Annotated in this window: 60 protein-coding genes, 7 pseudogenes and 1 riboswitch; of the genes and pseudogenes, 43 read left to right on the top strand and 24 right to left on the bottom strand. The window is 35.0% G+C overall.

What is annotated here, in order from left to right; all coding sequences use genetic code 11:
- Nucleotides 1-46 precede the first annotated feature (46 nt).
- Together AC1DTM_RS00770 and AC1DTM_RS00765 are read right to left on the bottom strand one after the other, a co-directional pair.
- Complete coding sequence (locus tag AC1DTM_RS00770; RefSeq protein ID WP_002034498.1) at nt 47-1,069, bottom strand: sensor histidine kinase; 1,023 nt, start codon at nt 1,067-1,069, stop codon at nt 47-49.
- Between the two features lie 2 nt (nt 1,070-1,071).
- Complete coding sequence (locus tag AC1DTM_RS00765) at nt 1,072-1,767, bottom strand: response regulator transcription factor (protein ID WP_002034497.1); 696 nt, start codon at nt 1,765-1,767, stop codon at nt 1,072-1,074.
- Between the two features lie 373 nt (nt 1,768-2,140).
- Here AC1DTM_RS00765 and AC1DTM_RS00760 point away from each other — a divergent pair, with 373 nt between their 5' ends.
- The 5 genes from AC1DTM_RS00760 (at nt 2,141) to AC1DTM_RS00740 (ending at nt 6,153) form a co-directional block, all read left to right on the top strand.
- Nucleotides 2,141-2,413, top strand: a complete 273-nt coding sequence (locus AC1DTM_RS00760; RefSeq protein ID WP_002089211.1) for an autorepressor SdpR family transcription factor — start codon at nt 2,141-2,143, stop codon at nt 2,411-2,413.
- Nucleotides 2,410-3,048, top strand: coding sequence for an SdpI family protein (locus tag AC1DTM_RS00755; RefSeq protein WP_088099616.1), 639 nt, complete (start codon nt 2,410-2,412; stop codon nt 3,046-3,048). Before AC1DTM_RS00760 ends, AC1DTM_RS00755 begins: the two co-directional genes overlap by 4 nt.
- Nucleotides 3,049-3,072: 24 nt before the next feature.
- Nucleotides 3,073-3,711 (top strand): SdpI family protein, encoded by a 639-nt coding sequence (locus AC1DTM_RS00750; RefSeq protein ID WP_088099615.1) that lies wholly within the window; start codon nt 3,073-3,075, stop codon nt 3,709-3,711.
- 161 nt (nt 3,712-3,872) lie between these two features.
- The gene (locus tag AC1DTM_RS00745; RefSeq protein ID WP_002015838.1) at nt 3,873-4,589 is read left to right on the top strand and encodes an ABC transporter ATP-binding protein; all 717 of its coding nucleotides are present in this window, start codon (nt 3,873-3,875) and stop codon (nt 4,587-4,589) included.
- The gene (locus tag AC1DTM_RS00740) at nt 4,579-6,153 is read left to right on the top strand and encodes a permease (protein WP_088099614.1); all 1,575 of its coding nucleotides are present in this window, start codon (nt 4,579-4,581) and stop codon (nt 6,151-6,153) included. The genes AC1DTM_RS00745 and AC1DTM_RS00740 overlap by 11 nt, the downstream gene beginning before the upstream one ends.
- A 112-nt stretch (nt 6,154-6,265) precedes the next feature.
- Here AC1DTM_RS00740 and AC1DTM_RS00735 read toward each other — a convergent pair whose 3' ends face one another.
- Nucleotides 6,266-7,138: an AraC family transcriptional regulator gene (locus AC1DTM_RS00735; protein WP_088099613.1), complete on the bottom strand. Its 873-nt coding sequence runs from the start codon at nt 7,136-7,138 to the stop codon at nt 6,266-6,268.
- 306 nt (nt 7,139-7,444) lie between these two features.
- On the opposite strand from AC1DTM_RS00735, the gene AC1DTM_RS00730 reads away from it, so the two are divergent.
- The 6 genes and pseudogenes from AC1DTM_RS00730 to AC1DTM_RS00705 form a co-directional block, all read left to right on the top strand.
- Nucleotides 7,445-8,215 carry an ABC transporter ATP-binding protein gene (locus tag AC1DTM_RS00730; RefSeq protein ID WP_088099612.1) on the top strand — a complete coding sequence of 257 codons (771 nt, stop codon included), beginning with the start codon at nt 7,445-7,447 and terminating at the stop codon, nt 8,213-8,215.
- A complete protein-coding gene (locus AC1DTM_RS00725; protein WP_002112507.1) occupies nt 8,202-10,151 on the top strand; it encodes an ABC transporter permease in 1,950 nt (649 codons plus the stop codon). The genes AC1DTM_RS00730 and AC1DTM_RS00725 overlap by 14 nt, the downstream gene beginning before the upstream one ends.
- Before the next feature lie 144 nt (nt 10,152-10,295).
- Nucleotides 10,296-10,874: a class I SAM-dependent methyltransferase gene (locus AC1DTM_RS00720; RefSeq protein ID WP_002067767.1), complete on the top strand. Its 579-nt coding sequence runs from the start codon at nt 10,296-10,298 to the stop codon at nt 10,872-10,874.
- On the top strand, nt 10,874-11,488 hold the full coding sequence (locus AC1DTM_RS00715) for a DedA family protein (protein ID WP_016106471.1): 615 nt from the start codon (nt 10,874-10,876) through the stop codon (nt 11,486-11,488). The genes AC1DTM_RS00720 and AC1DTM_RS00715 overlap by 1 nt, the downstream gene beginning before the upstream one ends.
- Nucleotides 11,489-11,516: 28 nt before the next feature.
- Nucleotides 11,517-11,624: pseudogene (locus AC1DTM_RS00710) on the top strand (DNA-binding response regulator); the annotation flags it as partial.
- Nucleotides 11,620-12,537 (top strand): annotated as a pseudogene (locus tag AC1DTM_RS00705) (ABC-2 family transporter permease); the annotation flags it as partial. The pseudogenes AC1DTM_RS00710 and AC1DTM_RS00705, both read left to right, overlap by 5 nt.
- A 228-nt stretch (nt 12,538-12,765) precedes the next feature.
- Here the strand turns inward: AC1DTM_RS00705 and AC1DTM_RS00700 are convergent.
- The 3 genes from AC1DTM_RS00700 to hpt all read right to left on the bottom strand — a co-directional run bounded on the left by AC1DTM_RS00700 (nt 12,766) and on the right by hpt (nt 14,760).
- A complete protein-coding gene (locus tag AC1DTM_RS00700; RefSeq protein ID WP_002067775.1) occupies nt 12,766-12,945 on the bottom strand; it encodes a cold-inducible protein YdjO-related protein in 180 nt (59 codons plus the stop codon).
- Between the two features lie 149 nt (nt 12,946-13,094).
- Nucleotides 13,095-13,997 (bottom strand): diacylglycerol/lipid kinase family protein, encoded by a 903-nt coding sequence (locus AC1DTM_RS00695; protein WP_476999955.1) that lies wholly within the window; start codon nt 13,995-13,997, stop codon nt 13,095-13,097.
- Nucleotides 13,998-14,232: 235 nt separating this feature from the next.
- Nucleotides 14,233-14,760 (bottom strand): hypoxanthine phosphoribosyltransferase, encoded by a 528-nt coding sequence (hpt, locus tag AC1DTM_RS00690; protein WP_000687586.1) that lies wholly within the window; start codon nt 14,758-14,760, stop codon nt 14,233-14,235.
- A 161-nt stretch (nt 14,761-14,921) separates the two neighbouring features.
- Between hpt and AC1DTM_RS00685 the strand changes: the two genes are divergently transcribed.
- The 6 genes from AC1DTM_RS00685 (at nt 14,922) to AC1DTM_RS00660 (ending at nt 19,589) form a co-directional block, all read left to right on the top strand.
- Nucleotides 14,922-15,137: a hypothetical protein gene (locus tag AC1DTM_RS00685; protein ID WP_000976189.1), complete on the top strand. Its 216-nt coding sequence runs from the start codon at nt 14,922-14,924 to the stop codon at nt 15,135-15,137.
- Between the two features lie 185 nt (nt 15,138-15,322).
- Complete coding sequence (locus AC1DTM_RS00680; RefSeq protein ID WP_016106468.1) at nt 15,323-15,655, top strand: hypothetical protein; 333 nt, start codon at nt 15,323-15,325, stop codon at nt 15,653-15,655.
- A 177-nt stretch (nt 15,656-15,832) separates the two neighbouring features.
- Complete coding sequence (locus AC1DTM_RS00675) at nt 15,833-16,279, top strand: LPXTG cell wall anchor domain-containing protein (protein ID WP_476999954.1); 447 nt, start codon at nt 15,833-15,835, stop codon at nt 16,277-16,279.
- A gap of 89 nt (nt 16,280-16,368) precedes the next feature.
- A complete protein-coding gene (locus AC1DTM_RS00670; protein WP_078173912.1) occupies nt 16,369-16,989 on the top strand; it encodes a class D sortase in 621 nt (206 codons plus the stop codon).
- Nucleotides 16,990-17,028: 39 nt separating this feature from the next.
- Nucleotides 17,029-17,718: a response regulator transcription factor gene (locus AC1DTM_RS00665; protein ID WP_199715454.1), complete on the top strand. Its 690-nt coding sequence runs from the start codon at nt 17,029-17,031 to the stop codon at nt 17,716-17,718.
- Nucleotides 17,715-19,589, top strand: a complete 1,875-nt coding sequence (locus AC1DTM_RS00660) for a sensor histidine kinase (protein ID WP_476999953.1) — start codon at nt 17,715-17,717, stop codon at nt 19,587-19,589. Before AC1DTM_RS00665 ends, AC1DTM_RS00660 begins: the two co-directional genes overlap by 4 nt.
- 207 nt (nt 19,590-19,796) lie before the next feature.
- Here AC1DTM_RS00660 and thiT read toward each other — a convergent pair whose 3' ends face one another.
- A complete protein-coding gene (gene thiT, locus AC1DTM_RS00655; protein ID WP_131232047.1) occupies nt 19,797-20,456 on the bottom strand; it encodes an energy-coupled thiamine transporter ThiT in 660 nt (219 codons plus the stop codon).
- 85 nt (nt 20,457-20,541) lie between these two features.
- A riboswitch (TPP riboswitch) is annotated at nt 20,542-20,643 on the bottom strand.
- Nucleotides 20,644-20,837: 194 nt separating this feature from the next.
- Here thiT and AC1DTM_RS00650 point away from each other — a divergent pair.
- Genes AC1DTM_RS00650 through AC1DTM_RS00640 form a run of 3 tightly spaced genes read left to right on the top strand, consistent with a single transcriptional unit; the run spans nt 20,838 to nt 23,234 of the window.
- Nucleotides 20,838-21,065 carry a FeoA family protein gene (locus tag AC1DTM_RS00650; RefSeq protein ID WP_000060510.1) on the top strand — a complete coding sequence of 76 codons (228 nt, stop codon included), beginning with the start codon at nt 20,838-20,840 and terminating at the stop codon, nt 21,063-21,065.
- On the top strand, nt 21,062-23,050 hold the full coding sequence (gene feoB, locus AC1DTM_RS00645; RefSeq protein WP_002160102.1) for a ferrous iron transport protein B: 1,989 nt from the start codon (nt 21,062-21,064) through the stop codon (nt 23,048-23,050). Before AC1DTM_RS00650 ends, feoB begins: the two co-directional genes overlap by 4 nt.
- Nucleotides 23,051-23,066: 16 nt before the next feature.
- Entirely contained in the window at nt 23,067-23,234 is a 168-nt protein-coding gene (locus AC1DTM_RS00640) for a FeoB-associated Cys-rich membrane protein (protein ID WP_000989601.1), read from the top strand.
- 35 nt (nt 23,235-23,269) lie between these two features.
- On the opposite strand, the gene AC1DTM_RS00635 is transcribed toward AC1DTM_RS00640, so the two are convergent.
- A complete protein-coding gene (locus tag AC1DTM_RS00635) occupies nt 23,270-23,845 on the bottom strand; it encodes a lipoprotein BA_5634 family protein (protein WP_088099604.1) in 576 nt (191 codons plus the stop codon).
- A gap of 412 nt (nt 23,846-24,257) precedes the next feature.
- Here AC1DTM_RS00635 and AC1DTM_RS00630 point away from each other — a divergent pair, with 412 nt between their 5' ends.
- The 5 genes from AC1DTM_RS00630 to AC1DTM_RS00610 all read left to right on the top strand — a co-directional run bounded on the left by AC1DTM_RS00630 (nt 24,258) and on the right by AC1DTM_RS00610 (nt 27,085).
- A complete protein-coding gene (locus AC1DTM_RS00630; protein WP_002015754.1) occupies nt 24,258-24,923 on the top strand; it encodes a PspA/IM30 family protein in 666 nt (221 codons plus the stop codon).
- Nucleotides 24,924-25,003: 80 nt separating this feature from the next.
- Nucleotides 25,004-25,408 (top strand): DUF350 domain-containing protein, encoded by a 405-nt coding sequence (locus AC1DTM_RS00625; protein ID WP_000220084.1) that lies wholly within the window; start codon nt 25,004-25,006, stop codon nt 25,406-25,408.
- 21 nt (nt 25,409-25,429) lie between these two features.
- Nucleotides 25,430-25,936 (top strand): DUF4178 domain-containing protein, encoded by a 507-nt coding sequence (locus AC1DTM_RS00620; protein WP_000051748.1) that lies wholly within the window; start codon nt 25,430-25,432, stop codon nt 25,934-25,936.
- A 13-nt stretch (nt 25,937-25,949) separates the two neighbouring features.
- Nucleotides 25,950-26,768 (top strand): DUF4247 domain-containing protein, encoded by an 819-nt coding sequence (locus AC1DTM_RS00615; protein ID WP_016106460.1) that lies wholly within the window; start codon nt 25,950-25,952, stop codon nt 26,766-26,768.
- Nucleotides 26,769-26,896: 128 nt separating this feature from the next.
- The gene (locus AC1DTM_RS00610; RefSeq protein WP_082187254.1) at nt 26,897-27,085 is read left to right on the top strand and encodes a hypothetical protein; all 189 of its coding nucleotides are present in this window, start codon (nt 26,897-26,899) and stop codon (nt 27,083-27,085) included.
- A 119-nt stretch (nt 27,086-27,204) separates the two neighbouring features.
- On the opposite strand, the gene AC1DTM_RS00605 is transcribed toward AC1DTM_RS00610, so the two are convergent.
- A complete protein-coding gene (locus AC1DTM_RS00605) occupies nt 27,205-28,077 on the bottom strand; it encodes a YitT family protein (RefSeq protein ID WP_016106459.1) in 873 nt (290 codons plus the stop codon).
- A gap of 187 nt (nt 28,078-28,264) precedes the next feature.
- Nucleotides 28,265-29,299, bottom strand: coding sequence for a YdcF family protein (locus AC1DTM_RS00600; RefSeq protein WP_078173918.1), 1,035 nt, complete (start codon nt 29,297-29,299; stop codon nt 28,265-28,267).
- Nucleotides 29,300-30,012: 713 nt separating this feature from the next.
- Between AC1DTM_RS00600 and AC1DTM_RS00595 the strand changes: the two genes are divergently transcribed.
- Nucleotides 30,013-30,246 (top strand): spore germination protein, encoded by a 234-nt coding sequence (locus AC1DTM_RS00595; RefSeq protein ID WP_002015747.1) that lies wholly within the window; start codon nt 30,013-30,015, stop codon nt 30,244-30,246.
- A gap of 169 nt (nt 30,247-30,415) precedes the next feature.
- Here the strand turns inward: AC1DTM_RS00595 and cydB are convergent, their stop codons facing one another.
- On the bottom strand, nt 30,416-31,444 hold the full coding sequence (gene cydB, locus AC1DTM_RS00590) for a cytochrome d ubiquinol oxidase subunit II (protein ID WP_199715452.1): 1,029 nt from the start codon (nt 31,442-31,444) through the stop codon (nt 30,416-30,418).
- A complete protein-coding gene (gene cydA / locus AC1DTM_RS00585) occupies nt 31,434-32,783 on the bottom strand; it encodes a cytochrome ubiquinol oxidase subunit I (RefSeq protein WP_016106456.1) in 1,350 nt (449 codons plus the stop codon). The genes cydB and cydA overlap by 11 nt, the downstream gene beginning before the upstream one ends.
- A gap of 223 nt (nt 32,784-33,006) precedes the next feature.
- On the opposite strand from cydA, the gene AC1DTM_RS00580 reads away from it, so the two are divergent.
- A complete protein-coding gene (locus AC1DTM_RS00580; RefSeq protein WP_002160110.1) occupies nt 33,007-33,570 on the top strand; it encodes a beta-class carbonic anhydrase in 564 nt (187 codons plus the stop codon).
- On the opposite strand, the gene yidD is transcribed toward AC1DTM_RS00580, so the two are convergent.
- Nucleotides 33,567-33,803 carry a membrane protein insertion efficiency factor YidD gene (yidD, locus tag AC1DTM_RS00575; RefSeq protein ID WP_002112460.1) on the bottom strand — a complete coding sequence of 79 codons (237 nt, stop codon included), beginning with the start codon at nt 33,801-33,803 and terminating at the stop codon, nt 33,567-33,569. The two genes, AC1DTM_RS00580 and yidD, sit on opposite strands and share 4 nt — an antisense overlap.
- 128 nt (nt 33,804-33,931) lie before the next feature.
- Here yidD and luxS point away from each other — a divergent pair, with 128 nt between their 5' ends.
- The 5 genes from luxS (at nt 33,932) to AC1DTM_RS00550 (ending at nt 40,851) form a co-directional block, all read left to right on the top strand.
- The gene (gene luxS, locus AC1DTM_RS00570) at nt 33,932-34,405 is read left to right on the top strand and encodes an S-ribosylhomocysteine lyase LuxS (RefSeq protein WP_001141371.1); all 474 of its coding nucleotides are present in this window, start codon (nt 33,932-33,934) and stop codon (nt 34,403-34,405) included.
- Between the two features lie 442 nt (nt 34,406-34,847).
- The gene (licT, locus tag AC1DTM_RS00565) at nt 34,848-35,723 is read left to right on the top strand and encodes a BglG family transcription antiterminator LicT (protein ID WP_088079550.1); all 876 of its coding nucleotides are present in this window, start codon (nt 34,848-34,850) and stop codon (nt 35,721-35,723) included.
- A 149-nt stretch (nt 35,724-35,872) separates the two neighbouring features.
- Complete coding sequence (locus tag AC1DTM_RS00560) at nt 35,873-37,846, top strand: beta-glucoside-specific PTS transporter subunit IIABC (RefSeq protein ID WP_088099602.1); 1,974 nt, start codon at nt 35,873-35,875, stop codon at nt 37,844-37,846.
- A gap of 57 nt (nt 37,847-37,903) precedes the next feature.
- On the top strand, nt 37,904-39,340 hold the full coding sequence (locus tag AC1DTM_RS00555) for a 6-phospho-beta-glucosidase (RefSeq protein WP_088099601.1): 1,437 nt from the start codon (nt 37,904-37,906) through the stop codon (nt 39,338-39,340).
- A 65-nt stretch (nt 39,341-39,405) separates the two neighbouring features.
- Entirely contained in the window at nt 39,406-40,851 is a 1,446-nt protein-coding gene (locus AC1DTM_RS00550; RefSeq protein ID WP_016106452.1) for a glycoside hydrolase family 1 protein, read from the top strand.
- 41 nt (nt 40,852-40,892) lie between these two features.
- Here AC1DTM_RS00550 and AC1DTM_RS00545 read toward each other — a convergent pair.
- The 4 genes and pseudogenes from AC1DTM_RS00545 to ytzI all read right to left on the bottom strand — a co-directional run bounded on the left by AC1DTM_RS00545 (nt 40,893) and on the right by ytzI (nt 42,295).
- Nucleotides 40,893-41,123: pseudogene (locus tag AC1DTM_RS00545) on the bottom strand (YczI family protein).
- A gap of 25 nt (nt 41,124-41,148) precedes the next feature.
- Entirely contained in the window at nt 41,149-41,382 is a 234-nt protein-coding gene (locus AC1DTM_RS00540) for a DUF3953 domain-containing protein (protein ID WP_002199049.1), read from the bottom strand.
- 375 nt (nt 41,383-41,757) lie between these two features.
- Nucleotides 41,758-41,989, bottom strand: a pseudogene (locus tag AC1DTM_RS00535) (YczI family protein).
- Nucleotides 41,990-42,145: 156 nt separating this feature from the next.
- Entirely contained in the window at nt 42,146-42,295 is a 150-nt protein-coding gene (ytzI, locus tag AC1DTM_RS00530; RefSeq protein WP_002112449.1) for a YtzI protein, read from the bottom strand.
- Nucleotides 42,296-42,378: 83 nt separating this feature from the next.
- On the opposite strand from ytzI, the gene AC1DTM_RS00525 reads away from it, so the two are divergent.
- Together AC1DTM_RS00525 and mutTA are read left to right on the top strand one after the other, a co-directional pair.
- A complete protein-coding gene (locus AC1DTM_RS00525) occupies nt 42,379-42,696 on the top strand; it encodes a hypothetical protein (RefSeq protein ID WP_002112448.1) in 318 nt (105 codons plus the stop codon).
- 84 nt (nt 42,697-42,780) lie between these two features.
- Nucleotides 42,781-43,260, top strand: a complete 480-nt coding sequence (gene mutTA, locus AC1DTM_RS00520) for an antimutator 8-oxo-(dGTP/GTP)ase (protein WP_002015736.1) — start codon at nt 42,781-42,783, stop codon at nt 43,258-43,260.
- A 237-nt stretch (nt 43,261-43,497) separates the two neighbouring features.
- Here mutTA and AC1DTM_RS00515 read toward each other — a convergent pair whose 3' ends face one another.
- On the bottom strand, nt 43,498-44,172 hold the full coding sequence (locus tag AC1DTM_RS00515) for an HAD family hydrolase (RefSeq protein ID WP_088099598.1): 675 nt from the start codon (nt 44,170-44,172) through the stop codon (nt 43,498-43,500).
- Nucleotides 44,173-44,265: 93 nt separating this feature from the next.
- Between AC1DTM_RS00515 and AC1DTM_RS00510 the strand changes: the two genes are divergently transcribed.
- Both AC1DTM_RS00510 and AC1DTM_RS00505 read left to right on the top strand, forming a co-directional pair.
- Nucleotides 44,266-45,375 (top strand): hypothetical protein, encoded by a 1,110-nt coding sequence (locus AC1DTM_RS00510; protein WP_088099597.1) that lies wholly within the window; start codon nt 44,266-44,268, stop codon nt 45,373-45,375.
- A gap of 263 nt (nt 45,376-45,638) precedes the next feature.
- A complete protein-coding gene (locus tag AC1DTM_RS00505; protein ID WP_002089142.1) occupies nt 45,639-45,866 on the top strand; it encodes a hypothetical protein in 228 nt (75 codons plus the stop codon).
- A 34-nt stretch (nt 45,867-45,900) separates the two neighbouring features.
- Here AC1DTM_RS00505 and AC1DTM_RS00500 read toward each other — a convergent pair whose 3' ends face one another.
- The 3 genes from AC1DTM_RS00500 to AC1DTM_RS00490 are packed head-to-tail and all read right to left on the bottom strand — an operon-like array spanning nt 45,901 to nt 48,483.
- Nucleotides 45,901-46,707, bottom strand: a complete 807-nt coding sequence (locus AC1DTM_RS00500; protein ID WP_078173924.1) for an ABC transporter permease — start codon at nt 46,705-46,707, stop codon at nt 45,901-45,903.
- Nucleotides 46,700-47,464: an ABC transporter ATP-binding protein gene (locus AC1DTM_RS00495; protein ID WP_088099595.1), complete on the bottom strand. Its 765-nt coding sequence runs from the start codon at nt 47,462-47,464 to the stop codon at nt 46,700-46,702. The genes AC1DTM_RS00500 and AC1DTM_RS00495 overlap by 8 nt, the downstream gene beginning before the upstream one ends.
- An 11-nt stretch (nt 47,465-47,475) precedes the next feature.
- Complete coding sequence (locus AC1DTM_RS00490) at nt 47,476-48,483, bottom strand: ABC transporter substrate-binding protein (protein WP_133059536.1); 1,008 nt, start codon at nt 48,481-48,483, stop codon at nt 47,476-47,478.
- A gap of 120 nt (nt 48,484-48,603) precedes the next feature.
- On the opposite strand from AC1DTM_RS00490, the gene AC1DTM_RS00485 reads away from it, so the two are divergent.
- The 3 genes from AC1DTM_RS00485 to AC1DTM_RS00475 all read left to right on the top strand — a co-directional run bounded on the left by AC1DTM_RS00485 (nt 48,604) and on the right by AC1DTM_RS00475 (nt 50,230).
- A complete protein-coding gene (locus AC1DTM_RS00485; RefSeq protein ID WP_002112440.1) occupies nt 48,604-48,900 on the top strand; it encodes a DUF3986 family protein in 297 nt (98 codons plus the stop codon).
- An 845-nt stretch (nt 48,901-49,745) separates the two neighbouring features.
- The gene (locus AC1DTM_RS00480; RefSeq protein ID WP_002160121.1) at nt 49,746-49,946 is read left to right on the top strand and encodes a cold-shock protein; all 201 of its coding nucleotides are present in this window, start codon (nt 49,746-49,748) and stop codon (nt 49,944-49,946) included.
- Nucleotides 49,947-50,047: 101 nt separating this feature from the next.
- A complete protein-coding gene (locus tag AC1DTM_RS00475; protein ID WP_033714597.1) occupies nt 50,048-50,230 on the top strand; it encodes a hypothetical protein in 183 nt (60 codons plus the stop codon).
- 380 nt (nt 50,231-50,610) lie between these two features.
- On the opposite strand, the pseudogene AC1DTM_RS00470 reads toward AC1DTM_RS00475, so the two are convergent.
- Nucleotides 50,611-51,442: pseudogene (locus AC1DTM_RS00470) on the bottom strand (transposase).
- A gap of 161 nt (nt 51,443-51,603) precedes the next feature.
- The gene (locus AC1DTM_RS00465) at nt 51,604-52,593 is read right to left on the bottom strand and encodes a ketoacyl-ACP synthase III (protein ID WP_070144492.1); all 990 of its coding nucleotides are present in this window, start codon (nt 52,591-52,593) and stop codon (nt 51,604-51,606) included.
- Between the two features lie 146 nt (nt 52,594-52,739).
- Here AC1DTM_RS00465 and AC1DTM_RS00460 point away from each other — a divergent pair.
- The 3 genes and pseudogenes from AC1DTM_RS00460 to AC1DTM_RS00450 all read left to right on the top strand — a co-directional run.
- Nucleotides 52,740-52,932: pseudogene (locus AC1DTM_RS00460) on the top strand (hotdog family protein); the annotation flags it as partial.
- Nucleotides 52,933-53,049: 117 nt separating this feature from the next.
- Entirely contained in the window at nt 53,050-53,682 is a 633-nt protein-coding gene (gene plsY, locus AC1DTM_RS00455; protein ID WP_088098756.1) for a glycerol-3-phosphate 1-O-acyltransferase PlsY, read from the top strand.
- A gap of 676 nt (nt 53,683-54,358) precedes the next feature.
- Complete coding sequence (locus AC1DTM_RS00450; protein ID WP_002069316.1) at nt 54,359-54,508, top strand: hypothetical protein; 150 nt, start codon at nt 54,359-54,361, stop codon at nt 54,506-54,508.
- Nucleotides 54,509-54,972: 464 nt separating this feature from the next.
- Here AC1DTM_RS00450 and AC1DTM_RS00445 read toward each other — a convergent pair whose 3' ends face one another.
- Nucleotides 54,973-55,428, bottom strand: a complete 456-nt coding sequence (locus AC1DTM_RS00445) for a VOC family protein (RefSeq protein ID WP_002159053.1) — start codon at nt 55,426-55,428, stop codon at nt 54,973-54,975.
- 402 nt (nt 55,429-55,830) lie between these two features.
- Here AC1DTM_RS00445 and AC1DTM_RS00440 point away from each other — a divergent pair.
- Nucleotides 55,831-56,208, top strand: a pseudogene (locus AC1DTM_RS00440) (hypothetical protein); the annotation flags it as partial.
- Between the last annotated feature and the right edge of the window lie 200 nt (nt 56,209-56,408).

The following is a 56,408-nucleotide window of genomic DNA, read 5'->3' as shown; positions in this document are numbered from 1 at the left end:
ATGTATGAGAGTATATTCTCATACATTTTGCTAGCATATGTTCCGATCATGCTTTGGTCACCTTCTCCGTATTTTCTGCTTGATTGTTTGCAGCGTTGTGGAAGATGATTTTAATCGTCGTTCCTTTACCAACTTCAGAGTCTAGTTTTACAGAATGACCTAAATAATCACAAATTTTACTTACGATATAAAGTCCCATACCAGTAGATTCTCCGAATGTACGACCATTTTTCCCAGTGTAAAATGGTTCAAATACTCTTCGAACATCTTCTTGCGGAATACCAACGCCCTCATCACGAACTTCCAAAATGATATCTTTTCCATTTCGATAAGCTGATAAGAAAACTTTCTTTCCGCGTTCACCAGAATAACGAACAGCATTTGTCATTAACTGATAAATGATGAACTTTAGCCATTTCGCATCAGAAGCAACTTTTAAATCTGAATGAACTTCTAAAACAGGGAAGACCCCGTTTCGAATGAATAGTTCTTTTAATCCGTTAATATTTTTTGTTACAGCATCTTTTAATGAAACGGTCTCAACATGGAAGTCTTCATGGAAGTTGTTTAACCTTGCCATGTATAAAGCCATATCGAGTCCTTGATTTAGTCGCTCTAATTCTTTTTTAAATTGCGGGATTAAATGTTCATCTTCCATTTCAAGCACCATAAGTTGCATAACAGAAACGGGCGTTTTCATTTGATGTACCCAGTGGTTAATAAATAATTGGTGTTCTTGCTGTTTTACTTCAAATGTTTGTAGGTCTTTTTGGAATAGACGATATTGCGTACGAACGAGCTCGTTTACACCGTGGGGCATAGGAGCAGTCGCTCTTTCAATAAACGCATCTTCCATTTTCTCTGGTGGTTCACTTAATCTGTGGTACATTCTACGATTACGAACGTAACGATAAGCGAGGAAACAGATGAATAAATATAAGCTTAAAACGATGAAGTAAAACTTATTATTTTGAAATCCATCTACTGCATCATAGAGAACGAAAATGATTCCGAAGTTTAATACATATAGTAGAAAAAATGCAAAATGATCACGTAAAAATAGCTTCATGCTTATTCACTCCAAGTTGTGTTAAAACGATATCCGAGTCCACGTACTGTTTCAATAGAGTTCTCAATACCAAGCTCATTAAACTTTTTACGAAGACGCGTAATGTTTACGTTTAATGTATTTTCTTCAACGAAGCTCTCATCATCCCAAAGGGCAGCTAATAAATCTTCACGGCTTGCTGTACGAGGGAATTTAGATAATAGCATTTCTGCTAAAATAGCTTCTTTCTTTGTTAAAAGAACTTGCTCAGATCCGAAATGAATTTCTGGACGTTCAGGGAATAGTTTTAAACCTTCTACTTCAACGATACGTTCAGAAATATTTGGTGCATAATCACCATAAATACGGCGTAATTGACCTTTAATTTTTGCCATTACAACGTCATAGTGGAACGGTTTCGTAATGTAATCATCCGCGCCACTTTCAATCGCCATAATTTGTTCCATTTCACCAGCACGAGCTGAAATGAAAATAATTGGACAAGTAGATTCATGACGGATTTGACGGCACCAGTAGAAACCATCGAATTTCGGTAAGTTTACATCAAGTAAAACAAGATGTGGTTTCACGGCGTTAAACGATTCCATAATATCATCGAAGTTCTCCGCAACAACAGCATCATAGCCATATTTTTGAATGTGAGATTGTAGTAATGATGAAATATTTGGATCGTCTTCAACGATTAAAATTTTATACATATGTATATTCCTCCTAAAAAAAACAATTGTAGCTATAGTGTACCATGTGTTTCTCGTCTTTTCATTATGTTGAAATGAGAGCTATATAAATATAAAGATTTTAAAAATAACATAAAACCTATCTTTTTAGGAGAGAGAGAGGATCCAGCCATGCATAGAAGCGGTCAGAGCCTTTTTTGCCCCGTACGAAGTAAAAACAAAGAAATCAAATGAATAGGGTTTCCTGTTTGTTATATATAGCATAGCTGTGGCGTATTTATAGGTCAAAAGTGGAAAAAGTAAAAAGGCTATGGATACAATTGACAATTACTGGTTTTTAATTTAATATTTAGATAAATATCTAAATGTCTAATTAGTGAAGGGAAGAAAGACATTGAATCAAGCATTCAAAGCATTAGCAGACCCAACAAGGCGAAAAATTTTAGATTTATTAAAAGAAGGCGATTTAACAGCTGGCGAAATTGCTGAACAGTTCAATATGACAAAGCCAAGTATTTCTCATCACCTAAATGCGCTTAAAAATGCTGAACTTATCCAAGATGAAAAAAGAGGGCAATTCGTTATGTACTCTTTAAACACAACTGTATTTCAAGATTTATTGACTTGGGTGTTTACGTTTACGAATAAGGGGGAAGAGGGGAAATGAGGAAGCATCTATTTCCATTATTATTAATTGCTTTAACGATTATTGCATGGTGCATCGCGTGGCCTTATTTACCGGGAGAAGTTCCAAGTCATTGGAATATTGATGGTGAAGTAGATGGACATATGTCAAAAATGGGAATGCTGATTTTTGATGTAGCAATTATGGTTTTTATATATGCACTAGTTACTGTATTGCCTAAGATAGATCCGAAGTACGACAACTACAAAAGATTTCCTAAAGCACTTGGAATGATAAATGGAGCAATTTTATTTTTCTTATTTACTATTAATATGATGACACTAGCAAATGCTTTAGGGTATAACATTCCAATTGGAATTGTTGTGAACATAATGGTCGGTATCCTTTTCGTTGTACTCGGCAATTATATGCAGCAATGTAAACCAAATTTCTTCATAGGTATTAAAACACCGTGGACGCTAAGTAGTGAAGAAGTGTGGAGAAAAACGCATAGGCTGGGGTCAAAGATTATGATGATTGGCGGTATTGTAATTATATTTTTCTCGTTCCTTCCAGGAATGTGGAAAATGATTTGCTTGTTAAGTGTTGTTGTTGTATTGGTTGTTGGTACAATGGTTTATTCTTATGTTGTTTATAAGAAAGAGATAGGGGTTTAATAAAAAATTTATGGGGGAGAGAGGATGAAAAGACACGTATTACCATGGAGTTTAATTAGTGCAATTGCAATTGGGTGGTATATTGTATGGCCATATTTACCGGAACAAATTCCACGTCATTATAATGCTGCAGGAATAGTAGATGGATATTTTTCTAAAGTGGAGGCAAGTTCTTTTTCGATAGGTAGTATGTTGGTTCTTTATATGATGTGGCTAGCTATTGGGTATGTTGATATAACGAAAGGCAAGTATAAACAGCAAGCTAAAGTCCTCACTGCAATTAACTATGCCATTCTTTTTATAGGATTCGGCTGTAACATATTTGCGTTATTAGCAGCGTCTAATTATATTGCTTCAGCTTCAATTGCATTTAATTTCGGACTTGGAACACTGTTTCTTGTACTCGGTAATTACATGCAACAAACGAAGCCGAACGGTTTAGTAGGCATTCGAATGGACTGGACATTAGAAAATCCTGTGGTTTGGAGAAAAACACATCGATTTGCTTCGAAGGTATTTGTAATAGGGGCACTCTGTATATATGCTGGTGCGTTACTTCCAGATCCATTCAATATTTTTATGGCAATTGGAATAATATTAGTATGCATCTTCATATCAACGATAAAGTCATATGTTATTTATAAAAAAGAAATGCAATTGTGAGCAATAATCGATTGAACTGTACGAGTCAAATTTTATATTTATAGTTTCTATGTGTTAAGAGATTTAAATACTCAGTGGGGATAATGAAAAAGATCGCTGAGTAAATTTTTTGCTTTTAGGTCTGAAAATTCAGTTAAAAAGGATGGTTTGGGGGAAATCACATGTTAGAAATTATAAATTTTAGCAAGACATACAAAGGTGGAAAAAAAGCAGTAGATCATTTAAATATTACTGTTCAAGCAGGAGATATCTTTGGATTTATTGGCCATAACGGTGCGGGGAAAAGTACAACAATTAAGTCGTTAGTAGGAGTTATAGATTTTGAAGAGGGTGAAATTTTTGTTGATGGACATTCAGTAAAAAAGGATCCGATTGCATGTAAGAAAGTAATGGCGTACATTCCTGATAATCCCGATTTATATGAGCAATTAACAGGAATTCAATATTTGAACTTTGTTGCGGATGTTTTTAAGGTGTCTGCAAAAGATCGGGAAAAGGAGATACAAAAGTATGGAGATGCTTTTGAGATTACACCTTACCTGGGAGACTTAATATCTTCTTATTCACATGGTATGAAACAAAAAGTGGCGATTATATCAGCGGTTTTGCATAAACCGAAATTATTAGTTTTAGATGAACCTTTCGTTGGTCTTGATCCAAAGGCAGCCGTAGTATTGAAAGGTATTATGAAGGAGCTTTGTGAAAAGGGAAGTGCGATTTTCTTTTCTACACATGTTTTAGATGTGGCGGAGAAGTTATGTAATAAAATAGCGATGATTAATAGAGGGAAATTAGCACTTTCAGGGGAAGTGAATTCTTTAATAAAGGAAGGATCATTGGAAGAGCTCTTTATGAAGGAGCTTGCTAATGAATACTAATAGTCTAGGTCTTTTGAAAATCCGGTTGATAACGCAGCTTGGTTTAAATACTTTTAAATATGAAAAAGATAAGAAAAAGAAGCAGAATAAAATTTTGCTGACAGCATCTATTGCCTTAGTTGGTGTCATGTTAATGCTATATTGCGGAGCCTCAGCATATGGGGTGGTGAAATTAGGAATAAGTGAAATTATCCCAGTTTATGCACTAGTTATTAGCAGTGTATTGACGTTGTTTTTCACTATATTTAAGGCAAATGGAGAAATTTTTGCTTTTAAGGACTACGATCTTTTAATGTCATTACCGATTCGTGTAAGTACTGTTATTACAAGTAGGTTTTTGTATTTATATTTGCTGAATACGATCTTTTCAATCATAATCATGCTACCAATGGGAGTTGTTTATGGCATACATGAGAATCCATCAGTTTCTTTTTACTTTATGTGGTTCATCAGTATGTTTATAGCATCTTTAATTCCAACAACAATCGCAGCGATCTTTGGAGCTATGATTACGGCAATCGCTTCTAAATTTAAAAATACGAATAAAATAACTACGATTTTAAGTTTTATAGTAATGATTACATTCGGCTTCTTTATGCTAAAAAACGGAAATGCTCAATATAGCCTTAATGATATGAATGGGATTGGTGCAATTGTTTCAGAGCAACTAACTAAAGTGTATCCATTAGCTAACATGTTTCAAAAAGCAATTGTTCATGCTGATCTTGTAGCTTTCATCCTATTCGTTGGGATATCGGTTATTTGGTATTATCTTTTTGTAAAAATACTTTCGTTAAAATATAAGCAAATAAACACAGAGATTACCACTTATCATATGCTTTCAAATTATGAGATTAATAGTATGAGAAAAGAAAGTGTATTGGTCGCGTTGTATAAAAAAGAACTGAAACGTTTCTTTTCTTCTACAGTGTATGTCATAAATAGTGGAATGGGAGTTGTGATGGCGCTAGCTTTCGCGCTAGCTATAGTTGTAGTAGGACCAAGTCAATTAATAGCGTATCCTGGAATTGAGCCCCTGTTGCAAAAGGTTGCTCCATTTGCTATTGCAGCAGCGATTTCGATGACGTGTACAACATGTGTGTCATTGTCTTTAGAAGGAAAAAATGTATGGATTATTAAGTCATTGCCTATAGCGCCAAAGATAATTTATGACAGTAAAATTCTTATGAATCTTTCATTAAGTATACCTGCATCACTTATTAGTGCCGTATTACTGATAATAGGGTTAAAACTAGATGTTTGGAGTTCTTTTTTAATCGTCATAACACCGATAACATATTCATTCTTTTCGGCAGTATGGGGAATTTTTATTAATAATCGATTTGGTTATTATGATTGGGTATCAGAAACTCAAGTAGTAAAACAAAGTGTAGGATCGTTTGTCGGTATGTTTGGTGGCTTAATTATGGCTGTTATACCAGCCTTATTAATCGGTACTGCTACAATCTCGAACTACAGAGTATTTACTTTTGTAGTTATTATAGTGCTTACGATTATTACTATTTTCTTGTATAAGAACGAATCGAGAAGAAGTATAAAATAAAGTTAATGTCATATTCGTATTTTGTTTATAAAGAAGAAGTTAAAATAAAAAGCTACTGCTCCTTTCAAAGGAAGAGTAGCTTTTTTATTTTAGGGAAATTTGGACTTAGATATTATTTCTTCAAAACAGGTATCCATATCTCGCTTCTGAAATTCGGCGAGGATACGTCTTTACTTTCATTCCACAGTATTTCCGGTCCTTCTGCTAGTTCATAGTTTGAGGAAGGGAACCATTCAGAATAAATACGCCCCCATACATTTTGCAATGCATCAGGAAATGGACCGACAGCTTCAAATATAGCCCATGTTGAAGCAGCGACTTCAAGTTGTTTGAATTGCTTCGGACAATCTTTTGTCGTAGTTACTCCAATATAGTGATCGAGTTCTCCTTTTTCCTCCATTCTCCCTTCAGAAAAATTCGTAGAAGCACTAATAATTCCTGCAGGTTCAATATTTGAAAGGGACTTTAATGTTTCGATTGATTGGCTGTCTAAACTTTTCCACATAGAAGCAATTTCTTCGTTTACACCGTTAAAAACGATTGGTACTCGTTTTGTAATACCTATAATTTGAAATGAGTCTTTTTCTTCAATTCGATAGTTCATTTTATTTCCTCCTTGAATAGATAGTTGGAAGGTCATTGGTGAATAAGCTTTCAAAGAACGAATTGTACTTCGAGCTTCTGAAGGCGTTATTCCGTGCAAATTTTGAAATGCACGTGTAAAAGAATCTGGTGAGTTGTATCCATATTTTATAGCGACATCAATGACTTTTGCATTGCTATCTTTTAGTTCAAAGGCAGCAAGCGTAAGACGTCTACAGCGAATATATTCTGATAGTGATATGCCAGCTAAAAAAGAAAACATTCTTTTGAAATGATATTCGGAGCAGAGAGCTATTTTTGCGACTTCTTTAAAATCAATTTCGTGTGTAAGGTTGTCTTCAATATACTGCATTGCCGCATTCATATTTTTAAGTGAATCCATTATATGACCTCCTCTATAAATAGAATATCAGGAACAAAATAGCTCCATCCGACATTTCGTGCACAGCTTTGTAGGGTGCATTTTTAACCTTACAAAATTGTAATGTTCCTGTAAGGAGAATGAATGGATGGTATGATATCCCAATGCTATAGTAACAAAGTACTTTCATTCAGTAGGTTAAATTTTTATGTCTTTACTTATGTGCCTTACATAACTGTCATGTTTGTGTAAGAAACATCGATAGTGGCAAGAGTAGAGAGTGTATATAGTTGAAAATAGAGAATAGAAGAAATGAGGGATGTCGAGATGAAAACAGTGTTAGAAGCAAAAAATATTGAAAAAGTGTATGACACAGGTGGGAATAAATTTGCAGCTTTAAAAGGTATTAACTTACAAGTAAAAGAAGGTGAGTTCGTTGGAATTATGGGACCTTCTGGTTCTGGTAAGACGACTCTTTTAAATGTTCTTTCTACAATTGATAATACGACGGACGGTGAGATTTTAATTGAGGGAAAAGATATCGTGAAGATGAATGATGATAAGCTGGCGTTGTTCCGCCGTGATCATTTAGGTTTCATCTTCCAAGATTATAACTTATTAGATACGTTAACGGTAAAAGAAAACATTGCGTTACCTCTTGCGTTATCGAAGGTGAAAGCGAATGAGATTGATCGCCGCGTTCTTGAAATCTCAAAGAAATTCGGTATTGATCATATTTTAAGTCAGTTCCCATATCAAGTATCTGGTGGACAGAAGCAGCGCTGCGCGGCATCACGTGCAATCGTTACAAATCCGAGTATGATTTTCGGGGACGAGCCGACGGGAGCACTCGATTCTAAATCAGCGACAGATTTATTAGAAAGTATGAAGTCGTTAAATGAATATGATAACTCAACAATTTTAATGGTAACGCACGATGCTTTTGCGGCAAGTTACTGTAAACGAGTTATTTTCATTAAAGATGGTGAGTTATATAAAGAATTGCATCGCGGTGAATTAACACGTAAACAATTCTTCCAAAAAGTCGTTGACGTAATGTCTTCCATTTCTGGAGGTATGGCTGATGACCTTATCTAGCATTGCCCTCCGCAACATACAGCGGAACTTTAAAGACTACTTTGTATATTTTGCATCTATGATTTTTAGTATTGTAATTTACTTTACATTTAAAGCACTACAATATAATTCGCAAATGGAAAAAGCTGCGGAAGGTTCTAAAAAAATTAGCGGTGCGTTTCAAGTTTCAAGTGTCATGCTAATCATCTTCGTAGCGGTGTTCATTATATATTCGAACGGTTTCTTTACACGGAAGCGTAAAAAAGAAGTTGGGCTATATTCGTTACTAGGTATTCGAAAAAGACAGATCGGTAAAATGCTCTTTTATGAAAATATGTTAATGGGATTAATGTCTTTAATTATTGGGATTGCGATTGGTAGCGTCCTTTCAAAACTATTCCTTGAACTACTAGTAAGTATGATGGGGTTAAATTTAAATGTTCATTTTGAAGTACCGATGGCTGCAATTGTTGATACAGCAATTATTTTCTTTGTGATTATATTGTATACATCACTTCAAGGATATCGTTTAATTTACCGATTCAAGCTAATTGAACTTTTCCGCGCAGAACGCGAAGGAGAAGCAATGCCAAAAGGATCTGTAATTATGGCGTTAATTTCGATTTTCTTAATCGGTTCAGGTTATTTCTTAGCATTAATGTTCATGAAGGCAGTTAAGTATGCAGACTTTATGGCAGTTGCACTTTATATTTTACTTGCGACAGTAGTAGGTACGTACTTACTATTTATGTTCTTTACAGTATTCGTATTAAAACGTGCAAGAAATAATAAATCATCGTTTTATAACGGTATGAATATGGTAACGACGTCACAGCTACTATATCGTATTAAAGGGAATGCAAAGTCACTTGCAACAATTTCTATTTTAAGTGCGGTAACATTAACAGCAGTTGGTACGTCAGTTACGATGTATTACAACACATTTACACAATCAAAAGCATTCGCGCCATACAGCTATTCTTATGAGAAAAAAGATGCAGAACTAGATAAGAAAGTAAATGCGATTTTTGCTGAAGAGAAAGAGAATCATCCTGTAAAAGATCAATTTGAAGTTGAGATGGTTCCTGTAAAAGGAAAGTTTGAAGGAGATAAAGTTGATTTCATCCTTAATATGAACTACAGTATCTCAGAGAAATATCAATTTATGTCTCAATCTGAATTTAATAAACTTGCTAAAAAAATCGATGCAGAAACAGTGAATGTAGCTGCTGGTGAAGCATTTATATATGATAGTTCTTATATTGAAGGGCATGAGTTTAGCCCTCAATATAAAGGAAATAAAGCGGTATTCCAAATTGGAAATGAAACGAAGAAATTAGCGATTCAAGGCGCAAATGATCATGCAATTACGAACTTAGGTGAACTAGTTGTTGTCGTTTCAGATGAAACATATGAACAAGCGAAGCAAGCATTTGGAACACGTGTTGTAAAAAATATTGATGTAAAAGATGAAAGAAACAGTAAAGTATTAACAGAAAAATTAACAAAAGTGATGCCAGCTGGTGAATCAGAAATGGTACCATCATTTAGAGATTTCTACACTGGTTTCCAAATGGGGCTTGAAGGAACTGGACTAATGATGTTCATCGGAATGTTCTTAGGACTTGTATTCTTACTAGCAACAGGTTCTATCATTTACTTTAAACAATTAACAGAAGCAAATGCTGATCGTGAGCGTTATGTTGTACTTCGTAAAGTCGGGGTAACGAAACAGGAAATGAAAAAAGCTATCGCAAAACAAGTAAGCTTTATCTTTGCGATTCCGTTAGTAATCGGAATTCTACACAGCTTGTTTGCATTAAAAGGTTTAGGGAACATACTACCGTTTGAAATTATGATTCCGCTCCTAATTAGTATCGGAGTATACGGTGTCATTTATATCGGATATTACTTCTTAACAGTTCGTTCTTATTATAAGATTGTGAGCGCGAAGTAATAAAGGGGCAGCTATCGCTATAAGCGGTAGCTGTTTTTTGATTTCTTCATAAAATCTTAAGAAATCTCCTCAATTTTTATTAAGAAACGATAGTTATACTTAAACACAAGTTAAAAACTATTGAACGAATGGGGAGAGATTTACATGCAACTCATAACATTCTTACATGAATTTATTAAACACCCGAAACATACTGGTGCGATTGCGCCAAGTTCAAAAATATTAGCAAAGAAAATGGTAGATGTAATTGATTTTAATAGAGCGAAGTGCATTGTGGAATTAGGTCCTGGTACAGGAGTCTTTACGAAAGAAATTATGAAGCGAAAGAAGAAGGAGACAATGTTTCTTCTTATCGAAATTAATGAAGTGTTTTTCAAAGAGCTAAAGAGAAAATTTAAAGATGAGCAGAATGTCATTGTTGTACATGGTTCAGCTGAAAATATAAAGACGTATATGGAAGAGCTCAATATAGAATGCATTGATTACGTCTTATCAGGATTGCCTTTCACATCTTTACCAGAAGAGGTTTCAAAACGCATTTTAAACAACGCAATGGAAGCGATACATGAGAGTGGTGAATTCATTACATTTCAATATTCACTTGTAAAAAAAGGATTTATACAGCATTTCTTCCCTGAAATTACACTAGAAAAAGTTTGGTTTAATTTCCCGCCAGCCTACGTCTTTAGCTGTAAAAAAGAGCTAAGGGGAGCATATGCATAATGGAGCTACATGAATTAATATCATACATTGAGCAGTATGGTTATTGGGCACTATTTTTTTGTTTATGGCTTGGTATTATCGGTATGCCGATTCCAGATGAAATGATTGTAATGAGTGGTGGATTTGTATCTTCATTAGGCGTATTAAGTGTCATTCCTGCGTTTTTATTAACATATTTAGGCGTTGTATCTGGGCTTTCTTTAGGTTACATACTAGGGAAAATATTTGGCATAAGAGTGCTTGAAAAATTGATGAAAAAGAAGAAGGCGAAGTACCTTTTAAAATCACAAGAGATAGTAGGGAAATATGGTCATTATGCATTAGTAATAAGTTATTTTATCCCCGTTGTGAGACATATCGTACCGTATTTAGTAGGAATGAATAACATGTCATTTAAAACGTATGCGATTTATTCATATGTAACAGGATTTGTTTGGACGTTAGTTTACTTTGTACTAGGCTCTATATTTGGTAAGCATATAGAAATGATAGTAACCCTTGTGACCGAGTATGGTATATATTTGGGTGGCATCGTTATTATAGTTTCTAGTATTTCTTATGTGTATATGCATAAGAAGAATGCAGTAGTGAGTGAAATAAAGCAACATTCATAGTTTGGTAAATGATGCTGGAGGAGATTTTGTGAGTAAAGGAACGATACTTATCGTGGACGATGAGAAGGAAATTAGAAAACTTATCGCCATCTATTTGAAGAATGAAGGTTACGAAGTATTACAAGCTGGAGATGGTGGAGAGTGCAGAATACTATGATGTCGAAATTAAAAATCCCACAGCAGAAGAAAAGAAAATATTAGATAGTATTACATTTAAAGAAAAGAATGAATATCGATACAAAGTAGATGAGCAGTTTATTTATCAATTGAAAGAAGATTTAGAAAGAAACCGTCCGCTAACACCTACTGGAAAAGACGAGAATAGTAGCCGATTCGTTCCTGTTTCGAGGGAGCTAATTGTCGGAGCCGTTTTAAGCCATAGGCAAGAAAAAAATGAGGATAATACCAATGTAATTCCAGAAGAGTGGGGAAATGTTTTAAGGTCTCTTCAAAAGACATATATGAATCCTAGTCAAAAGATACAAATTGTAGATCAAAAGATGTATGACGGGATACAAGGTAAAGAAGAAATTATAATACTGGGGAAAACGGACAATTTTATAACGTATAAAGAAGAATGGAAAAAAATCGATGAATTAGAGTTAGCTAGATATAAAGATATGAAAGACGTACATCTTTTGAGTAAATATATGCTGTATGAAGGATATTACAGTACTTACAGTGGAACAGTATTTATGGGGTTTTTCTTAGGCATAGCTTTCTTAGCGATGCTGGCAAGCTGTTTAATGTTTAAAATTCTTTCTGGTGCTTCAAAAGATATTATTCGCTATCAAATGCTTCGTAAAATTGGTGTGCGTTATGAGCTATTAACGAAATCAATTTATAAAGAGTTACTTTTAGTTTTCTTGTTCCCAGCGATCGTAGGTATAATGCACGTATTAATCGGAATGAGCATGTTCTCGTTCTTAATAGATAATCCATATTTCCGTATTTGGCTGCCGATTATTATTTTCTTAGTCATTTATGTGTTTTATTATTTCATTACAGTTCAATTGTATAAAAAAATTGTTCTTCCGAAAGAAGTGTAGTATGTAGTGAGTAAGGGGGATGATGAATAGAGATAAATTTAGGGGAATATTATATGGAATTTATATGGAATTTATAGCGATGAAGAAGTTATAGATTGAAAGAAGCAGCTATTCTATGTAATAGCTGCTTCTTTCATTATTTATAATTAGGAAGCAACTTGTACTGTAGATAAGGAGAAATAAAATCCTCTATCTTTTCAGTATATAAAAGATAAAGAGGGAAAGGTATTATAACTTCTGTAGTAATCGTTCGCTGCTTTTCATGTCACCTTTACACAACGGACATTGTGGCTTATCTTCTAAAGAAAAGTTTTTACGCATCCATCCAAGGCAGTCGTCTGCTTCGCATTCCCACACAGCAATTGCTTCTGGTTCTTCTACAGGTTTATCATTTTTTCTCCAATACATGTGATCGCTCCTTTAAATTGAAAAGTTTTTTAGAAAAAACAAAAAAGGTTGTTAACGTTTTTGTTAACAACCTTTTATTTATTCATCATACTATATTTTTTTGAAAAATGCGAAGTTTAGTAATTATTAAAGTTATAGTGAAATAGTGATTATACAAACGCAGGATTATAAATCATCGTAAAGTGCCCTTGTAACAATTCAATATGGCATGGTGTATGAAGCGAACTTTCTCCATCTGTATCTACTTCTTTTTCTTCTTCTGTTTCAATATGAATGGATTTCGCTTTTACATGGAAGATATCATTTGTATTTGTGTCCTCAAATAGTTTCTTTCCGATGTAATCTTTAAACGCCTGGATGCCTGTTGATTTTACGACGAAAATATCAAGTGTTCCGTCATCGCATTTTACGTTCGGAATAAAGGAAGGAATACCACCAAGATATTCGCCGTTTCCAACCATAACAAGTACAGCTTCGTCTTCATATACTTGTCCGTCGTAAGTGATTTTTACTGGGAATGGTTCAGCGTTTTTTACAGTTCGAATGGTGCTTAAATAGTAACCGATTTTACCAAGCTTTGCTTTCTCTTCTGCATCAATATTGTTTGATACTTCAGAGACGAGTCCAATACCCCAGAAGTTTAAGAAGTGTTGTCCATTTGCTTTTGCGACATCGATTGGTTTTACATGTCCTTTTGTAATGAGTTTTGCTGCTTCTGCAATATTTTGCGGAACACCAAGTGTGYGAGAGAAGTCGTTGCAAGTTCCGCCTGGAATGATTGCAAGTGTAGGTCTAATTTCAAGAGGGGCTAAGCCATTTGTGCATTCAAATACAGTTCCGTCACCACCAAAGACGATAATTAAATCTACTTTACTAGCAAACTCCTGACAATATTTTGTTGCATCACCTTGTTGCTTCGTATGAAGGATATGTAAGTCAGGAAAAGCTGCGGCAAGTGGTGGTACGATTTTCGTTAAGTTTGTATGTAAATCGCCTTGTCCAGCTTTTGGATTTACGATGAGGAGTACTTTTTCAAATTTTGTCTTTGTCATTTTTATTCTCTCCCTTTGTCTTTTACGAATCGTGATAGAAAATAAACTTCCATCAATAATTGATGGAAGTTTACCCCGCATTAACGGGCAGTAAGACTCCCACCTCAAATTTCGACGAATACGAGGAAGTTAGGTGGGAGATCAACTGCCCGTAAAAGCCCGATTGGTTCAACTAATAATCAGTGGGGGATAGACAAAACCCCCACTGATTAAAGTTTCACTTTATTTTTTTATATTATTCCGTTACAACTGAAGCGATAAATGGTAAGTTACGATATTTTTCTGCGCAGTCAATACCGTAGCCAACGATAAATTCGTCTGGAATTTGGAAGCCAACATATTCAGCTTTTAAGTCCACTTTACGGCGTTCAGGTTTATCAAGTAACGTACAGAATTTCAATGCTTTTGGTTTATGCATAAAGAAGTGATCTTTTAAGAAGTGAAGTGTTAAACCAGAATCGATAATGTCTTCTACGACAATTACGTTTTTTCCAGTAATGTTTACATCGATATCTTTTAATAGTTTTACTTTTCCAGTTGTTTCTGTTTGATTTCCGTAGCTAGATGCAGAGATAAAGTCGATTGTTACTTCGTTTTTAATATGACGAATTAAATCAGCAGCGAATACGAAAGATCCTTTTAATACAGCGATTACTACGATTTCTTCTCCTTCAAAATCACGTTCGATTTGAAGAGCTAGTTCTTTTACTTTTTCTTGTAATTGTTCTTCAGAAATTAAAGTGTCTTTTATTTCAATTTTCATTTGAATCCTCCTACAGTGTAAAACTTGTGAACATTTCGACTGTAAAGGATAGAAAGAAAAAAGTCAAAGAAGATATAAGGTTTTTACAGAAACCCCCACAAAATAATCAGATGATATGATATACTGATTACATTAAGAAAACGCTTCCATAAAGGGTGATTATGATGAAAAAGAAACAGTATACAAGTGTAACATTTATAAAAGCATTGCTTTTAACAATTGTTCTTGGTATGTTGGCTTACATAATTGATGTACCTGCAATTCGCATTTCACTAATTGGAATGACTTTAGTATTAGGCGCAATATCCCACGGTATGATGTCGCAGCTGCAAGAGGCTGGACTTGATGATATGAAAGATTCTATAGATAAGAAATGAGAAACCTTCACGTATATAGAGTGAAGGTTTTTTCGTTTCTTACAAAAATGTAAGGTGATTTGTAAGACAAATCGATAGTTGCATAGTAGTGTTTTGGATAAACTATAAGTGTAAGGTAAAAGGCAAGCATATTTTAGGTAAAGTAAGTTTTAGGCACTCTATATGTGAAAAAGGAGTAGGAGGGCATGGAGAAACATTGGACGACCTTTTCTTTTTTAGCAACTAGTAACACCGTAATGCTAGCTGGAGAAATGGATTTTTTGCAGATGTTTGATCGAGAAGACGATCATTCTTCTTCTAAATTTACAATGAAATGGAGTAAGTGGAGCGATAGTTGTAAATTGGAAGAAGAGGCCCCTAACGACAGGCAAAAAATTATTTTAACAAATCCTATTAAAGCATGGGTCGTTCAATGTCGTAAGTGTAACGTCAAAAATCACTTCAAGAAAACTGAGCCGAGACAATTAGTTATCACTCCGGCCCTTTCTACTTCTCAATCACGCGAAAGTAACAAATAAATATCGAGACACACACCCGAAAAAACATCGTATATATTGCGATGTTTTTTTATTTTTCTACAATGAAATCTTTAAATGAAATATATTTCATCTGCATCTTATATTTATATCTATTGTTTATTCTAGTGATACATCCGATGCGACGTGATGTAAAACGTATAAGAGGAGAGAATGAAAATGAAAAAGAAACTATTACCAATTTGTGCAATGGCACTTTTAACAGTAGGTTATTCTTCGGTAGCGAGTGCTTCAACTGGAACACTGACAAAGGAAGAAGCAGCGCAAGTACAGTCAGATGTAGCTAAAWAGGAAGCAGCAATTCAGGAACAGCAAAAAAATGATGTAGAGAAAAAGCAAGCAGCACAAGTACAAGAAAAARGTGATRTGGCTAAAAAAGAAGAAGCAATAAAAGCGCAACAAAAGAACGAAGTAGAGAAAAAGGGAGCAGCACAAGTACAAGAAAAARGTGATGTGGCTAAAAAAGAAGTAGCGAAGCAAGCTGTACAAGGTGAAAAATTACCAAACACAGCATCAAATAATGTAGCAATGATGGCGCTAAGCGCATGTCTTTTAGGGATAGGGACATTATTTGGTTTGAATCGTCGTAATAAAGTTAAGGCATAAATAAAATATTTTCCTATAAAGAACGGGATAATTTCATATATTAAAAATGGTAGGTTATTCCTACCATTTTTTGCATGGAGGGATGGAACGTGAAGTTACTCAATTATATCGGTATCATATTGATGGCCATAGGGCTATTCATGGGATCGTATTACGCTGTGGAATGGTATAAAGGAAAAAGCTCTGCTCAAGAATTAACGAAAGAAGAAATAAAGAGCCTTAAAAATATACAAGATAATCAACTTTCATATGAAACACCAGTAACGTCCCAAGTACCTTCTTCTCAAACACAACATAAAGAAGGAGAAAAGGTAGCGATGTTAAATATACCGAAAATAAAGAAGAAGTTTTCTATATATTGGGGAGCGAATGATGCAACTTTGAAAAAAGGAGTTGGTATGTTTGTTAGCGATTTAACGACAACTCCATCTGGAGGAGGACATACTGTACTCAGTGGGCATCGAGATACTGTATTTACAGATTTAGGAGAGTTAAAAGAAAAGGATACTCTTATTTTAGAGTATGATAATAAAACTTACACATATGAAATTCAAAAGACATGGATTACCCATGCGGATGATCGTACTGTTATTATAAAAAAAGAAGAACCAATATTAACACTGACGACTTGCTATCCGTTTGATTATATAGGAGATGCACCAGATAGATATATTATCGAGGCGAAGTTAACTGGTAGTTATTCAAAATAAAATTGTAGTTTCTGAAAGTGGGAGGGGGATACATAAGTTATGTCAAAAAGGATTTTAATTGTTGAAGATGAAGATATTTTACGTGAAATATTAAAGGATTATTTTTTGAGTGAACAATATAAAGTGCTTGAAGCGAGAGACGGGAAAGAAGCTTTAACCTTGTTTGAGGAAGAAGAGGTTGATTTAGTTATACTCGATATTATGTTGCCGGAACTAGATGGATGGTCTGTTTGCCGAAGGATTCGTAAGACGTCCCAAGTACCAATTATTATGCTGACAGCACGCGTAGATGAAGATGATACGTTACTTGGGTTTGAACTTGGAGCAGATGATTATGTGACGAAGCCGTATAGCCCGCCAATTTTATTAGCGAGAGCGAAACGATTATTGGAAAGTAGAAAAGCTTTGAAAGAGTCTCCAAATAGTGAAGATGACACACTATGTATTCATGGAATTTATGTTCACTTCCCATCGCGTACTGTTACTGTTGATGGAGAAAGTATTGCTTTAACACATACAGAGTTTGAAATATTAGTGTATTTTATGAAAAACCAAGGAATTGTTCTAACACGAGAGCAATTAATTTCAAGAATTTGGGGATATGAATTTGCTGGAGATGATCGCACTGTTAATAGCCATATTCGTAATTTACGAAATAAATTAGGTGAGAAAGCAAAGTACATTACAACTGTAGTGCGAACTGGTTATAAGTTTGAGGGGAATGTATGAGAAAAGGGATTGTACTTAAATTATTTACCCTTACAACAGCTTTATGCATGTTGATTTTAGCGACGATATTTATTGGACAAACGATATTTTTCAAGCAATATTATGCGAATCGAAAAGTGGAAGATATTAAAGTGAATTTAGATTCTTTTGAAAAGAGTTACTTAAATTATGCGAGGAGTTCGGAGGAAGTTCAGAAACTGGAGCAAGATTTTTTAAGAGAAAATAATACTTGGATTACGACGTTAGATCATAATGGGAATTTAAAGCACGCAGATGATTTTTATTTTGAAATTACTTTAGATCGACGAGAAGAGAAGCGAGTGGGACAAAAAACAATTATCATTCCTTTGTACTATCTCATGAATATAGATGAGATTGAAGGTGGAACACTACCTGATTTGGAAGGACGACCAGTTTATTTCGATGGACTAAAAAGAGACGATAGTTTCATCACATCTTATTTAAAGATAGATGAGGTGAATTTGAGTTGGTTTCATAAACCATTAGGTAAGAAGTTAGCTGAAAAAGAACCTAAGATGAGCGAGGAAAAACCAAAGGTTGCTCAAGATTCTATCACTGTGGAAAGAAAAAAATTTGCTGGAATTATGAGTGATGAGGAAAAGAAGAGGGCGGCTCAAAATTCAGATTTTAATATATCAGGGAAAATTACGAAGGTACAGTTCCCTAATGTAAAAGGACCTGTAAACCCAATTTATAAAAACAATTTATTTTTGGATAATATAAAAGAATTTCAAGCTGATTTATTACTAAAAGAAAGCAATCAAATACAATATGCAACACAAACAATGGACTATGAAAAGAATGATATAAAATATAAATTATTAATCAAACCAATAAAAGAAAAAGATGGATCGGTGACATACATATACGCGATGGCTTCTTTACAACCTGTAGATGAGGCTGTACAAATGGTACAAGATTATTACATTTACATTATTGCGTTTGTAGTCATTCTTATTTTTCTAGCTTCTTTCTATTATTCAAAACAAATTGCAAAACCGTTATTAAAAATAAATGATACAACGAAGAAAATAGCACATTTAGACTTTACAGAAAAAATCCCGATTACTTCAAAAGATGAAATTGGTGATTTATCGCAAAATATTAATACACTATCTAATAAACTACATTCACATATTGGACAGTTAGAACAAGATATTGAAAAAGAAAGAAAGTTAGAAAACACGAGAAAAGAATTTATTTCAGGTGTTTCACATGAATTAAAAACACCGCTGAGTATTATGAAAAGCTGTATTTCTATTTTAAAAGATGGGGTAGCTGAACATAAGAAAGACTACTATTTTCAGGCGATKGAAAAAGAAGTAGACAAGATGGATATACTAATTTTGGATATGCTTGAATTAGCTAAATTTGAGTCTGGCACATACAACATGAAGATGGATTCTTTCTATATCGATGGAGTAATTGAAGAAATATGTGAACAGCTTTCATCGGAGATAGAGAAAAAAGAATTGAGTGTGCACAAACATATATGTCCAGCTGAAGTGGTTGGGAATCAAAATAGAATTGCACAAGTAATTGTGAACTTCATTACGAATGCGATACGTTATACACCGAACAAAGAGGATATTATTATTTCCGCAATAGACGAGAAGAATCATATAAAAGTGTGTATAGAAAATAAAGGTGCCCACATTGAAGAAGAACAATTAGATAAAATTTGGGATCGTTTTTATCGCGTGGATGCGGCACGGAAACGTTCACAAGGTGGAACAGGGCTTGGCCTTGCAATTTCAAAGAATATTTTAGAACTGCACAATGCTGAATATGGGGTAAAGAATACCGAAGATGGTGTGTTATTTTACTTCTATTTACCGAAAAAAGCGTAGATAATACAATCTACGCTTTTTTAATTTAATTTCATATTATCTTTACTTAATCTTTATTTTTAAGCGATATAATCTGGTTAGAAAAAGAGATTATGTAAGGAGTAGATTAGCCGTGAATAGCAATTTACTAGGTGTGATGGTATTTATTTTCTTTTGTGCATTTATTGTATTTATTATTGATATTACGATATGAAAAAAGAGCGCTAATTAAGCGCCCTTCTTTTTTGTATTCATTTGATAAGCACCGATGCTTTTGAATAAGCGTGGTGAAGTTGTAAATAAAAGAATTAGTAATACAGTACATAGTATGAAAGAACCGATCATTGTACTGCCGTTTACAATTAATGAATATAAGACAGCTGATTGTCCTTTAGGTGCATATTGACCAAAGAAAATAATACCAGCAATAAAGTGACAGAAATAACGTGCAAAGCTGCCGACAAATGTGGCAAGGATAATGTAAACGAGTGCTTTTTTTCCTTTGTTTTGTTTTGGTTTATCTTTGCGACTACCAAAACTTGAATGCTTTGCATCACTGTTGTCTGAGGCAAGTGCTTTTTGAATTGGACGATAGAATAAACCAGCAAAGCCGATAAAGGAAAAGGCAATGAAGTACTCAATGAATGCTTGAACTGGCGTTAAAATGTAGGCATTACCTACGACGATTTGTAAAAGTCCCCAAATTAAGCCTCCTAAGGAAGCCATTTTGAAGCCCCAGCGGTATGCAATAATAAAAATAGGAATCATAGCAAATGAGATGGAACCGCCTGTTGGAAGTTTAATTGATAATGGTAAAATGTCGATAATCAAGGCGAAGGCTGCAAGAATAGCAGATTCGATCATCGCTTGTAAATTGGTGTTACGCATGTTGTTTCCCCCTAAATCCAAGTTGCACAAAAAAGAACATTATCATAGGAGGATACGAAATACGTAAATAAAAAAGAGGTATGTATTTCGGACGTTTGCACAATCCCTGCGTTAGCATTAACTAACAGGTTCAAAGGGTCGGAACGAAATGTTCCCTCTCAGCGGTAAGGCTCCCCCTGCGATAACGAGATTCTTTATTTGTTATTGTTTATTGTAATTGAAATGGATGAGAATGGCAAATATACCGTGTATGACAATTATTGAAATATAATTGTATCGAAATGTTAATAAATATGAAGCAAAAAGATATAGTCCAAGTGAAATAGAGTATGATATAATTTTTTTGAAAATAATTATCATTCTCTTCTGAGGGGGAAGGTTATGAGCTTAGTAGATATTAAAATTGGTGAGAAAGTGTTAGTAAAAAGTATTCAGTCGTTAGATCAGTTATTAAAGCGTAGACTAGCTGCTTTTGGTCTTGCGGAAGGAAGCGAACTTCGCATAAAACAGAAAGCGATGTTTAAAGGTCCTTGTACATTGGAGTGTCGTGGGCAGTTAATTAGTATTCGTCATTGTGACGCGAAAATGATAAAGGTGGAATTAGCGTGAATAAGGTTGCTTTGCTAGGGAATCCGAATACAGGGAAAACATCATTATTTAATGCACTGACTGGTTCTTATGAGTATGTAGGAAACTGGAGCGGTGTAACAGTAGAAAAGAAGGTTGGTAAATTAAAAGATAAGCAAGGAACATTAATTGATTTACCAGGCGTCTATGATTTGAATCCAGTTTCACGTGATGAAGGTGTCGTTACGAATTTTCTACTAACAGACGAATTTCATCATATGTTAAATATAGTGGATTCTTCTCAATTTGAGCGGAATATGCATTTAACATTGCAATTACTTGAATTTGGTAAGCCCGTTTCAATTGGTTTAAATATGGTTGATGTGGCAAAGCAAAGAGGAATTGTGATTAATGTAAAACGGTTATCAGAAATATTAGGTGTAACAGTCGTTCCTGTCATCGCAAGAACCGGAAAAGGCTGTGAAGAATTACTTACTACTCTGCATGAAGAGAAACAAAAAGAGAAAAAGCCATTCATTATTTCATATGGTGTACAAATGGATGAAGGAATTGGAGAGATAATCGCTCTTTTAGAGACAGCGAATTATGAGCATCCGAGATGGTTAGCCCTACAATTTCTAAGCAATAACGAAGTAGTAGAAAAAGAAATGAAAGCACTACCAATTTATAAGGAACTTATAGCCATTCGATCTCGTTTAGATGGAAAACTTGATTGTACGTTGGAGGAGCACATTTACAAGACTCGTGAAGCGTATATTGAAAAGTTAAAAACAAATGTTATGCAGCATGAGAAAGAAGGAAAAATTCCTTTTTCGGAAAAAATCGATAGGTTAATTACACATAAAATTTTAGGACTTCCAATCTTTTTAGCAGTTATGTTTTTTATTTTTCAGGTTACGTTTACGTGGATTGGTACACCTTTATCGGATATGCTTGATGGATTTTTTGGAGGACAACTTACTGATTGGGTTACAGCTGGGCTCACAAGTGTTGGCGCTTCTGATTTTATTCAAGCACTCGTTACAGAAGGTATTATTGCTGGCGTTGGTGCGGTATTAGTATTCGTTCCACAAATCTTTGCACTATTCTTCTTCATTTCATTATTAGAAGACTCAGGATATATGGCACGAATTGCAGTTGTTATGGATAGAATTATGGAGTTTTTCGGTTTAAACGGAAAAGCGTTCATTCCGATGATTATCGGCTTTGGATGTAACGTTCCAGGTATTATGGCAGCGAGAACGATTGAACAAGAAAAAGAACGTTTACTTACAGTTCTTGTAACACCATTTATGTCTTGTTCAGCACGTTTACCTGTATATGCATTATTTGCGGGAGTGTTCTTCCCTAATAGTCAGGCAACTGTTGTGTTCTCTTTATACATTGCAGGTATTGTTCTTGCGTTACTTGTTACAAAAATTATGTCTCTTACTATTTTAAAAGCGGAAAAATCTATTTTTGTCATTGAACTACCACCTTACCGTGTGCCGCAAGCGAAAACGTTATGGCTGAGCACGTGGGAGAAAGGTAAAGGATTTGTTCGTAAAGCAGGTACATTCATCTTCGGTGGTTCTGTTGTCATTTGGTTATTAAACTATGCAGGTCCATCAGGATTTGGTGTTGATATGGGAGACAGTTACTTAGCAATGATTGGTGGATTTATCGCACCACTATTTGCACCGCTCGGCTTTGGAACGTGGCAAGCTGCAGCATCCCTTTTAACAGGATTTTTAGCGAAAGAAGTTGTCGTTTCTACAATGGCAATTATTTATGCGGTTAAAGAAGATGTGCTAGGAAATGTAATGGGAGCACATTATACGGCGCTATCAGCCTATGCATTTATGTTCTTTATTTTATTATATGTTCCGTGCTTAGCGACAGTAGCTGTTATTAAACGTGAAACAGGATCGATGAAATGGACAGTTTTCTCTGTCGTTTATCCGCTCGTTGTTGCTTATGTATTAACGCTCATTATATACCAAGTTGGATCCTTACTCGGATTCTAGAAGGAGATGTATTGCAATGATGGTCAATATTATAATTGGAGCTATCATTTTTGGTTATGCAGCATATACGTTAGTTAATTTTGTAAAGAGAAGTAAAAAAGGAAAATGCGCAGCATGCTCTTTAAGTAAGTCATGTCAGTCACAAACTTGTAGTCCGGATATGGAGCAAATTGCCCATAAATAGAAAAAAGCTTTGCGAATTTCGCAAAGCTTTTTTTATTATTTAATTTTAACTAATTGAGCTTCTTCTGCTGCTTTTCTATGATCAGCCATTTCTTTTTTAGGATCTTTATTCATTTTTAATACACCGACAGATTTTTCTTCTCCTGTTACTTTTCCATATGCAGCATCATCGACGATTGCAAACATATCTGTATAAGAACGACCATCACCGATAATTGTATTACCTTCATATTTCAATTTTTTACCATTAATTTCGGCGTTTTCTACTTTTTCTTTCGCAAATAATACACCTTGTTCGACTGTTACTGCTGGTAATTTATCAATTGCTTTTGCATCGTCTTTTTCTACTTTCTTAAGTAGTTCTTTCTTCACTAACTCTTCACCAGTTTTCTTATCCATTACAAGTACTTTTTTACCTTCTAATGTCGCAAGTTTCATTTTGTATGTGTTCTTTTCTTTTATGTCAGATCTATTTTTATCAATAATTGAATTCACTTGTTGGTCACTACCGTAAGCAACGATACCGTTTGCTTTTTCTCCTAATAAAGAACAACCTGATAATGCTCCGAATGAAATTGCTGCTGCTAACCCGATTCCTACTAATTTTTTCATGATGATTTCTCCTTTTTATATGTTTTATAGTAAATACAGTTTCTGTATTAGTCCTTACATTATGAGAAGCTTTTTTGTTATTCCGTTGCTTCTGGTATTAGTGTATAAGAAATGTTGAAACGTAACTATCGAGTTAGCTTACAGTAACATTACAATTATGYAATTTAGTGAAATCGCGCAAATATAAGTTGATTTTGGAGACAGAAATAATAAGGATATAGTAGGAATACAATATTATATCTGGAATGTCATATTATATTGGCTGTATTTTGGAAATAACATGTAAGGACATCTTAGTTTTGTTATAATAAACACATAGGTTGTAAAAATGAATATTCTTACTGAAAAGGGAGATTTTTAATTTTCCAAGTAGTGAATTTGAAATATGAGGTATATCATAGGAGGAATTTGGATGTCTGTATTTAAACGATTAAGAGATTTAACAATGTCGAATGTGTATTCATTAATTGAAAAAGCTGAAGATCCAGTTAAGATGACGGATCAATATTTACGCGATATGCAAGCGGATGTACAAGAAGCTGAGAAAAGTGTAGCAGCTCAAATCGCACTTGAGAAGAAATTCAAAATATTATTTGAAGAGCAAGAAGCACTTGTGAAAAAACGTGAAGAGCAAGCACATATGGCTGTTCAAGCTAGCAACTTAGATCTTGCGCGCCGTGCTCTAGAAGAAAAACAAAATGCAGAGCAAAAGATGAATGAGTATAAAGCAAGCTATGAACAAAACAAAGCTGCTGCTGATAATCTTCGCCTTAAGCTAGAAGAAATGCGTAAGCAATTAACAGAGCTGAAAAATAAACGTGAAACACTTGTAGCGCGTGTAAATGCAGCGAAAGCACAAAAGAATATTAATCAGGCGATGTCTGGATTCGATTCAAATTCAGCAAAAGCTGGTTTAAGCCGTATGGAAGAGAAAGCACTTCAATTAGAGGCTGAAGCAGAAGCAAGCGGTGAAATTTACAAGAAAGAAAAGTCGTTAGATGATGAATTTGCAAGCTTAAACAAAAATTCTGTTGTTGACGATGAATTAGCTCGTATTATGAAGCAGTACGAGAAATAATATAGAATAGACAAAGAAACCGACATGTCTGAAGAGGATTCATGTCGGTTTTCTATTACTATTTTAGAGGAGGTTTTGTAATGACGTGGATGAATGTTTTAGCTATGCTTGTATGGACTGGAGCGAGTGCGGTACTTTTATTTGCAATTATGTGGGTTGATTCGATTTTTACAAAATACAATGATTTAAAAGAAATAAAAAATGGAAACACAGCAGTGACAACACGTTTCGTTATGAAATTATTCGCTCAAGGATACATTTTGTCACAATCGATTACGAAAGCAAATGATTTATGGCAGGCGCTTCTTGCCTCAGCAGTTTCTTTCGTTATTTTATTAGTTGTAGAAATGTTCATTGAGTTTGTGTTAAAGAAAATGTCTGGTTTAGATTTAGAAGAAGGAACGAAAGAAGGCAGCGTAGCACATGCGATGTTAGCTGGTTCATTACATATCGTTGGTGCACTTATTTTAGGTGCTTGTTTATAAAGAGAAAAGGAGGGGTAGATTGTGAGCTTATTTAAACGTATTAAAAATATAATGAAGAGCCCAGAGCCGCCGAAACCAGAAAAGAGTCTCTTAACGTTAGCTCCTGGAGATATGATTGAAGTGTCGTTAGTCATGTACGAATTAACTGGGAAAACGAGCATGCATTCTCGCAAGGAAATTGTTTTAACTTTACAGGACGGGAAAGATATTCGTTATTTAAAAATTGAAGACCGTGAAAATACGTATTACAAATTGTATACACCGATTGATGGTCGTTTAGATTCAATTGATGAAATTCCGACGACGATTGAAATGGATGATATAGAGTATCATATGGAAGAACAATATAATGGACGTGTTGTTGTTATGGGGAAAACGCCATTCGCTGCTTCAGAAGAACAGTATGTATGGGAATTCCAGTCTGACAACCGCAAATTATTACGTGTTGAATGGCAAAATGGTCGCACAATGATGTATGAGGGAGAAGCAATTATTCCTGCTGATGTACAAATCATAAGAGCAACATAAGGGGGGCGTAATCATGTCAAACCGATTGTTTACCATGATTAAATCGTTCGTGATCCCTATACTTGCTATCGTTACATTACTTGTTATTGCCGGCTATGCTTTATCGGGCTGTCAAAGTGGTCAGGCGAAGTCAATTCAGGATCGTTATCCGCTAGAGTCTGTCGCAAAGGATGGTAAACAAGAATCTTACGTGTATAGGGCTGCCAATCGGTCAGTTCCTGAAGTCGCAAAGGAACTTATAGCCGAAAGGAAACCGAAGCAAGCATCTAAAGAAGACGAAAATCAAATGTTCCTCGTTTATTCTGATAAAATGTATAATTTGCAAAAGGATAAAGAGAAACCATCCGATACGTTAATTGAAATAAGTAATGAAGAATTTGTCCGTCAAAATTACCAACCATCCTTCTTACAAGGATATATTATGGGGAGTATATTAAACGATATATTCGGTTCACGAAAATCATCATACGGTGATTATCGCGGATATAACGACAGACAAAATCATAAACCGGTTATCCCGGAAAGACCACCTACGAAAGAAGAAAAGAAAACCCCACCTCCAATTACGAAGGAAGGGAAAGGATCTATTATTAAGCGAGGCGATAATGTAGATCCGAAATCATCTGTAGGTGATAAAGGGAGTATTACGGAAAAAGGAAGTAAAACGACGCCTCCGCCTTCTACCGGAAGCAAAGGAACAATCACGAAAAATCCAGGTGGCTCGAGCGGATCTGATGTGAAGCCGAAATCATCTATTAAAACGCCACCAAAGAATACGTCTCCCCCGAAAACAAGGGTTGGCGGTTCAGGGAAAATTTCGAAGAGAAGATAGTAGAGAGACCGAGAAGTGGAATTTGCTTTTCGGTCTTTTTTTATTATGGAAATTAATTTCTTGTAGCTGGTACAATTAAGGGATAAGGAGGGGGTAGTATGACTATGTATAAATGATTTAGTTTGATTATGTTCCTCGTATTATTCCTCGGTTTGTTTATTAGTACAACGATGAAATTTCACTTTGTAGTAGGTATTGTATGGATACTATGTACATGTACTCTATTTCTATATATTCCGCTGCGCTTTCAAGATGAAGTGACTGCCTTTCAAAAATACGTAGCATGGATTAAAAGCGGAGGAAGATGGGGGGAGTAAAATTATATCAGCGATTTTTGRAATATATCGACTTACCGACAAAAACTGACAACGGTAGTAACTTAATAATAAGAAGAGGCTGTGCCCAAATGTTGGCACAGCCTCGTTTTTCATAACGATTAATGAATATCATGCTTCTTGAAATTACCGCCTTTTACTTCTGCTACGTCATACACTGTAATAAAGGCATTTGGATCAATTTCATGAATAAGTTCTTTCATTTTACTTTCTTCTAAACGGTTAATTACACAAGAGATTTCTTTAAATTTCTCTCTTGAATACCCACCATAAACTTCATTGTATGTTGCACTTCGACCTAAACGATCACGAATTGTTTCTACTATTAATTCAGGTTCTTTTGTAATGATTTTAAACGTTTTAGAACCACTTAAACCAACTTCAACAATATGAATTACTTTAGAAGCGATAAAGTAAGCAATCGCCGAAAGGATAGCTCCTTGAAGACCAAATACTGTTGAGACAAAAATAAAGACAAACATATTTAAGAATAAGATAAGATCACTTGTTCCAAATGGTAACTTTCTAGAAAGTAATACGGCTAGCATATCGATTCCATCTAATGCCCCGCCATTACGTAATGCTAGTCCCATACCAAAACCGATAATAATACCACCAACAACAGTAATTAAAAGTGTATCGCCCTCAATAATTGTTGGTACTCCGTGCATGAGAACGGTACCTACTGCTAGTGAAGCAATCCCGATAATAGAATAAAGTGCAAAGCTTTTACCGATTTGTTTATATCCTAACCAAACGAAAGGGATGTTAACGACTGCGATTAGAAGACCTAATGGTAATCCGAATAATCTTGAACTAACGATACTTAAACCAGTTACACCACCGTCGGATACGTTATTTGGAATTAATACAGCTTCTAATCCGTACGCTGTGATAAATGCCCCAATAATAATCATCAAAGCTTTAAAAGCGATTTTTAGCTTATTGGGTTTGTTTTTCATAATTCTCTCCATATAATTTCCTCGTTTCAAACTAGTTTCGTATTTGTTACATAATTCACATCTAAAGTTCATTCTAACATTTTATTTGAAAAAATTCTCCTTTAATGGATGTATGCAGGGAATATTATCACCATATTACCATTAAAATATTTTTGGAATTCGTATAAAAAATCCCATCCGTTCAAAGGATGGGAGGTTGTTAAGAAAATATAAAACTAACTACTGTTAGGAATAAAGAGAATCCTAAAATAGTTCCGCACACTTTCATATGTCGTTTACGTCCCATAACGACGATTGCAACATATTCGCGAATCATTGCGTTAGGCCAGTAATAAAATGCTGTTTTTGATCCGATTCCTTGGCTATTCAGACTGGCTTGTTTTGCATATATACCGGCGCGGAAAAGATGGAAATTATTCGTTGTAAAGATACTTTTATACTTACCTTCAGGTTTTAATGAATCCATAATTTCTTTAGAGAACGACATATTTTGATATGTGTTTACAGAGCGATTTTCTTGCACTGTATGTTCAAGAGGAATTCCTTTTTCAACCGCATAATTTTGCATCGCTTCTGCTTCAGGAAGCCCTTCATCTGGACCTTGTCCACCAGAGAAAATAATTGTTGGTGGTGTATTCACAGCTGCTTGTTTCCAATAGAAGTCGATAGCTTTATTAATACGACTTGCAAGTAAAGGTGGCACTTTGTCATTAATTAAGCCGCTACCAAGAACGATGATGAAATCTTGATTACGTCTCGGTCTATTGAATTGGTATAGAAAATAAGCGCTTAAGAAGTTAGATAAATGTATAAAGAAATACATAGTTATAAGAGAAATACCAGCAAAAATAAATTGAAAGTGTGTTGAGACTAAACTTGCTGGATTTATGATAGGGAGTAGCATAAAGAATAAAATCCCTAAAGCTGCAATTAAAGTTAAAGAGTTTGTAAAGCGTCTTCCTTCACGCTTCATCAAGATTCTCGCATTAAGAAATAGCCCAAACATTAAAGCGACTATAGCAAAAGGTATCATTACAATTAGCGCTATCATGGGAATAATAACGATAAAATGTAAAGCGTTATTACCAGATGCAAACGAGACGACTGCACAAAATAATAGAAAAGAACAGAAAAAGGCATTAAATAAAAAGCCATTTATTATTTTTCGCGGATCTTTTAAGTAAGAGATAAGAAAAATAATAAACAATATAAGAGGAATAATTCCAAAATACATAAATATAGTACACCTCAATTTTTATGATGTTTTTATTGCACCCCTAATACTACATGATTTTGAAGTTATTAATAATTAAAATAACGATTTAGAATTTTCTCAATAAACGATATAGATAAATATGATAAAATGTATTCAAAGCGATATATTAAAAGTAAAATGGTTTAGAGGGCACTCTGTAGAGTGTCTTTTTCTTTGAAATATGTAATTTTGCATATTTTGTTCCTTTTTAATGAAAGAGGATTAAAATATAAATTGTGGATACATGCTATAAAGCAGAATTGTATACAAACATTAGCCTCTACTCTTTTTGTATCTAACAATCTTGTAACGATTCATGATTCTGTTTTCTAGTGTGTGTTTACGAAAAGTGGGATGGGCTGTATATAAACAGGGGAAAGGGCGTCTTTTTAAAAGGCGCCTTTTTGTTGTTTAGTGTAGATAGTTATCACTGTTGATATAGTGGAAAATATCTATACTAAACATTAGCAATCTTCCGTATAAAGATTATCAATTTACTATATATTCCAGCGGTGTTAAGCTACATATGAAAGGCTTTCTTTTTCAAAATATTACCCCTAATAAAATTTTGAAGAAGTCAACTGTCTCCAAACTAGCTATTCATGGTATGAGAAAAAGCACTCTTCTGAGTGCTTTTTCTCATATAAATAAGCTATTTTTATAGGCATTTTTCATACACTGAAAGTAACGAAATGAAAGTAGGTGACAAAATGCCAGCTATTGTTGAAGGTGTTATTATTGAAAACTGTAACGGTACAATTAACTTAGGTGATAAATATAACGTACATCCAATTGAAAAAACGAAAGCTTATAATGGATCGGGATCTTCAAATACCGGATTAAATGTGAGGACATTCAGTGGTATTAGTACGGCAGATGTAACGGATAACGATGTGTATGACCAAGTAATTCAATCTACGTTATAATTTTTATATGTAAAATTGCATAAAGTGATGTGTTTGCCCTGTGATATAATTTAGCTGTGAGCTGTTAGTGATACTTCTTTATCATAGTTGTTAGATTAGAAATGTAACATCGCATCGGAAATCATACGTATAAGAAAAAAGACACTTCGCTCGAAGTGTCTTTTTCATTTTAGTGATACCCTTTAGCAGAGTCTTTATGAATTTTATTTTTAAATATGCTGTAGCTCCAAAGCTGATATCCAATAACGATTGGTACCATGACGATTGCAACGAAGAACATAATTTTCAAGTTTAATTCACTACCGGCTGCGTTATATAACGTTGTACTGTATGCGTCGTTAATACGTGATGGTAACATTCTTGGGAACATACCTGCAAAGCCAGTTGTCATAAACATTGCGATTGTTAAGCAAACGAATGTGAATGCAAGGCCAATTTTATGTTTGTACACCATAATAAGTGCGAGTACACTCATTAACATTGCAAGTACTGGAAGAATGAATAGTACAGGATATTCCGTGAAGTTTTGGAATAAATTTGTACGATTTGCAGTTGCGACATAGAAGATAGCTAAAATGATAGCAGCTGCCATTGAAAATGGTCTTGCGATTTTATAAGCACGATCAGATACTTCGCCAGTTGTTTTAATCATAATCCAAAGGGCACCAGATACGACGAATATAGTAGTGAAGAAAAGACCACCTAAAATACCATAATGGTTTAATAAGCTAAGTAAATTTCCTTCATAACCGTTTTTTCCGATTTGCAGCCCGTAATACAGGTTAGCGAATGTAACACCGAATAAGAAGGCGATTAGGAAACTACCAATTGTAAATGCCCATTTACAAGTTTTTTGCCAAATTGGTGAATCGTCTTTATGCATAAATTCAAGTCCAGCGGCACGAGCGAATAGGGCAAATAATACTAAAAATAGTGGTGTATACAGGTAACTAAACATATTTGCATATGTGATTGGGAAGGCAGCAAATGTTGCGCCACCAGCTGTAATTAACCATACTTCATTACCACCCCAGAACGGACCAATAGCTTCTTGTAATTGATTTCGTTCTTGTCGGTCTTTCGCAACGAATGGGAAAATCATCCCGTTACCGAGTGCGTAGCCATCAAGAATGAAGTAAACTGTCCAAATTACGCCCCATAAACCGAACCAGATGACTGCAAGCATATCATGAGACATGAGCTGTACCTCCTTCAGTAGCAGGTTCTTCTAATGCAGCTGGTCCTTTTTTCGCGAACTTCAGCATTAAGTATACGTCTGCAATTAAGAGTAAAGTGTAGAACAATATTAAACTAATTAATGAGAACCAAATTTGTGGAACTGATATAGGTGACACAGATTCTGCTGTACGCATTAGTTTATAAACTGTCCACGGTTGACGACCTACTTCAGCAACAATCCAACCAGCGTTAATTGCAATATAAGGAAGTAAGACAGACCACATTGTAATTTTTAAATAACGTTTTGAGTTTTCTAGTTTTCCTTTTCGGTTTAAATAGAAACCGAACCAAGTTAATGCCATAAAGAACATGCCAAGTGCCACCATTAAGCGGAAGCTATAGTACACGAGGTTAACGTTTGGACGATCTTCTTTCGGAATATCTTTTAAACCAACAATTTCTCCATCAAATGAGTTTGTATAGAAGAAACTTCCGAGTTTTGGAATAGTAAGGAATTCAAAGTTCTTTTCGTTTTTCACATCAGGAATTTGAATGATTGAGAAGCCTTGTCCTTTTCCAGTTTCCCAAACAGCTTCCATTGCAGCTCCTTTTGCTGGTTGATACTTAGCTGCTGATACACCGGATTGATGTCCCATAAAAGGTGTAATAGTTGCTGCGAATAACCCTAACATTAAACCAAACTTAAATGATTTTTTGAAGAATTCCACTTCATTTTTACGTAGTAAGTGATATGCACTAATTGCCATAACGAAGAAAGCACCGACAATATAACAACCAATTACAGTATGGAAGAACATATTCCATGCATATGGATTTGTAACAAGAGCCCAGAAGTCATTTAATTCAGCGCGGCCATTACGTATTACATAGCCAACAGGATTTTGCATAAAGCCGTTTGCTGTAATAATCCAAAGGGCAGAAATATTTGTTCCAAGTGCAACCATCCACATACAGAAAGCACGGAACTTTGGTGAGATTTTGTCTTTACCGAATAACCATATTCCCATGAAAGTAGATTCTAAGAAAAAGGCAACAAGTGCTTCGATTGCAAGAGGTGATCCGAAAATATCTCCCATATATTTGGAGTACTCAGACCAGTTTGTTCCAAATTGGAACTCCATCGTAATCCCGGTTATAATCCCCATTACGAAGTTAATTGTAAATAATTTACCCCAGAAATTTGCCATTTTGCGGTATGTTGGATTCAATGTGCGGGCGTATTGAGTTTCCATACATGCTACTAAAATAACAAGTCCGATTGTCAAAGGTACAAATAAAAAGTGATAAAAAATAGTAATTGCAAATTGAAAACGACTCAGTAACAGAACGTCGGACATAATAAATATTCACTCCTTTTTTACATTATCTACAATCAGTTTATAGTGAAAATAGGAGTAAGGTATGTGAGAGTTGTTACAAAGCTGTGTGTATATTTTGAAAGAATTATGTCGATTATCTGAAAGTATTCGTTTTTTACTATAAAGCAATATCCTTTTTGAGTTTTTCATATTTTGGTACACTATCTATGTAGTGTAAATGAGAGAAAAGAGGGTTTTTACTATGAAGTCATTAGACGAGATTTTGCAGTACAATGAAAAATTCGTTGAAGAGAAGAAATATGAAGAGTTTGTAGCTGGGAAATTTCCAAATAAAAAAATGGTAATTATCTCTTGTATGGATACACGTCTTGTTGAATTATTACCGAAAGCAATGAATATGCGTAACGGTGATGTGAAAATTATTAAAGTAGCAGGCGCGGTTATTTCGCATCCATTTGGAAGTATTATGCGTAGTATTTTAGTTGCTGTATATGAACTTGGTGCTGAAGAAGTATGTGTTGTTGGTCACCACGATTGTGGTATGGCAAAAATTCAAGCAAGCAGTACGATCGAAAAAATGAAAGAGCGCGGTGTAACAGAAGAAAAATTAGATACACTTCGTTATTCTGGAATTGATTTAGAACAATTCTTACGAGGGTTCTCTAGTGTAGAAGAAAGTGTAGAACATAGTGTATCAGTACTTCGCAACCATCCGTTACTTCCTGAAGAAGTGCCTGTTCACGGTCTTGTTATTCACCCTGACACAGGAAAATTAGATGTAGTTGTGAATGGCTACGACAATTAAGAATTTACTTTGTCATCCTTTTTATCTGGGACAGGATCAAATCCTCCTGGATGGAAAGGGTGACATTTTAATATACGCTTACATGTAAGCCAAAATCCTTTGAAGGCACCGTGTTTTTGAAACGCTTCTAATCCATAATGAGAGCAAGTCGGATGAAAGCGGCACGTTGGCGGTGTCATCGGAGAAATGAACTTTTGATAAAAGCGTATAATACCGATAAAAATCTGTTTCATAATGGTCTCCTTTTCAGCATAGTCTTAAAGTATTATAGCACGACCGTACATAATTCTTTACTAATGTCGATTTCCGTTATATCATATTGGATATAACGGAATTAAAATAAAAGCGGGAGAGATGTTGTATGCCATCAGTAGAAAGCTTTGAATTAGACCATACGATTGTAAAGGCGCCTTATGTAAGACATTGCGGAGTCCACAATGTAGGTAGTGACGGTATTGTAAATAAATTTGATATTCGTTTCTGCCAACCGAATAAACAAGCAATGAAACCAGATGTTATTCATACGTTAGAACATTTATTAGCATTTAATTTACGTAAATATATTGATCGTTATCCGCATTTTGATATTATCGATATTTCACCAATGGGCTGCCAAACAGGGTATTACCTTGTTGTAAGCGGAACACCGACGGTTCGAGAAATCATTGATTTATTAGAACTAACATTAAAAGATGCGGTTCAAATTACAGAAATTCCAGCTGCAAATGAAACGCAGTGTGGCCAAGCGAAGCTTCATGACTTAGAAGGAGCACAACGCTTAATGAACTTCTGGTTAAGCCAAGATAAAGATGAACTTGAGAAAGTGTTTGGATAAAAAAGAAAAACTGCCTGTGAAAGGGCAGTTTTTTATTTTGTAAAAGAAGAAAATGCATATAAGGAAGAAATTGAAGTAGAAGAACAACGATTTAGTGGAGTATGGATTTCCGATTAGTACATTTCCTTTACAGTATAAAAACATTAGAAAATGTACTAGTAGATCCAGGCTGCATAACCACTATTTTTGATACAGATGTATTGGCCAAAGTCGGAATAAACAATAATTTGTGTTTGTTATGTGACAAGTATATCCAGTCGTTGACAGAGGTGCAATAGTATGTTAAAAATAAAGAAAGCGTTTACAACTAAAAGGGTTGTTACTGTTCGGCAGGCAAAACCTAAATTTGTATAAGGATAACTCGAACGTTATTCTTATGTGCAAATTTAGGTTTTTTTTATAAAATTTTGCCTGAAATATAAAAAACCAAGGACGAGTGCGAATGGAAATAAAAAAAATTTTAAACAATAATGTCGCTATTACGCATAATGAGTTTAAACAAGAAATTGTCGTTATGGGAAAGGGGTTAGCTTTTCAGAAGAAAGTAGGAGAAACAATTGATGTTTCGAAAATAGAGAAAACATTTGTGCTAGAGAAGCATGGAGTTTCTGAAAAGCTTGCAAAATTATTAGAAGATACGTCTGAACTCTATTTAAATATTTCTTCAAAAATTATAAACTATGCGCAATCTAAGCTTGCATACAAATTGGATGAATATTTATATGTTGCGCTAACGGATCATTTAAGTTTCGCAGTTAGTAGATATAAACAAGGTATACAGCTCAAGAATGCACTGCTATGGGAGATTAAAAAATATTATAAACAAGAGTTTCAAATTGCGCTACAGGCATTAGATATGATTGAAAATGATATAGGGATTCGCCTTGGAGAGGATGAAGCTGCTTCCATTGCTTTGCACTTAGTGAATGGTCAATTAGCTAGTGATAATATGGCTTCTGTCGTGCAAGCAACTGAAGTGGTGAATAACATTTTGAATATCGTTAAATATCATTTTCAAATAGAAATGGATGAAAACTCGGTTAATTATGAACGCTTTTTAACACATCTTCGTTTCTTCTCGATACGATTTACTCGTAAAGAACATGCTGTCGAAGGTGATGATCAATTTCTTTATGAGCAAATACAGTTGAAGTATCAATCGGCGTTTCAGTGTAGTCAAAAAGTGAAGCTCTATTTACAAAACGTCTATAATTGGAGTGTTTCAAATGATGAAATTGTCTATTTAACTTTACATATTCATCGGGTGACCTGTCGACATGCATCGAATTGTACGTTAGATGAGGGGAAAATCAGATAGCTGTTATTTATAAACTACATATTACTTAGAGGAATGTTACCAATATGGGCATAACCTGAGTCAACCTGAGCATGCAGCTTATTTGCGTGTATGCTCAGTTGGACTCAGGTTTTTTATTTACAAAAATGCGATAGAAAGTGGGGATAAATATGAAATATGAACAATTAGCAAAAGACATTATTGAAAATGTTGGCGGTAAAGCAAATATTATTAGTGTTGTTCACTGTGTAACACGCCTGCGTTTTCAATTAAGAGATGAAGGAAAAGCAAAGACAGACGTTTTGAAAAATATGGAGGGGATCGTTACTGTTATGAAAAGTGGTGGCCAGTATCAAGTTGTTATTGGAAATCACGTACCTGACGTCTACCAAGCAGTGATGACAATTGGTGATCTTCATACGTCAGTACCTGACGAGGCTGATAGTAAGAAGAAAGGGGTATTTAATCAATTTATTGATGTAATTTCTAGCATATTTACTCCAATTCTTGGTGTTTTAGCTGCGACAGGGATGATAAAAGGTTTAAACGCTCTTTTGGTAGCACTAGGATGGTTAAGTAATACATCTGGAACGTATCAAATATTAAATGCAATTGGAGATTCTTTATTTTACTTCTTCCCAATATTCCTTGGTTATACAGCGAGTAAGAAATTTGGCGGGAACATTTTTATTGGTATGGCAATAGGTGCGTCGTTAGTTTATCCGGCACTTTCTGGATTAACAACAAGTAAGCCACTTTATACATTATTTGCAGGGACGATGTTTGAATCACCTGTTCATATTACGTTTTTAGGAATTCCAGTTATTTTAATGAGCTATGCATCATCAGTTATTCCAATTATTATCGCAGCGTATGTAGGTGCGAAGGTAGAGAAGATGTTTAAAAAGTTAATTCCAGACGTTGTAAAAACGTTCTTAGTACCGTTCAGTACATTACTTCTTGTTATTCCAATGACGTTTATCGTTATTGGACCGATTGCAACATGGGCGGGGCAGCTTTTAGGGCAAGGAACGATTTGGATGTATGAATTAAGCCCAGTAGTAGCAGGACTTTTCATTGGTGGATTCTGGCAAGTGTTTGTTATGTTTGGTCTTCACTGGGGATTGATTCCAGTATCAATTAATAATCTTACTCTTATGGGAGCAGATCCAGTTTTAGCGCTTATGTTTGGAGCGTCATTCGCACAAATTGGTGCTGTTTTAGCAGTTTGGTTGAAAACGAAGCAACAAAAACTAAAATCACTTAGTATTCCAGCTTTCATTTCTGGTATTTTTGGTGTCACTGAACCAGCGATTTATGGGGTTACACTTCCACTAAAAAAACCATTTATTATGAGTTGTATTGGCGGAGCGATTGGCGGAGGAGTTTTAGGCTTTGCAGGTTCAAAAATATATATGATCGGTGGCTTTGGAATATTTGGTATACCGACTTATATTGATCCAAAAGCAGGTATTACGATGGGATTCTGGGGACTTATTATTGCTATTGTTGTTTCTTTTGTATTTGGATTTATTCTTACTTATTTATTTGGATTCGATAAAGAAACAACGGCTACAACAGTTGATGAAGCAGCAGCTACAACAGTTGATGAAGCAGCAGCTACAACAGTTGATGAAGCAGCAGCTACTTTAAAGGAAATGAATCGTAAAGAAGTTGGATCGCAAAATGAAAAAAATAGTATTACTAGCCCGTTTGAAGGAAAAGTAATCGATTTGTCTAGTATTAAAGATGCAGCCTTTGCATCAGGTGCGATAGGAAAAGGAGTTGCAATTGAACCTTCTATCGGTAAATTATTTGCACCAGTTTCAGGAACAGTTTCAGCACTATTTCCAACGAACCATGCGATTGGGATTGTAACTGATTATGGAGCAGAATTGTTGATTCATATTGGGATGGATACAGTTCAACTTGGTGGAAAACACTTTTCTTCACACGTTGCACAAGGAGATCGTGTAGAGAAAGGCCAATTGCTTATTGAATTCGATATACAAGGGATTCAAGCAGCAGGATATGTTGTAACGACACCGGTAGTGATAACGAATACTGATAAATATGATGTAGTAGTAGCGGAAGCAAATCCAATCAAAATTGGTGAGAATTTAATCGAAGTAATTAGTAAATAAAAGAGAAGCTTATATAAAACTATTATTTTCAAATTATATAGTAGAGGAGTGCTAGATATGTTAAATAATAAATTTCCGAAAGGTTTTTTATGGGGCGGAGCAATTGCTGCGAATCAGGCTGAAGGAGCGTATTTAGAAGGTGGAAAAGGATTAACAACGGTTGATTTATTACCAACGGGGGAAAAGCGTTGGGAGGTTATGGCCGGGAGCCTTAATTCCTTTAAGCCGAGTGAAGGAGAATTCTATCCTTCACATGACTCAATTGACTTTTATCATCATTTTAAAGAAGATATTGCTTTATTTGCAGAGATGGGATTCAAATCGTTACGTGTATCGATTGCTTGGACGAGAATTTTTCCAAATGGCAATGATGAGACTGTAAATGAAGCTGGCTTACAGTTCTATGATGATTTATTTGATGAATTATTAAAATATAATATTGAACCAGTAGCTACGATGGCTCATTTCGATGTCCCTGTACATTTAGTTGAGGAATATGGGGGCTGGAGAGACAGAAAACTTGTACACTATTTTGAGAAGTATGCGAAAACTATTTTTAATAGATATAAAGATAAAGTGAAATATTGGATGACGTTCAATGAAATAAATATGCTACTTCATTTACCATTTGTAGGTGCAGGTCTTGTATTTAAAGAGGGAGAGAATAAAACACAAATCCAATATCAAGCGGCACATCACCAGCTTGTTGCAAGTGCACTGGCAGTGAAAGCTTGTCATGAAATTATACCTAATGCCAAAATCGGATGTATGTTAGCGGCAGGAACTGTATATCCACATACATGTAATCCAGAAGATGTTTTCAATGCAATGGAAAAAGATCGTGAGTCCTTCTTCTTTATTGATGTTCAGGCTAGAGGAGCATATCCAGGATATGCGAAGAGATTCTTTAAGGATCATAAACTAGTAATCGAGATGGAAAAAGATGATGAAGAGATTTTGAAAAAGTATACAGTTGATTATATTGGATTCAGTTATTACTCAAGTAGGGTAACAAGTACGGATTCAGAAGTATTAAACAGTATGATAAATGGAAATGTATTTGGTTCTATTGAAAATCCTTATCTAGAAAAATCAGAATGGGGATGGACTATTGATCCAAAAGGTTTTAGGATTACAGCAAATCAGTTGTATGATCGCTATCAAAAGCCTTTATTCGTCGTTGAAAATGGTCTTGGGGCTGTTGATGAGGTTACTTCTGAAGGTGAAATTCATGATGATTATCGAATTGAATATTTAGAAAAACATGTTATAGAAATGGCTGAAGCAATCGAAGATGGAGTAGAAATTATAGGGTATACAAGCTGGGGACCGATTGATATTGTCAGCGCATCGACTGGCGAGATGAAAAAGCGTTATGGCTACATTTATGTTGATAAAGATAATGAAGGAAACGGATCGAAAAAGAGAATAAAAAAGAAAAGCTTTGATTGGTATAAAAAAGTGATTGAATCAAATGGAGAAAATCTTAACTAAAAGACTATGAAATTTAAAGTTATTTTCATACAAATAGATTAAAAAAAGCTGAGGAGTGAATTGTAATGGAAAAGCAAACAAAAAGATTTCCAGAAGGATTTTTATGGGGGGGAGCTACTGCTGCTAACCAAATGGAAGGCGGATTTTATGAAGGTGGAAAAGGATTAAATATTGCAGACGTTTTACCTGGTGGAAAAGGACGCCTTAAAATATTGCAAGATCCTGGTTTTAATTTTGAAATTGATAAAACAAAGTACGATTATCCGAACCATGATGGTATTGATTTCTATAACCGTTATAAAGAAGATATTGCCTTGTTCGCAGAGATGGGATTCAAATCTTTCCGTATGTCTATTGCATGGACAAGAATTTTCCCAAATGGTGATGAACTAGAGCCAAATGAAGAAGGTTTAGCTTTTTATGATCGTGTTTTTACAGAGCTAGAAAAGCATGGAATTGAGCCTGTTGTAACAATTTCTCATTACGAAATGCCAGTGAACCTTGTTAAAACATATGGTGGTTGGAGAAATCGTGAAGTGATTGGCTTCTTCGAACGATATGTAAATGCTATATTGAATCGTTATAAAAATAAAGTGAAATATTGGATGACATTCAATGAGATTAATAGCGGATTAATCATGCCAATTATGGGACTTGGATTCTCTATCAACAAAGAAGAAGATAAATATGGGCCAACATTCCAAGCGTTCCATCATCAATTCGTTGCGAGTGCACTGGCAGTGAAAGCTTGTCATGAGATCATTCCGGAATCACAAATAGGTTGTATGATTATATATGCTCCAGTTTATTCATATGATTGTGATCCACAAAATGAGTTATATGCACTTCAAGAAGAGCGTTTATTTAATTACTTCTGTGCGGATGTTCAAGTTCGTGGTAAATATCCAACGTTCATTCAATCCTATTTCAAAAAACATAATATTGAATTAGACATTCAAGAAGGTGACTTAGAATTAATTAAAGAGCATACAGTAGATTACATCGGTTTCAGTTATTACATGTCTCGTACGGAGAAGCAAGAGAAGACTGAGCAAGAAAAGGCGCAAGGAAATATTATGTCAGGTATAAAAAATCCATTCCTTAAAGCAAGTGATTGGGGATGGGAAATTGATCCGACTGGCTTAAGAATTTCATTAAATAAATTGTATGATCGATATGAAGTGCCACTTTTTGTTGTTGAGAATGGTTTAGGTGCTTATGATAAGGTAGAAGAAGACGGTACAATTAATGATGATTACCGAATTAACTATCTACGTGAGCATATGATAGCAATGAGTGATGCGATACAAGAAGATGGAGTAGAAATGATGGGATATACAAGCTGGGGATGTATTGATTTAGTGAGTGCTTCCACAGGAGAGATGTCTAAACGCTACGGTTACATTTATGTTGATAAGCATGATGACGGAACTGGAACGTTAGAGCGTAAAAAGAAAAACTCATTCTTCTGGTATAAAGATGTTATTAGTTCTAATGGAGAAATACTTTAATACTTTCATAAAAAAAGAAGAGCAGGAATGCTCTTCTTTTTTTATGAAAGTATACTAGACACCCCAACATATAAAATAAAGGCAGAACCGAGAAAATAAACAAATGCTTTTGTTTTTTACCGCTCTTTTATTTCATCAATTCCAAAAAGGATAAACATAATACTTAAAAGGATAAATACGAATGGTAAAAGCATAGAGAAGTTTGCAAAGAGGTTAAGTAGAGCGAGAATAAGAGCGATAGTAGCTATTATAATTCGAAAGTTTTTTAACATGAAATCCTCCTTAGTAGAAGTATTATTATCGAGAGACAAGAATAAGAATGACAATAATTAAAGTAAAGACGCCAGAAAAGAAAGAGAGTGTACTATTTACTTTATTCTGTTTCTGTTTCTCCTCTGCACTTATGATGAAAGTCATAATAGATAAGGCAATAAGCATATAGGGCATCGTAACAAGTGGGTTTCTAAACATTCCATATAGAGCGAGAGCGATGACGATGAGTGCGGATATAATACGAAATACTTTTAGCATAATATTCTCCACCTTTTTTGTTTAGATTATCCTCAAATTTATTACCTGTTCGACAAAGCCAAATTGGTGAAAGGTAATAGTCAGTAGGTGATTAAAAGTACATTTTACATGTAGAGAAAGTAGATCGATATTAAAACGAAGAACATAAGAATAGAAACGAAAAAATACGGAATACTCATTGATTTTCGTCCGGATTTCAGTTCATTAATTCCTAGAAGAATAAAGGAACAAATGAGAGTAAATTGTATGTACGGGAGAAGGGTGAAATTATCGGTAATAAGAGAATAAGTGCAAAGAGAGAGTATGATAAGCGTGAAAAACATGAGGAAAATCCGTAATCCAGTTAACATTGTATACCTCCTTTAAATAGACTATTTACCGGAATATTTCTGAGAAGCCAAGTAATAAAGCAGCAGCGCCAGCTATGAAAGCAAGTGTGCCACTAGATTGTTCTATGCTTTTTTATTTCTTCTAGACCTATAGTGAAAGCCATCAATCCTAAGGGAATAAACATGTAAGGTATAATGTCTCTGTTGCCGCTGATAAAACTATAGATTGCTATAGATAAAGCGATAAGTGAAAAAGTAATTCGAAATCCTTTTAACATAAAGGATCCTCCTTCTTTTTTATTTGCTCAATTGCGATGAGAAACATTAAAACCCCTAATAGAAATTGTGAAAGTGGTAGAAAGTTATTTTGAGCTGTATAGAGCCCAATTGCCGACATAATTATCACCGTGAGTGCGATTACGATACGAAGTATACTATGAGTTCTCCTTATTATCTTTCGAGTAAGGATTATCTTCTGGTTTATCAACGGAATGTTTATATGCGTAACCTTTATTGATCGTCATAACGGAGAGTACTAATACGATCAGTACGATTATAATGCCAATAATTAATATTTTGAGCATGAAATCCCTCCTTTTCTTTATTTTACATAATTTTGTAATTGATGAAAACAATAGAAATTAAAAGGATGAAAGAAGGGTGTTACATGGAGCATAAAAAAACATATTATATATCAGTTGGAAATGGTCAAATTTCACAAGTGAAGACGGCGGATACGTATAATTTTGAAATTTACGCAAATGACGAAGAGATTACGGAGTTAAGAGAGTATTTTGATCAAGCGTATGAAGAGGACTTAGGTTCGTATGTACGCTCCCACGTGCCATTCGTTGAGTATCATCACGATTCGAATAATGATCGATATGATGAACAACTACAAAAAGCATATAAAATGATTTATGATCTAGGGAATCATGAAACGAAAGAATTAGTCGCGCAAATGGGAATAATCAATGGATTGTAATTGGATAATATTATGCAGAAAAGCGAGAATATGCTACAATTTGTGGTAGGAAAAACTTGTAATCATCAATAGGGGRGTAATGGCATGTACAAATTTAAAGATTATTACCACAACACTGTACAATTATCGTTTGAACGTTACCCATTTTCTCCTGAGCCAAAGCATGTTTGGGTTGTATGCCGGTACGGGGATCAATGGTTATTAACGCATCATTTACGCCGTGGTCTTGAATTTCCAGGTGGTAAAGTAGAACTCGGGGAAACACCGGAAGAAGCGGCAGTTCGAGAAGTTCATGAGGAAACCGGCGGCATAGTTTCTGATTTAACTTACTTAGGGCAATACAAAGTATCCGGAAAAGACAAAATAATCATTAAAAACATTTATTTTGCAACAATTAGTGCGGTAGAGCAGCATACGCATTACGAAGAAACGAAAGGGTCTGTTTTATTAAAAGACATTCCTGATAATATTAAAACTGATAGAAAATTTAGCTTTATTATGCGCGATGATGTATTAGCGCGTACGATGAAACATATAGAAGAAATCGGCTGTTTTACGAAGTAAAATGGCCGGTTTCTTTTTTTGATTAAATACCCAAAAAAGGTGTGAATATATCTTTACTTTTAGGGAGGCATTTGGGAATGAAAGTATCCACTTACTATTGTCACTTTTTGTCGGTAAATCGATATATTTCAAAAATCGCCGATATATTTTGAGTTGCGGTCGATATATTTCAAAAATCGCTGATATATTTTGAGTTGCGGTCGATATATTCGAAAAATCGCTGATATAATTTATTTACTATTGTATTGTTTTTACCTTCAGCTCTAAAAACGAAAGAACCTCCAACAAATCATCCACCACACGTGAATGTTCAAAGTCACCCCAAAATAAATCTCTCTTCCAAACGCCAAGAATCCCTACTTGTTCAGAACCAAGCACATCGTTTTCTGGATGATCTCCAACGTAAAGACATTCTTCTGCTTTAACATTTAGTTTATGCAAGGCTCGTTTGAAAATCTCGGGGTGTGGTTTTTTAATTCCTTCTGCTTCTGAAACGAGAACTGTATTTGTATACGTATGTATGTTTAAGGCGCGAAGGTTGTTCATTTGAAAATCAGTAAAGCCGTTTGTAATAATACCGATTTTAATGTTTTGCTGCGTTAGTTGCTGAAGTAGTTCATGCATGCTTGGGAAGGGAATGCAGTGATGTTGAAAGTTTGTAATGTAGTCATGCAGCAGTTGTTCTGATGTTAAAGTGGTAATGCCGTATTCAGAAAGAAGAGAATCGTATACTTTATCTTTCCACGTATATCCATTATTATCGAGTTCAAGAAAACGAGAGCAATACTCGGCTTGTTCTATGTTTATAAAATGAAGAGAAAAGCGATTGTATTGGTCGTGAATAAATCGTACTAAAGATTGACGACGATCTAATAGTGTCCCGTCCAAATCAAATAACACCGCATGAATCATATGTAACCTCCTCAAAGTTTTTATAAATAATTATCGCATATTTGTGAAAAAATGATTATCATATTTTTGTAGACTGTAACGACGGAGGTTCATATGAAAGAACTGTATGGGAAATTAGTTTGTTTTATACTTTCAATTGGCTTAGTAGCTGGATGTGATATGGCGGAAAAAACTTTGCAAAGAGAGAAAAAAGATGTGTGCGAAACGACAGAAGAATGCACACAAATAGGTGATAAAACGCTTCAAAAAGTATATAAAAAGATAGATGGACTTTCAGAACTTGAAGTACTAGAGGATTATGATTTAGAAGGACATTCAAATAACGATATGAAAGAAGCGGAAATAAAAAAAGAGGATGATGAAAATTATTTCTTTTTAGCTTCTTATTATATTGATGGTGATGAAATTGTAGATCCTTATTTCGATAAACTAGATCGCAAACGATTGAATAAGGCTTTTGCGGAGGATAAGGACGCGAAAGAAGAAGTATTAAAGCAACGTCAAGATAGGGATTATCATGAATCGTTATGGGAGATGTACAGCACTCTTATTCCAGTTAAGTATCGCACTGACATAAAAGAGTTTGACATGATAACAGATGGATACGACGGAATTGTCGCCCACGTTATGCCGAGTATGGAGTATCCGAAAGAGTGGACCATTAGTTTAGATACGCTTGATTCAGCAGTAAATATCGATCAAGTGATGAAAACATTAATACATGAGACGGCTCACGTATTGACGCTGGGACATAAACAAATACCAGTAAATGAAAAGTACTTAAAGGCTTTTGAAGAAGATAAAGATATTTCATCATACCAAAATAAATGTAAATCTCTTTTCTTAAAAGAAGGATGTGCGAAGGAGAGCTCTTATATAAATCAATTTTATAATTTGTTCTGGAAACCAATTGACCAGGAGTGGACAGAAAAGAAAGTGGAAGAAAGCGAAGAAGCTCAAATTGAATTTTTTAAGGAAAAGCATGGTGAGTTTGTTTCACTGTATGGAACGACAAATGTAGCGGAAGATATCGCAGATACATTTACAGCGTTTATATTACAAGATTCAAAAAAGGTGAAAGAAGGAACAGAATTAAAATATAAAAAAATTGCCTTCTTCTATCAATTCCCCGAGCTTGTAAAAATGAGAGCGGAAGTGTTAGCTGGATTATATGATATTTCAAGGGATATAGAGCAGTCATAGTTTAGTGTTAATTATTTGTTGGTAAGTCAATAAAATTGGATTTATGTTCGATATATTTTTGGTCGATCAAATGAAAACGCGAGGACGTTCTGTTCTTTGCGTTTCTTCATGTTGATAAAATTGAAAATTCTGTCTTTTTTAAAAAAGAAGAAGGAACTGAATCATTAAAAGAGAATTAGTATAAAAACGTCACAAATTAGACACAATTATAATGCGCATAGTATAGGGGCTATAAGTTTACTCTCGAGGAGGTAATGAAACGTATGAAAACGATTCTTGCTGTTGCTGGTCTCATTTGGGTAATGTCTCACGGTTTTCCGATTTTTGAAGGGGAGCAAATTCGTAGTGCATTAAATAAAGAGTTTAATGATTATCATATTATTGATCGAAAAGATAATGTCGTTACGGTGCGTGTGAAAGATTGTTTCCATACAGTTACGGTTGCTAATGGGAATGTTACAGACGATTCGAAAATGTGTGATAAAAGGTAACAGAAAGAAGCTGACTCTAGCGTATCGCTCTAAGTCAGCTTTTTTTTCGTTTTCCAATAAGGAGTTTTTCAAATGCCTCGACAAATACATACATAAGAGTTGCGAGGACGCAAGTGAGCAATACACTGAGTAAGACGAGTGTGAAGTTAAAGACTTGGAATCCGTAGCTAATTAAATAGCCAAGTCCTTGTTTAGAAACGAGGAGTTCCCCGAAAATAACACCGACCCATGATAAGCCAACGTTCACTTTTAACGTTGAAATAATTGCAGGGAAAGATGAAGGGAGAATAACGTGCTTATAGCATTGCCATTTATTTGCGCCAAATGTGTCCATGACCTTAATATAGTTGGAATCGACTTCTTGAAATGCGCTGTAAATCACGAGAATAGTAATGATGATGGAGATGATTACCCCCATTGCGATAGAGGATGAAATATTTGGACCGAAAATAACAATGATGATTGGACCGAGTGCAACTTTTGGCATTGCATTTAGGACGACGAGATAAGGATCAAGTACGCGGGCCAAAAGTGGCATCCACCAAAGGAAAGTAGCAATAATAGCTCCGAGTACAGTTCCGAGAATGAAGCCTACTCCTGTTTCAAGTAATGTCGTCCATATGTGAATCCAAATTGAACCGTCAATCCATTTTGTTAAAAAGAGATCCCAAATACTTGAAGGAGAGCTAAAGAGTAAAGGGTCAATCCATTCTTTTTTACTAGCTATTTCCCATAGTGCAAAGAAAAGAACAAGAAGTACAAGTTGTAAAGAGCGAGCTAACCATGCATGTTGTCTTTCTTTTTTTCGAAACTGCTCATGCAGTTGTTTTATATTATCCAAGTCGTTCCAGCTCCTTCCATATTTCTTGGAAGAGGGATGGGAAGTCATGGTGGTGGCGTGCTTCTAATGGCGATAAGGAACGGATATTTTCTGGGACGATGAACGTTTTTGCAATTTTTCCAGGGTTCGCCTGCAGCAAATAAATACGATCACTCATCGCAATTGCTTCTTCAATATCATGTGTCACAAGTAGGGATGTTTTCTTATAGTTACGTAGTAATGTAAAGACGAGATCTTCTAGTTTTAATTTTGTTTGATAATCAAGAGCGGAAAATGGTTCATCTAGCAATAAAATTTTTGGATCGGTCGCTAATGTTCGAACGAGGGCAGCACGTTGGCGCATACCACCGGATAGTTCACGTGGGTATTGCTGTTCTATATCATATAGGCCGACTTGTTTTAAAAGCTTTAATGTATGTTCTTTCGTATTTTCATCATAAATCTTTCGAATATGAAGTCCGAGCATAATATTTTCTTCAATTGTTTTCCATGGAAACAAGTAATCTTGCTGGAGCATATAGCCCATAGAGGGGGTCTTAGTTGTAATCGGTTCACCATCTAAAAATACGATACCTTCAATTGGATCAAGTAGTCCCGCGATGATGGAGAGGAGCGTTGTTTTTCCGCAACCACTCGGACCAAGGATTGAAATGAATTCCCCTTCTTCTACGTGCAAACTCATATCTTCAAGAATAAGTTTCGCATTTTCTTTTGCAAAAAAGCAGTGAGAAACGTTACGTATTTGTAAAAAGCTCATACACTTCGCCTCTATTTCTTAATAACGCTTTCGGCAATTTTTGTATTGACGAGCGCTTCATGTGGAACTTCTTTTTGTAATTCACCAGCTTCTTTCATAATCGTTTGGAGCTGTTTCCATTCTGCATCATCTAATAATGGATTTGTTGCATATGAATGTTGTTTTTTGTAGCGCTCAATTACTTTTACTGAAATGTCTTTTGAAGTGTCTTTAAATAGTGGTGAAACGGCATCGGCAATCTCTTCTGGACTATGTGTATCAACCCATTGCTGCGCTTTATATAGTGCACGCGTGAATTTTTCTGCAGCAGCTTTATCTTTCTTTAAGAAACTTTCTTTTGCCATAAACGTTGTATAAGGAACAGTACCAGATTCAGCTCCGAAAGACGCGACGATATAACCTTTTCCTTCTTTTTCAAGTATACTTGCAGTCGGTTCAAAGAGCTGTACAAATTCTCCTGTACCAGATGCAAAGGCATTTGCAATATTAGCAAACTCGATATTTTGAATTAAGTTCGTATCTTTGTGAGGGTCAATGCCATTTTTCTTTAAAACGTATTCTCCAACCATTTGCGGCATGCCGCCTTTACGCTGTCCTAAAAATGTAACGCCTTTTACGTCGTTCCAATTAAAAGAATTTACTTTTTTACGTGAAACTAAAAATGTGCCATCTGTTTGTGTAAGCTGCGCAAAATTAATGACAGGATCTTTTGCTCCTTGTTGATGAACATAAATCGACGTTTCTGAACCAACGAGCGCAATATCAATTCCGCCAGATAAAAGGGCGGTCATCGTTTTATCTCCGCCAGCTGTTGTTTGTAAGTCAATATTTAAACCTTCATCTTTAAAAAATCCTTTTTCAATTCCAACATATAATGGTGCGTAGAAAAGAGAGTGGGTAACTTCGCCAACGCGAATTTTTTGCGCTTGTTCTTTCGTACTTTCCTTTGTACTACTACAAGCAGCGAATGTGAAAACAGCTAGTAACATGATGCAAAAAACGGTTATTAATTTTTTCACTATATGACACCTCCTAGAAGTCAATCTACAAGCATAATATGTAGGTAAGTGCCCATATGTGAGGATATATAGCAGGAATTTTTTGGGTAGTAAAGAAGTACAAATATAAGGGGTGATAAAATGGATTACGAATACGATGATAGCGTACATTTACATCTTGATTATTTCGGAACTGAATGTGATATGGAATCGATTGCCTATAAGAGGAAGCATGAAGACGTGTGGGATGTGTATTTTAATTTCGGAGTATACGGTATTCAAAAAGATGATGTAGGGGCAGGAATGTTTATGGACGAATATGCCGGTTATTACGTTTTTTCTGTACATGCTCGTGATTTGAGCTGGGAATTTGGAAGTGCTCAGTTTGAGGAATGGGTCTTGAAGAACCATATAGTAGAAAGAACGCTTCAAAAATAGGGAGGAATTTCGTGATTTGATTTCTCATATTATTGTTTATTTGCCTAAATGGAATTTACATCATGCAAGTGCTCACTTACCGATTTGCAAAGAAAAATATTCATAAATACAAAAGATTGAAATTGGTTCATATGTGGTTAGATATGACTATGAAAAAGGATCCGAGATTAGATTTTTTGATTTTATCTTTATAGTAATCGTAAGTATCATATGGAAAATATGGATGCTTCCTCTTATATAGTAAACATGCTAATCATTTCATCATTTTTCCCGTTCATAATAAATAACGAAAAGAACCTGTGAGGGTTAATCAAGACCTAAATTGTAAAAAGTCATAAAAAATAAAGTGCGATACATATTRGWCATGWCYAATATGTATCGCACTTTTACTTCATGTTCAACAATCGCCCCGATTGTTGAACAAGTAAGGGTATCGCCAGCATTTCGGAAAAAAACGCGCTAAGCAAAAAATACAATAAGCCGCCCATATGGACAGCTCATTTACATAATTATCGTTATCAGAAGTAAAATTTAACTCGAAAATATCTAATTTTATCAGTTGTTGAATGTCTGAAAAAAATCAAACCAATGATATTGTTGAGATCTTTTGGTAACTTCTTGCTGTGATGACTATCATAGTGACTTTTTCTCCAGCAAGCACTATTAGTGGCTAATTACCATAAGGACTTATTTTTGAAATTTGCTATTTTTTAGAAAGTATGTTAATTTAAGAAAGACCTATTTTTGTTCGGTTTGAGATTAAGAATAAATTTTGTTTTTCGTCTAAGGTATTTGAGCAAGGGTAGTAACATATGTGTGGGTATCCATACTAGGAGGCAACAATTATGGAACAAGGTAAAGTAAAATGGTTTAATGCAGACAAAGGTTTTGGATTCATCGAGCGTGAAGATGGAGAAGACGTATTCGTACATTTCTCAGCTATCCAAATCGACGGTTTCAAATCTTTAGACGAAGGACAAAGTGTAACGTTTGAAGTAGAAAAAGGACAACGTGGCCTACAAGCTACTAATGTTCAAAAAGCTTAATATTAGCTGATGAAAGACCCTCTTGTAGGGTCTTTTTTTTGATTTTGTTACAATATTCCAAATGCAACTTTTTTAAGGGGATTTGGGGTGCTTAACTTTTAATGAAAAAGAAGATGTTAGAAATCATAATTTTAGCATTATGGGCTTTTTCTTTTAGTTATCTTGCAATTATATTAGGAATACCAAAAAACGGATTATATATAGTCGTAGGATTTCCAATCTTATTTGTTGGTGGACTTTTGATTGTGCATCTATTTCAAAATAAGAATGAAAATGGAAAATAACTTTGTTTGATTGTATATATCATACACGTCTAGTTAACATAATGACCTATTATCGGTAGCAAGAAAAAGGCGGATTCCTACTCTTACAAGGAGTCCGCCTTTTTCTTTTTATATGACGCTATACATCTTTTTATACATTTCTATTCTAGCGCGCCTTTTGGCTTCCCCATGGTTCCCTATGTCTTCCGATTTTTTGTATAAAATCTTGCATGCTCTTAGCGTGGTTTTTTTCCGAAATGCTGGCGGTACCCCATCGCTATCAAGCTAAGCTTATGCAAAGTCAATTTTAGGCGAGATTGTTTCTTTTTTCTAAAGGGCAAGTGTAGGTRATTKAAAGATTTGCATACGAAATAAACCCTAAYGGGTTTCACTTTTTTGAATTAAGCGGCTTGATTATCAGACAKGGTACAATTGTAAACGACACCTAATATATCAAAGACCGTTTTTTTCTCATATCGATGAGATTTCCGYCCGTTTTGCTGTAGRAGATTGAACAGRCGAAGTAACACCTTTGATAGCTCTTGGGTGTYTTTYTGWATAGTTTGGAATAGAAGAAGAAAATAGTCTTTAATCATATATATWGCTTTATACTCACTAAGCTCTCGTTTTTTCTTCATGAGGAGCAATTGGCGCATTTGAAACATGATAGAAGAACAGAGTAGAATGGCAATCAATTGACCATATAAATGGCACTCCAATCGTTCTGGTTTTATCTTTTTACAATGATGGATTTGAAAGAATGACTTCCACGTTTTAAATAAAATTTCGATTTGCCAACGCAAAGAATACCAGTCATGTACCTGTCCCATCGGGAAGTTGAAAGGCAGTTGAATCTAGGATACGAATACGCTTGAAAATAGAAGCGTATGGAGAAGTGAGCATCTTAGTTGAAGATAACTTTTGATTGAGAAGTTCGGCTAACACTTGTTGTAGAAATTGCACGGCTGTGGCATTAAATCGTTGATTCAGTCCTTCAGGACTGATGAGCACTTCTGTTGATGCTTCTAAACAGCTACATAAATGAGTTAAAGAGGTTTTAGCGACATTTTGACTGATCCATACACATAAAGCGACTAAATCTTTTGCTTGGTACTTACTGGTTCTTTGTACAAAACCAACATTTCTAGCAAGATCTCGTAAGAAATTTGGAGATAAAAAGTTTTGAATCTCTTGAGCAAATAGTTGTAATTCATCCGATACAGAAATAGACATACAAAAAACGCCATCCTTTCCTATGATTCTACAGAAAGGATAACGCCTTTTTTGCTTTAGAGGTAGTGCAAAAACTTAGCTTTATAGCGATGGAACAGAATCCCTATAAAGATTTTTAATGTAATAAAATACGTTTATGTTACTATTGGATATTTCATCTCCTATTCCTTTGCTAAATGCCATTTAATGATATGTCCAGCGTGTGTAAGACCTCCTCCAAACCCATAGAGTAAGAGAGTGTCCCCTTTTTTCACCTTTCCTTCATTCATACCTATGTCTAATGCTAATGGAATGGAGACAGAAGAAGTATTTCCCATGTATGTTACACTTGTTAACGTTTTATCCAGTGGGAAACCTGATTTTTCACATATAGATTCAATCATTCGTAAATTAGCACTATGTGGAACAAACCAGTTCACCTCTTCCAGTTGTAACTCTGCTTGACATAACAATTCTTTAATACCAATTGGTAGTGTCCGTGCTGCCCACTTATATACTTCTCTTCCATTTTGAACTATCTTCCCATGTGTTCTTAAAGGATTTCCAAACATGGTAGTAGATAAATTTTTACGATATACATGCATGCCTCCTTCCCCATTTGTCCCAATATGGGTAGCTATAAAGCTAGACTCTTCTTCATCTTTCTCTACTAAAACAGCTGCGGCTCCATCTCCAAATAAGATACATGTAGTTCGATCTGTATAGTCTGTAATCTTAGATAAGGTTTCTGTCGTTACAATTAAAATCTTGCGATGAAGGCCAGATGTAATTAAACCATTCGCCAGATGTAATCCATATGTAAAACCAGCACAAGTCGCATTGAAATCAACAGCACCTGTATGTTGAATATTAAAATACTCTTGTATTTGGCAGGCTACACTTGGAAAAGTGTAGTCAGGCGTAGTTGTTGAAACGAGAATACAATCCACGTCGACAAGACTTTTATGATAACGTTCCACTAAGTTTTCAATAGCTTTAAAAGCTAATGTAGAGGCATATTCGTTATCACCAGTAATTCTTCTTTCCTTCATCCCAGTTCTTTGTACAATCCATGCATCATTTGTATCTACTAATTTTTCTAAATCATCATTGGTCAGCTTTTTTTCAGGTACATAGGTACCAATAGCTGTAATTCTTGCTTTTGATTGCATACATTTATCCCCCTTTACTATTTTCATGCTTAGTTATATAATCAAATAATAGTACTAGGTACTAATTATTGTCAATATTCGAACATTTTATTTCTGGAAATTAAACTAACTAAAATATCTAGCTATGGTATAAAGGAGAGACATTCATGTTCAATATTCAACAAATTGAAGAAATTATTCCCCATCGTTATCCCCTTTTATTAATTGATCGGATCATTGAAGTAGAAGAAGGAAAGCGTGCAGTTTAGATCCAAAATGTTGTAACTAATGAAGGATTTTTTACCAGTCATTTTTTCTGACTATTCAGTCATAACCAGCGTCCTTATTGTAGATGCCCTTTTAACATGAATAAATAAGTAGAAGTTTATTGAAAAATTTTCTGGAGAAGAACAATGCTAAAACCCTGTATTGATGTAGAAAAAAAGAAATTCAGAATAATGTAAAGGGAGAAGAGTGATGATTGATATTTTAAAGATTTTTGCGGCCTTAGTTTTGGGATACCTTTTAGGAAGCCTTAATACAGCGGTGATTGTAGGGAAAATATACGGCAAGGACATAAGAAGCCATGGAAGCAAAAGCGCCGGGCTTACCAATACTCTGAGGGTACTTGGGAAATCTGCTGCGGTGTTTGTTCTTGCGGGAGATATATTAAAAGGGGTAATTGCCTGTTATATAGGCTTGTTCCTTAGCGTTTACTTTTATTCGGGAGAGGCTAAAGATTGCGTAAGCCTTTTAGCGGCGGGCGCAGGGGCGGTTATAGGGCATAACTGGCCGGTATATTTTGGGTTTAAAGGTGGCAAGGGAGCACTTACAGCAGTGGCTGTACTGTTTATGGTTGACTGGGTTATGGCCCTTTTATGCCTTGGCTTTTTTGTGATAATAGTAGCTTTAACCCGTTATGTCTCTTTAGGTACAATATGTGCTACATTGCTTGTTGCGGTCATTTCATTTATTCCTGTTTTTGGGAATACCTTATATTTTTATATATTTGCATTCCTAATGGCGTTTATGGTTATTTTCAGGCATATGGAAAATATACAAAGGCTGCTTTTAGGAACAGAAAATAAACTTGTTTTTCCACAGCGTTGAGCATGTCTTCAAAATAGAAAAAATTGGGATTAGTTAACCGTTTAAGGAGGACGGCAACGATTCTTTACTTTTGGAGCCACTCAAGAAAAATGTACTTTATAATCCTATTTTTGGTATATCTCCTACCTTAGTAGCAATAAAGGGTTAATATAAGTCATCACATCATGCGTAAATATTAACGTACACATTGAATAGAAGAAATCAAAAAATACGTTATCCTTTCCTATGATTCTACAGAAAGAATAGCGTATTTTTTATTTTAGGGGGGTATTTTGTTTTGTTAGCTTGATAGCGATGGGGTAGAGTCAGGAAAATGCGCATTTACAACGATAAGCATTTTGATACAAGTCTTATGAGACATTATGAAGTCTAATTTAAAGGTGATTTGATTATGTACCAATAGGCTTTACTCTATTGAGATTGTGAAGTTTCCTACTTAAACTAACGGGGCAGGTTAGTTTGATAAGGTGATATTTGGATTAAGATAGATATAAGTAGAAAAATTAATAACAAGGGGTGATTTTTTGGAGGGAAATATTGGGAATGTAGATTTTTTAAAACAAGTAGTAAAAAGACTTTGCAACTAATAAAATAATAAGGTTTACTTCAGTAAAATAAGGTATAGTATATTTGTTGAATAGATTCTCTTTAAAGACAAGAAAAGTAGGTGAACAAAGTGGGAAAATATCAATTGGATTACAAAGGTCAGGCAGCTGTGGCAAAGTTTCATGAAAAACAGACGCCTGCCAAATTTGATAAAAAGCAGCAACTTGAAAAATTGCGTGCGGAGTATTTGAAAAAGAAGCAAAAACAAACAGATAAATAATATGTTACGTTTTTCTCGATTTTCTGTATATGGTGCAAACACAAGAAAATAGGTAAGTTATTCATCGTTCAAATATATACAGGCTATTTTTTCAAACCTCTTACTTATGCAACTAACGCATGCGTTAGTTCATTAAGAATAACTAAAGAAGTCGATTCCTTGAGATGGAAATCGGCTTTTTTAATAAGTGACATTTCCTTAGCGTCAGGAAAATGCGGATTTACAACGTTAAGGAGTTTACAATATTAAAAAGTCCAATTTCTCGGTATTAAGAAATTGGACTTTTTTCGTTACTTCGGAAAGGCGCCCTTTTATTGAATAAGAATTTTCTTTAAATCGCAGCGTGAATGCTGTGTTATATGACGTACCCGATTTCTTCGAGTTACTTTACACTGCTTTTCTGTTTCAATTTTCACTTCAGTAATGTATATTTCATTAAAAGCTTTTTATAAAACATCACTTACTTATTTATTACCGAGTTGTTCCGCCAAACCGATTAGAAGTCCTTCGGTTCCACGAATGTAGCAGAGACGATACGAGTCCTCGTACTGAACAACTTCGCCAACGAGCTGAGCACCATACTTAGTAATAAGTCTGGATACCATTTCGTCAATGTCTTCAACGGTGAACATGACGCGTAGATAACCGAGGGCGTTTACAGGAGCAGTCCGGTGATCTGCTATAGTAGGTGGGGTGAGAAATCGCGAAAGTTCAATTCGGCTGTGGCCATCTGGGGTAACCATCACAGCAATCTCTACGCACTGAGAACCGAGTCCCGTTACATGGCCAGCCCATTCACCTTCGACAGTGGCTCGCCCTTCGAGGTTCAAGCCAATCTCCTCGAAGAAAGAGATTGCGTCATCAAGGGATTCTACAACAATGCCGACGTTGTCCATTCTTAGTAATTTGTTTTTTGCCATAGTTTTATCTCCTTATGTGTAAAAATTTATTATCTGATCATCTTCATAATTATTCTGTTACAAATTCCTTCCAAACAAAAAACACTTTGTCGCAATTCATGATAACAAAGAAAAGTCACAGTATAGGAAAATGTGAAATTGGGTTTTCGGGTATGTCATATAGCATCTTGTTAACGAACAACACTTCGTAAACCCTCTACTATTGGAATATTCGCGAACCTTATTTCGTGAATGCCATCATGTTCAAATAGTTTCAAAAATTCGATACCGTAGTTGCTATACGATAAAACAACTTCGACTTCCCCACAAAATATTCCTGCCCTGTACTCCATTAAATGGTCCTTTAAGGAATAAGGAATGATTATTTGTTCCCTTCCGATTTCGTTCAATTGCTGAAATTGCCTTGAAGGATTTTTAGAAGAGAATAAATTCCCGTTTGAGCTGGTTTTTACTAATAAGAAAAGGGATACGAACTTTTTTAACGTGTTAATTACTAATAGTGATGATATAACTACACTTATGAAGTATTTCTTCCAATCAGCACAAGATTCCCTCTATACGGTATTAAGTTATTCAGCGGGCTGTAAGATTATCAGCAATAATACTGGGGAGATTGGATTAAAGGCTGATAGTTTCTATCCAAGCTTTTCATTTATGTATGATGCGCAAGAATTATTTGTTATTGGTGGGGAAGAAAAGTGGTCAGATATCCATTATATAAAAAGATTTTTCCATCTTGAGCAGATTACAGATGAGCTAACTATTGATTTAAGAAAATGAATTTAATGATGATGTGTGTTTTAATTATATAAGTCTTGGATCTAAGGAATTAAAGTTAGTTGAGCAACTTTGTGTAGCGGAAGGATTATGTGTATGTCACACCACACTAAAGACCGAAAGTGATAAAGTGTTGTGTAAATAACTAATTTGGATGACTTGAATGTATAAACCTAAAAACTTTCCTTTATGGAGAGCTTTTT

The organism is Bacillus sp. P4_D3 (assembly GCF_056401855.1).
This window is presented reverse-complemented; position numbering and strand designations above follow the sequence as displayed.

Bases quoted from the DNA above. Each gene is read 5' to 3' on its own strand.
- AC1DTM_RS00770 (WP_002034498.1), bottom strand. From the start codon at position 1,069: ATGAAGCTATTTTTACGTGATCATTTTGCATTTTTTCTACTATATGTA.
- AC1DTM_RS00765 (WP_002034497.1), bottom strand. From the start codon at position 1,767: ATGTATAAAATTTTAATCGTTGAAGACGATCCAAATATTTCATCATTA.
- AC1DTM_RS00755 (WP_088099616.1), top strand. From the start codon at position 2,410: ATGAGGAAGCATCTATTTCCATTATTATTAATTGCTTTAACGATTATT.
- AC1DTM_RS00750 (WP_088099615.1), top strand. From the start codon at position 3,073: ATGAAAAGACACGTATTACCATGGAGTTTAATTAGTGCAATTGCAATT.
- AC1DTM_RS00745 (WP_002015838.1), top strand. From the start codon at position 3,873: ATGTTAGAAATTATAAATTTTAGCAAGACATACAAAGGTGGAAAAAAA.
- AC1DTM_RS00740 (WP_088099614.1), top strand. From the start codon at position 4,579: ATGAATACTAATAGTCTAGGTCTTTTGAAAATCCGGTTGATAACGCAG.
- AC1DTM_RS00735 (WP_088099613.1), bottom strand. From the start codon at position 7,138: ATGGATTCACTTAAAAATATGAATGCGGCAATGCAGTATATTGAAGAC.
- AC1DTM_RS00730 (WP_088099612.1), top strand. From the start codon at position 7,445: ATGAAAACAGTGTTAGAAGCAAAAAATATTGAAAAAGTGTATGACACA.
- AC1DTM_RS00725 (WP_002112507.1), top strand. From the start codon at position 8,202: ATGACCTTATCTAGCATTGCCCTCCGCAACATACAGCGGAACTTTAAA.
- AC1DTM_RS00720 (WP_002067767.1), top strand. From the start codon at position 10,296: ATGCAACTCATAACATTCTTACATGAATTTATTAAACACCCGAAACAT.
- AC1DTM_RS00715 (WP_016106471.1), top strand. From the start codon at position 10,874: ATGGAGCTACATGAATTAATATCATACATTGAGCAGTATGGTTATTGG.
- AC1DTM_RS00700 (WP_002067775.1), bottom strand. From the start codon at position 12,945: ATGTATTGGAGAAAAAATGATAAACCTGTAGAAGAACCAGAAGCAATT.
- hpt (WP_000687586.1), bottom strand. From the start codon at position 14,760: ATGAAAATTGAAATAAAAGACACTTTAATTTCTGAAGAACAATTACAA.
- AC1DTM_RS00685 (WP_000976189.1), top strand. From the start codon at position 14,922: ATGATGAAAAAGAAACAGTATACAAGTGTAACATTTATAAAAGCATTG.
- AC1DTM_RS00680 (WP_016106468.1), top strand. From the start codon at position 15,323: ATGGAGAAACATTGGACGACCTTTTCTTTTTTAGCAACTAGTAACACC.
- AC1DTM_RS00665 (WP_199715454.1), top strand. From the start codon at position 17,029: ATGTCAAAAAGGATTTTAATTGTTGAAGATGAAGATATTTTACGTGAA.
- thiT (WP_131232047.1), bottom strand. From the start codon at position 20,456: ATGCGTAACACCAATTTACAAGCGATGATCGAATCTGCTATTCTTGCA.
- AC1DTM_RS00650 (WP_000060510.1), top strand. From the start codon at position 20,838: ATGAGCTTAGTAGATATTAAAATTGGTGAGAAAGTGTTAGTAAAAAGT.
- AC1DTM_RS00640 (WP_000989601.1), top strand. From the start codon at position 23,067: ATGATGGTCAATATTATAATTGGAGCTATCATTTTTGGTTATGCAGCA.
- AC1DTM_RS00635 (WP_088099604.1), bottom strand. From the start codon at position 23,845: ATGAAAAAATTAGTAGGAATCGGGTTAGCAGCAGCAATTTCATTCGGA.
- AC1DTM_RS00630 (WP_002015754.1), top strand. From the start codon at position 24,258: ATGTCTGTATTTAAACGATTAAGAGATTTAACAATGTCGAATGTGTAT.
- AC1DTM_RS00625 (WP_000220084.1), top strand. From the start codon at position 25,004: ATGACGTGGATGAATGTTTTAGCTATGCTTGTATGGACTGGAGCGAGT.
- AC1DTM_RS00615 (WP_016106460.1), top strand. From the start codon at position 25,950: ATGTCAAACCGATTGTTTACCATGATTAAATCGTTCGTGATCCCTATA.
- AC1DTM_RS00610 (WP_082187254.1), top strand. From the start codon at position 26,897: ATGTTCCTCGTATTATTCCTCGGTTTGTTTATTAGTACAACGATGAAA.
- AC1DTM_RS00605 (WP_016106459.1), bottom strand. From the start codon at position 28,077: ATGGAGAGAATTATGAAAAACAAACCCAATAAGCTAAAAATCGCTTTT.
- AC1DTM_RS00600 (WP_078173918.1), bottom strand. From the start codon at position 29,299: ATGTATTTTGGAATTATTCCTCTTATATTGTTTATTATTTTTCTTATC.
- AC1DTM_RS00595 (WP_002015747.1), top strand. From the start codon at position 30,013: ATGAAAGTAGGTGACAAAATGCCAGCTATTGTTGAAGGTGTTATTATT.
- cydB (WP_199715452.1), bottom strand. From the start codon at position 31,444: ATGTCTCATGATATGCTTGCAGTCATCTGGTTCGGTTTATGGGGCGTA.
- cydA (WP_016106456.1), bottom strand. From the start codon at position 32,783: ATGTCCGACGTTCTGTTACTGAGTCGTTTTCAATTTGCAATTACTATT.
- AC1DTM_RS00580 (WP_002160110.1), top strand. From the start codon at position 33,007: ATGAAGTCATTAGACGAGATTTTGCAGTACAATGAAAAATTCGTTGAA.
- yidD (WP_002112460.1), bottom strand. From the start codon at position 33,803: ATGAAACAGATTTTTATCGGTATTATACGCTTTTATCAAAAGTTCATT.
- luxS (WP_001141371.1), top strand. From the start codon at position 33,932: ATGCCATCAGTAGAAAGCTTTGAATTAGACCATACGATTGTAAAGGCG.
- licT (WP_088079550.1), top strand. From the start codon at position 34,848: ATGGAAATAAAAAAAATTTTAAACAATAATGTCGCTATTACGCATAAT.
- AC1DTM_RS00560 (WP_088099602.1), top strand. From the start codon at position 35,873: ATGAAATATGAACAATTAGCAAAAGACATTATTGAAAATGTTGGCGGT.
- AC1DTM_RS00555 (WP_088099601.1), top strand. From the start codon at position 37,904: ATGTTAAATAATAAATTTCCGAAAGGTTTTTTATGGGGCGGAGCAATT.
- AC1DTM_RS00550 (WP_016106452.1), top strand. From the start codon at position 39,406: ATGGAAAAGCAAACAAAAAGATTTCCAGAAGGATTTTTATGGGGGGGA.
- AC1DTM_RS00540 (WP_002199049.1), bottom strand. From the start codon at position 41,382: ATGCTAAAAGTATTTCGTATTATATCCGCACTCATCGTCATCGCTCTC.
- ytzI (WP_002112449.1), bottom strand. From the start codon at position 42,295: ATGCTCAAAATATTAATTATTGGCATTATAATCGTACTGATCGTATTA.
- AC1DTM_RS00525 (WP_002112448.1), top strand. From the start codon at position 42,379: ATGGAGCATAAAAAAACATATTATATATCAGTTGGAAATGGTCAAATT.
- mutTA (WP_002015736.1), top strand. From the start codon at position 42,781: ATGTACAAATTTAAAGATTATTACCACAACACTGTACAATTATCGTTT.
- AC1DTM_RS00515 (WP_088099598.1), bottom strand. From the start codon at position 44,172: ATGATTCATGCGGTGTTATTTGATTTGGACGGGACACTATTAGATCGT.
- AC1DTM_RS00510 (WP_088099597.1), top strand. From the start codon at position 44,266: ATGAAAGAACTGTATGGGAAATTAGTTTGTTTTATACTTTCAATTGGC.
- AC1DTM_RS00505 (WP_002089142.1), top strand. From the start codon at position 45,639: ATGAAAACGATTCTTGCTGTTGCTGGTCTCATTTGGGTAATGTCTCAC.
- AC1DTM_RS00495 (WP_088099595.1), bottom strand. From the start codon at position 47,464: ATGAGCTTTTTACAAATACGTAACGTTTCTCACTGCTTTTTTGCAAAA.
- AC1DTM_RS00485 (WP_002112440.1), top strand. From the start codon at position 48,604: ATGGATTACGAATACGATGATAGCGTACATTTACATCTTGATTATTTC.
- AC1DTM_RS00480 (WP_002160121.1), top strand. From the start codon at position 49,746: ATGGAACAAGGTAAAGTAAAATGGTTTAATGCAGACAAAGGTTTTGGA.
- AC1DTM_RS00475 (WP_033714597.1), top strand. From the start codon at position 50,048: ATGAAAAAGAAGATGTTAGAAATCATAATTTTAGCATTATGGGCTTTT.
- AC1DTM_RS00465 (WP_070144492.1), bottom strand. From the start codon at position 52,593: ATGCAATCAAAAGCAAGAATTACAGCTATTGGTACCTATGTACCTGAA.
- plsY (WP_088098756.1), top strand. From the start codon at position 53,050: ATGATTGATATTTTAAAGATTTTTGCGGCCTTAGTTTTGGGATACCTT.
- AC1DTM_RS00445 (WP_002159053.1), bottom strand. From the start codon at position 55,428: ATGGCAAAAAACAAATTACTAAGAATGGACAACGTCGGCATTGTTGTA.